The organism is Paludisphaera rhizosphaerae (assembly GCF_011065895.1).
In the GTDB taxonomy this organism is placed as follows: Bacteria; Planctomycetota; Planctomycetia; order Isosphaerales; family Isosphaeraceae; genus Paludisphaera; species Paludisphaera rhizosphaerae.
Genome location: NZ_JAALCR010000003.1, coordinates 57,672 through 115,342, shown reverse-complemented (window position 1 = coordinate 115,342; position 57,671 = coordinate 57,672). Strand labels below are relative to the sequence as shown.

Annotated in this window: 43 protein-coding genes (2 of these 43 cut by a window edge); 23 read left to right on the top strand and 20 right to left on the bottom strand. The window is 66.9% G+C overall.

From position 1 onward, the window contains the following. Positions 1–815: the final stretch of a catalase/peroxidase HPI gene (gene katG / locus G5C50_RS05115; protein WP_165065963.1), read on the top strand. It extends 1,366 nt beyond the left edge of the window; the window shows 815 of its 2,181 coding nt (coding positions 1,367–2,181); its start codon lies beyond the left edge, outside the window; it ends in the stop codon at positions 813–815. 223 nt (positions 816–1,038) lie between these two features. Beyond that, positions 1,039–2,022 (top strand): aldo/keto reductase, encoded by a 984-nt coding sequence (locus G5C50_RS05110; RefSeq protein ID WP_165065960.1) that lies wholly within the window; start codon positions 1,039–1,041, stop codon positions 2,020–2,022. Positions 2,023–2,100: 78 nt separating this feature from the next. Here the strand turns inward: G5C50_RS05110 and G5C50_RS05105 are convergent, their stop codons facing one another. The 4 genes from G5C50_RS05105 to G5C50_RS05090 all read right to left on the bottom strand — a co-directional run bounded on the left by G5C50_RS05105 (position 2,101) and on the right by G5C50_RS05090 (position 12,972). Continuing rightward, positions 2,101–8,283 (bottom strand): alpha-2-macroglobulin family protein, encoded by a 6,183-nt coding sequence (locus tag G5C50_RS05105; protein WP_165065957.1) that lies wholly within the window; start codon positions 8,281–8,283, stop codon positions 2,101–2,103. Positions 8,284–8,393: 110 nt separating this feature from the next. Further along, a complete protein-coding gene (locus G5C50_RS05100) occupies positions 8,394–11,345 on the bottom strand; it encodes a polysaccharide deacetylase family protein (protein WP_165065954.1) in 2,952 nt (983 codons plus the stop codon). Between the two features lie 4 nt (positions 11,346–11,349). Then, positions 11,350–12,087, bottom strand: coding sequence for a YceH family protein (locus tag G5C50_RS05095; protein WP_165065951.1), 738 nt, complete (start codon positions 12,085–12,087; stop codon positions 11,350–11,352). Between the two features lie 99 nt (positions 12,088–12,186). After that, positions 12,187–12,972, bottom strand: a complete 786-nt coding sequence (locus tag G5C50_RS05090; RefSeq protein ID WP_165065948.1) for a sugar phosphate isomerase/epimerase family protein — start codon at positions 12,970–12,972, stop codon at positions 12,187–12,189. Between the two features lie 125 nt (positions 12,973–13,097). Here G5C50_RS05090 and pabB point away from each other — a divergent pair, with 125 nt between their 5' ends. From pabB to G5C50_RS05075, 3 genes are read left to right on the top strand one after another with little or no spacing between them, the layout of a single operon-like run. Beyond that, positions 13,098–14,525, top strand: a complete 1,428-nt coding sequence (pabB, locus tag G5C50_RS05085; RefSeq protein WP_165065945.1) for an aminodeoxychorismate synthase component I — start codon at positions 13,098–13,100, stop codon at positions 14,523–14,525. Continuing rightward, positions 14,522–15,343: an aminotransferase class IV gene (locus tag G5C50_RS05080; RefSeq protein WP_165065942.1), complete on the top strand. Its 822-nt coding sequence runs from the start codon at positions 14,522–14,524 to the stop codon at positions 15,341–15,343. Before pabB ends, G5C50_RS05080 begins: the two co-directional genes overlap by 4 nt. Beyond that, positions 15,340–16,449 carry a Nif3-like dinuclear metal center hexameric protein gene (locus tag G5C50_RS05075; protein ID WP_165065940.1) on the top strand — a complete coding sequence of 370 codons (1,110 nt, stop codon included), beginning with the start codon at positions 15,340–15,342 and terminating at the stop codon, positions 16,447–16,449. The genes G5C50_RS05080 and G5C50_RS05075 overlap by 4 nt, the downstream gene beginning before the upstream one ends. An 87-nt stretch (positions 16,450–16,536) precedes the next feature. Here the strand turns inward: G5C50_RS05075 and G5C50_RS05070 are convergent, their stop codons facing one another. Further along, positions 16,537–16,932, bottom strand: a complete 396-nt coding sequence (locus G5C50_RS05070) for a hypothetical protein (RefSeq protein ID WP_240906971.1) — start codon at positions 16,930–16,932, stop codon at positions 16,537–16,539. A 428-nt stretch (positions 16,933–17,360) separates the two neighbouring features. Then, on the bottom strand, positions 17,361–18,374 hold the full coding sequence (locus tag G5C50_RS05065) for a zinc-dependent alcohol dehydrogenase family protein (RefSeq protein WP_165065937.1): 1,014 nt from the start codon (positions 18,372–18,374) through the stop codon (positions 17,361–17,363). A 100-nt stretch (positions 18,375–18,474) separates the two neighbouring features. On the opposite strand from G5C50_RS05065, the gene G5C50_RS05060 reads away from it, so the two are divergent. Continuing rightward, on the top strand, positions 18,475–19,341 hold the full coding sequence (locus tag G5C50_RS05060; RefSeq protein ID WP_165065934.1) for a sulfurtransferase: 867 nt from the start codon (positions 18,475–18,477) through the stop codon (positions 19,339–19,341). A 15-nt stretch (positions 19,342–19,356) separates the two neighbouring features. On the opposite strand, the gene G5C50_RS05055 is transcribed toward G5C50_RS05060, so the two are convergent. The 5 genes from G5C50_RS05055 to G5C50_RS05035 all read right to left on the bottom strand — a co-directional run bounded on the left by G5C50_RS05055 (position 19,357) and on the right by G5C50_RS05035 (position 27,376). Further along, positions 19,357–19,617, bottom strand: coding sequence for a hypothetical protein (locus tag G5C50_RS05055; protein ID WP_165065931.1), 261 nt, complete (start codon positions 19,615–19,617; stop codon positions 19,357–19,359). A gap of 489 nt (positions 19,618–20,106) precedes the next feature. Then, positions 20,107–21,249, bottom strand: coding sequence for a hypothetical protein (locus G5C50_RS05050; RefSeq protein WP_165065929.1), 1,143 nt, complete (start codon positions 21,247–21,249; stop codon positions 20,107–20,109). Between the two features lie 3 nt (positions 21,250–21,252). Next, entirely contained in the window at positions 21,253–23,400 is a 2,148-nt protein-coding gene (locus tag G5C50_RS05045; RefSeq protein ID WP_165065926.1) for a hypothetical protein, read from the bottom strand. Next, positions 23,400–25,475, bottom strand: coding sequence for an ATP-dependent helicase (locus tag G5C50_RS05040; protein ID WP_165065923.1), 2,076 nt, complete (start codon positions 25,473–25,475; stop codon positions 23,400–23,402). The genes G5C50_RS05045 and G5C50_RS05040 overlap by 1 nt, the downstream gene beginning before the upstream one ends. 95 nt (positions 25,476–25,570) lie before the next feature. After that, positions 25,571–27,376 carry a TlpA family protein disulfide reductase gene (locus G5C50_RS05035; protein ID WP_165065920.1) on the bottom strand — a complete coding sequence of 602 codons (1,806 nt, stop codon included), beginning with the start codon at positions 27,374–27,376 and terminating at the stop codon, positions 25,571–25,573. 168 nt (positions 27,377–27,544) lie between these two features. Between G5C50_RS05035 and G5C50_RS05030 the strand changes: the two genes are divergently transcribed. Together G5C50_RS05030 and G5C50_RS05025 are read left to right on the top strand one after the other, a co-directional pair. Continuing rightward, positions 27,545–27,874: an ArsR/SmtB family transcription factor gene (locus tag G5C50_RS05030; protein WP_165066498.1), complete on the top strand. Its 330-nt coding sequence runs from the start codon at positions 27,545–27,547 to the stop codon at positions 27,872–27,874. After that, positions 27,867–28,334, top strand: coding sequence for an SRPBCC family protein (locus tag G5C50_RS05025; protein ID WP_165065918.1), 468 nt, complete (start codon positions 27,867–27,869; stop codon positions 28,332–28,334). Before G5C50_RS05030 ends, G5C50_RS05025 begins: the two co-directional genes overlap by 8 nt. 6 nt (positions 28,335–28,340) lie before the next feature. On the opposite strand, the gene G5C50_RS05020 is transcribed toward G5C50_RS05025, so the two are convergent. After that, positions 28,341–29,594: a hypothetical protein gene (locus G5C50_RS05020; RefSeq protein ID WP_206107583.1), complete on the bottom strand. Its 1,254-nt coding sequence runs from the start codon at positions 29,592–29,594 to the stop codon at positions 28,341–28,343. A 203-nt stretch (positions 29,595–29,797) separates the two neighbouring features. Here G5C50_RS05020 and G5C50_RS05015 point away from each other — a divergent pair, with 203 nt between their 5' ends. The 5 genes from G5C50_RS05015 to G5C50_RS04995 all read left to right on the top strand — a co-directional run bounded on the left by G5C50_RS05015 (position 29,798) and on the right by G5C50_RS04995 (position 34,754). Further along, a complete protein-coding gene (locus G5C50_RS05015; RefSeq protein ID WP_165065915.1) occupies positions 29,798–31,072 on the top strand; it encodes a glycosyltransferase family 87 protein in 1,275 nt (424 codons plus the stop codon). A 122-nt stretch (positions 31,073–31,194) separates the two neighbouring features. Further along, the gene (locus tag G5C50_RS05010) at positions 31,195–31,473 is read left to right on the top strand and encodes a FeoA family protein (RefSeq protein WP_165065912.1); all 279 of its coding nucleotides are present in this window, start codon (positions 31,195–31,197) and stop codon (positions 31,471–31,473) included. 52 nt (positions 31,474–31,525) lie between these two features. After that, positions 31,526–33,754 (top strand): ferrous iron transport protein B, encoded by a 2,229-nt coding sequence (feoB, locus tag G5C50_RS05005; RefSeq protein WP_165065909.1) that lies wholly within the window; start codon positions 31,526–31,528, stop codon positions 33,752–33,754. Positions 33,755–33,769: 15 nt separating this feature from the next. After that, positions 33,770–33,985: a hypothetical protein gene (locus tag G5C50_RS05000; RefSeq protein ID WP_165065906.1), complete on the top strand. Its 216-nt coding sequence runs from the start codon at positions 33,770–33,772 to the stop codon at positions 33,983–33,985. Positions 33,986–34,349: 364 nt separating this feature from the next. Next, positions 34,350–34,754 (top strand): hypothetical protein, encoded by a 405-nt coding sequence (locus G5C50_RS04995; protein WP_165065903.1) that lies wholly within the window; start codon positions 34,350–34,352, stop codon positions 34,752–34,754. A 3-nt stretch (positions 34,755–34,757) separates the two neighbouring features. Here G5C50_RS04995 and G5C50_RS04990 read toward each other — a convergent pair whose 3' ends face one another. From G5C50_RS04990 to G5C50_RS04975, 4 genes are all read right to left on the bottom strand, one after another. Continuing rightward, positions 34,758–35,264: a dihydrofolate reductase gene (locus tag G5C50_RS04990; RefSeq protein WP_165065901.1), complete on the bottom strand. Its 507-nt coding sequence runs from the start codon at positions 35,262–35,264 to the stop codon at positions 34,758–34,760. Between the two features lie 22 nt (positions 35,265–35,286). Further along, complete coding sequence (locus tag G5C50_RS04985) at positions 35,287–36,120, bottom strand: thymidylate synthase (protein ID WP_165066494.1); 834 nt, start codon at positions 36,118–36,120, stop codon at positions 35,287–35,289. Positions 36,121–36,288: 168 nt separating this feature from the next. Further along, positions 36,289–37,134, bottom strand: a complete 846-nt coding sequence (locus G5C50_RS04980; protein ID WP_165065898.1) for a hypothetical protein — start codon at positions 37,132–37,134, stop codon at positions 36,289–36,291. A gap of 102 nt (positions 37,135–37,236) precedes the next feature. Further along, positions 37,237–38,208: an aldo/keto reductase gene (locus tag G5C50_RS04975; RefSeq protein ID WP_165065895.1), complete on the bottom strand. Its 972-nt coding sequence runs from the start codon at positions 38,206–38,208 to the stop codon at positions 37,237–37,239. Positions 38,209–38,398: 190 nt separating this feature from the next. Here G5C50_RS04975 and G5C50_RS04970 point away from each other — a divergent pair, with 190 nt between their 5' ends. Next, entirely contained in the window at positions 38,399–40,195 is a 1,797-nt protein-coding gene (locus tag G5C50_RS04970; RefSeq protein ID WP_165065892.1) for an SUMF1/EgtB/PvdO family nonheme iron enzyme, read from the top strand. On the opposite strand, the gene G5C50_RS04965 is transcribed toward G5C50_RS04970, so the two are convergent. Next, positions 40,104–41,279, bottom strand: coding sequence for an NAD-dependent epimerase/dehydratase family protein (locus G5C50_RS04965; protein ID WP_165065890.1), 1,176 nt, complete (start codon positions 41,277–41,279; stop codon positions 40,104–40,106). The two genes, G5C50_RS04970 and G5C50_RS04965, sit on opposite strands and share 92 nt — an antisense overlap. A gap of 154 nt (positions 41,280–41,433) precedes the next feature. After that, positions 41,434–43,080 carry an OprO/OprP family phosphate-selective porin gene (locus tag G5C50_RS04960; protein ID WP_165065887.1) on the bottom strand — a complete coding sequence of 549 codons (1,647 nt, stop codon included), beginning with the start codon at positions 43,078–43,080 and terminating at the stop codon, positions 41,434–41,436. 342 nt (positions 43,081–43,422) lie between these two features. On the opposite strand from G5C50_RS04960, the gene G5C50_RS04955 reads away from it, so the two are divergent. The 5 genes from G5C50_RS04955 to G5C50_RS04935 all read left to right on the top strand — a co-directional run bounded on the left by G5C50_RS04955 (position 43,423) and on the right by G5C50_RS04935 (position 49,983). Then, positions 43,423–45,519 carry an efflux RND transporter periplasmic adaptor subunit gene (locus G5C50_RS04955; protein ID WP_165065884.1) on the top strand — a complete coding sequence of 699 codons (2,097 nt, stop codon included), beginning with the start codon at positions 43,423–43,425 and terminating at the stop codon, positions 45,517–45,519. Positions 45,520–45,618: 99 nt separating this feature from the next. After that, positions 45,619–46,551 carry an efflux RND transporter periplasmic adaptor subunit gene (locus tag G5C50_RS04950; protein WP_165065881.1) on the top strand — a complete coding sequence of 311 codons (933 nt, stop codon included), beginning with the start codon at positions 45,619–45,621 and terminating at the stop codon, positions 46,549–46,551. Between the two features lie 67 nt (positions 46,552–46,618). Further along, positions 46,619–48,805 (top strand): HlyD family efflux transporter periplasmic adaptor subunit, encoded by a 2,187-nt coding sequence (locus G5C50_RS04945; RefSeq protein WP_165065878.1) that lies wholly within the window; start codon positions 46,619–46,621, stop codon positions 48,803–48,805. Between the two features lie 186 nt (positions 48,806–48,991). Next, positions 48,992–49,762, top strand: a complete 771-nt coding sequence (locus tag G5C50_RS04940) for a site-2 protease family protein (RefSeq protein ID WP_165065875.1) — start codon at positions 48,992–48,994, stop codon at positions 49,760–49,762. After that, complete coding sequence (locus G5C50_RS04935; RefSeq protein WP_165065872.1) at positions 49,759–49,983, top strand: hypothetical protein; 225 nt, start codon at positions 49,759–49,761, stop codon at positions 49,981–49,983. The genes G5C50_RS04940 and G5C50_RS04935 overlap by 4 nt, the downstream gene beginning before the upstream one ends. Positions 49,984–49,992: 9 nt before the next feature. Here G5C50_RS04935 and G5C50_RS04930 read toward each other — a convergent pair whose 3' ends face one another. Both G5C50_RS04930 and G5C50_RS04925 read right to left on the bottom strand, forming a co-directional pair. Then, a complete protein-coding gene (locus G5C50_RS04930; RefSeq protein ID WP_240906970.1) occupies positions 49,993–51,207 on the bottom strand; it encodes a hypothetical protein in 1,215 nt (404 codons plus the stop codon). A gap of 38 nt (positions 51,208–51,245) precedes the next feature. Further along, positions 51,246–52,118 carry an LOG family protein gene (locus G5C50_RS04925; RefSeq protein WP_240906969.1) on the bottom strand — a complete coding sequence of 291 codons (873 nt, stop codon included), beginning with the start codon at positions 52,116–52,118 and terminating at the stop codon, positions 51,246–51,248. A 306-nt stretch (positions 52,119–52,424) separates the two neighbouring features. Between G5C50_RS04925 and galT the strand changes: the two genes are divergently transcribed. The 4 genes from galT to G5C50_RS04905 form a co-directional block, all read left to right on the top strand. Next, on the top strand, positions 52,425–53,477 hold the full coding sequence (gene galT / locus G5C50_RS04920; RefSeq protein ID WP_165065865.1) for a galactose-1-phosphate uridylyltransferase: 1,053 nt from the start codon (positions 52,425–52,427) through the stop codon (positions 53,475–53,477). Then, entirely contained in the window at positions 53,470–54,885 is a 1,416-nt protein-coding gene (locus G5C50_RS04915; RefSeq protein WP_165065862.1) for a galactokinase, read from the top strand. The genes galT and G5C50_RS04915 overlap by 8 nt, the downstream gene beginning before the upstream one ends. Positions 54,886–54,901: 16 nt before the next feature. Then, positions 54,902–56,413, top strand: a complete 1,512-nt coding sequence (locus G5C50_RS04910) for a phosphohexomutase domain-containing protein (protein ID WP_165065859.1) — start codon at positions 54,902–54,904, stop codon at positions 56,411–56,413. A 433-nt stretch (positions 56,414–56,846) separates the two neighbouring features. Beyond that, positions 56,847–57,671: the 5' end (the start) of a sodium:solute symporter family protein gene (locus G5C50_RS04905; RefSeq protein WP_165065856.1), read on the top strand. The gene runs 903 nt beyond the window's last position; only the first 825 of its 1,728 coding nucleotides appear in the window; it begins with the start codon at positions 56,847–56,849; its stop codon lies beyond the right edge, outside the window.

The following is a 57,671-nucleotide window of genomic DNA, read 5'->3' as shown; positions in this document are numbered from 1 at the left end:
CGGAGTTGGTGTCGACCGCCTGGGCGTCGGCGTCCACCTTCCGCGGCTCGGACAAGCGCGGAGGGGCCAACGGCGGACGCATTCGACTGGAGCCGCAGAAGGATTGGGCGGTCAACAATCCCTCTCAGTTGGCGAAGGTGTTGAAGACGTTGGAGGGCGTTCAGACCGACTTCAACAAGTCCCAGACCGGCGGTAAGAAGGTATCGCTGGCCGACCTGATCGTGCTCGCCGGTTGCGCGGGCGTCGAAAAGGCCGCCAAGAACGCCGGTCATGACGTTACGGTTCCGTTCTCGCCGGGGCGGATGGACGCCTCGCCAGAGCAGACCGACGTTGAGTCGTTCGCTGTGCTCGAACCGTTCGCGGACGGCTTCCGCAACTACCTCAAGGGGAAGTACAGCATCCCTTCCGAAAAGCTGCTGGTCGACAAGGCGCAACTGCTTACGCTGACAGCGCCCGAGATGACGGCGCTCATCGGCGGCCTGCGCGTGCTGGGCGCCAACGCCGGTGGGTCGAACCATGGCGTCTTCACCCAACGCCCGGGCTCGTTGACGAACGACTTCTTCGTCAACCTGCTCGACATGGGGACGGAGTGGAAGCCGACCTCGCAGGAATGCGAGCTGTTTGAAGGTCGCGACCGCAAGACCGGCGCGCCGAAGTGGACCGGTACCCGCATCGACCTCCTCTTCGGGTCGAACTCCGTGCTCCGCGCCCTGGCGGAGGTTTATGGGAGTTCCGACGGCGAGAAGAAGTTCGTAACGGACTTCGTCGCGGCCTGGAACAAGGTGATGAACCTCGACCGTTTCGACCTCGCCTGAACCTCCCGGCGGACCAGCGTTCATCAACACGGCGGGAGGATGCGACCTGTCCGCGACGGGTCGGATTCCTCCCGCCGTCGACTGCGCGATGCGACGATCTTTGAGGCCAGGATCCCCATGGAGAGTTCAAGGCGCGGCGGAAAAGGAGTGATGACGAGCCAGCGGCCGATTAACCTGACGGGGATCGAGGAACTGTCGACACACGAACATTGAGGACCGCGCGATGGGACTGAACGATCCGACGATCTCCCGGCGGAGTTTCGTGAGAGCCGGAGCCGCGATCGGCGGCGCGGCGGCCTTCTCCAGCAGCACGATGGCCGACGATCCGCCGGCCGCCGCGATTCCCCAGGTCGTCCTGGGGCGGACCGGCGCGAAGGTGTCGAAGTTGGGGATCGGCTGCGCGTACCTCCAGCGCGAGACCGTCACCCCCGATGACGTCCGGACGATGTTCCACCGGGCGCTTGAGCTGGGCGTCAACTACCTGGACACGGCCCCGGCTTATGGATCGGCCCAGGAGAAGATGGGGCCGGCGGTCAAGGAACTGCGGGACAAGGTCTTCCTCGTGACGAAGACGCCGAACGCCACGTATGAGGGGACCTGGAACTCGTTGCGCCAGAGCCTCAAGCATCTCCAGACGGACCATGTCGACCTCGTCCATCTGCACAACTTCGGCGACGACAAGGTGTGGGGCGACGACGCGATGGTCTTTGGCGACAAGGGAGCGATGGGGGCTCTCCGCGAGGCGAAGAAACAGGGCGTCGTGCGGTTCATCGGCGCGAGCGGGCATCTGCACCCCACTCGATTCCATCGGGCGATGGATTCGGGCGAGATCGACGTCCTGATGAACGCCGTGAACTTCGTGGTTCGCCACACCTACGACTTCGAACACAAGGTCTGGTCGCGCGCCCAGCACATGAACCTGGGTCTGGTCGCGATGAAGGTCCTCGGCGGAGCGAAGAGCCCGAAGGGGGGATTCAAGATGGACGACGAGCACTACGAGCGCGCCGTCCGCTACGCTCTCTCGATCCCCGGCCTGGCTGTGGCCGTCATGGGGCTGGAGAACGTCGCCGAGTTGGAGAAGGCCGTCGCCGCCGTGGCCAACGCTCGGCCGCTCTCAACCGAAGAAGAGCAGGAGATCGCTCGCCTGGGGTTGCAACTGGCCGCTTCTCCCCAGTGGAAGACGGCCTACGGACAGCCCTTGACCTGATCGAAACGCCCCGTCGGACGCCTCTCGCGGGCGGCTCCGACGGGGCCGATCGTTCTCGGTTGCACGCGGTCTCCGGATTCAGTCCGTGACCTCCAGGCGAATCTCGTCGGAGTTGCCCTTCAGTTCCGGGGCGTACATGGCCTCGCCTCGGGCGGGGAGGGCGTGGAACTTGCCGGGGATCTCGGCCCGCAGGCGGTAGGCGACTGAGTGCTTGCCGCGCGAGAGAGTCGGCGTGAAGAAGGCGACGCGTTCGTCGCGGAACTCGACGTAGGCGTGCATGTCGTTGCCGTTGTAGCCGGAGCGGACCTCGACGGGCTCGAAGCCGGCGGCCTTGAAGTCCTCGAAGACGAGGTACTCGTAGTCGTTCTTGGAGTCGATCTCCAGCTCGACCTCGACGAGGTCGCCGCTCTTGAGAGTCGCGCCGTCGGCGAGGGGTTCGCGGCGATACTTCTCGACGCGTTGGGAGACCGCCTGGCCGCGACCGCCGGCGACGTCCGCGGTCTTATCGTCGCGGATCAGGCGGTAGACCTTGCGGTCGACCTTCACCTCCAGGCCGGCCCGAGTGATCGGGTCTTCCATCGTGAAGTTGGTCAGGTAGGTGTTGTAGTAGAGCGGGCCGTTCCCCTTCTTGGTGAAGGTGATCGTGTGCTCGCCCGAGTCGAGGTCGGCGCCTTGCAGGACGACGGAGGCGTCGAACCGGAAGAGGTTCGCCGCGGTGATCGAGACCTCCTTGAAAGGCTTGCCGTCAACGGCGATTGTGACGGCCAGGTCGGGGCGATCCTCGCCGCTGGCCTTGAGGAAGTCGGCCAGGGCCTCGACGTTGTAGGCGGTGTCTCGGGTCGATCGCCAGTACGAGCCGTGCTCGCGGTTGTTGAGGATGTACTTCGCGAGTCGCGAGGCAAGTCGTCCCTTGGGGTCGGTCCGCGCCAGGAGCTTGAGGTAGAAGGCGTCGGACTCGGTCTCGCTGCCGTACCAGTACCACCAGTATCCCTGGCTGGGGAGCTTCAGGTAGGCGGTCTGATTCTCCTCGTCCTCGACCACGTACTGCGAGACGTTTTGCAGCACCTTGGCCAGTTTGTCGGCGTCGCCGAGCTTGTGCAGGGCCAGGCCGAAGAGGCACTTGCCGTAGACCGAGAGACCGGGGCGGTCACGGTCCAGGAAGCCGAGCATGTCCGCGTTGGCCACGTCAGCGTCGGTGAGGACCATGAAGACCAGGGCGTCCAGGTCGTCGGCCGTCTTCTTGTAGGGCTTGGTTTCGGTCAGCCCGTTCTTGAGCAGGCGGACCTGCTCGGCCTGATGGGAGGTCAGCCAGGCGACGCCCCGTTCCAGCATCTGCGGCGGGACGGCCTGGTCGTTGGCCCGAGCGAGTTGCAGCCCGTGGACGACCTGCGCCGTGGTGTGGGCGTACGAGCGCTCGCCGAAGCCGGAGAACCAGCCCCAGCCGCCGTCGGAGAGCTGCATCTCGGCCAGTCGGTCCAGCCCCGCGCGGGCCATCCTGGACACCTCGGCCGAGTCGAAGACGGGATTCTTCGGCTCGGGGCCGTGCTGGAAGAGCGGCCGGTTGGGGCCGATCTGCTGGGCGTTCAGGTTGGTGTGGGCGGCGTGGATCGCATTGAGATCCAGGCCCATGTTGATGAGGATTTTCTGGGTGATCACCGTGGGCAGGAACCGGTTGAGGGTCTGCTCGGTGCAGCCGTAGGGGTAGTCCGCCAGGTAGGGGAGGGCGTCGACGAGGGCCCCGGCGAGGGTCGGCGAGTAGCGGATCTCCAGCCGGGTCTGCTCAGGGCGACGGTCGGCGGGGACCTTGATCGTGACCTTGGCCTCGGCCTGATCGGGTCGGATCGCGCCGGCGACGGCTTCCAGCTTGAGCATGCCGTGGACGTAGGCGGGGAAGGTCATCTGGGCGGCGTCGGAATCGGAGTCGGCCACGGCCTTCATGCGGACGACGGCCTGGCCCTCGTGCGCGACCTTCACACGCCAATCGACGCGAGCCTCGCCGCCGGCGGCCAGCTCGATCGTCTTCGAGGTTTCGGTCGTCGGCTCAAGCACGCTGCCGTCCAACTCCAGCGAGACCAGGACGGACTTGGCCTCCTTGAGCTTGCTGTGGACGACGGCCGAGAGAACGACCTCGTCCTTCTGGACGAAGAACCGAGGCGCCTGAAGCCGGACGAGTAGATCCTTCGAGACGATGAACTCCCCCTCCGCCTGGCCGACGCGGGTGCCGGGGCCCATCGTCCAGGCTCGCGTCTTCCAGGTCGTGAGGCTGTCGGGCAGGGGGAATTCAACCGTCGCCGTCCCGTCCGGTCCGGCCTCGACGGCGGCCGCCCAGAAGGCGGTGTCGGCGAAGTTGGTTCGGACGACGGGCTGCGGGCCGGCGGGTTCGCCGCCGTCGAACGCGTCGGCGGAGATGACGGTGTCGGCGGCCATGTTCAGGGCCCTTCCTGGGGCCTCGGCCTTGAGCATCGCCCCGCCCATGCCGCCCATGCCTCCCGCCATGCCGCGCATCATTGGGGCGGCGGCGGGAGCGGCCATCGGCGCGGGGGCGGCATCGGCCCTCATCATCATCATGCGCGATCCTCTCACGCCACCTCCCCAGCCGAAGGGCATGCCGCCGCCGTTGGCGCCGAGGTCCCCCATCGGCGTTTCGCCGTCCTTGAGCAGGTTGGAGAATCGGCGCGAGAGGCTCGATTCCGTTCGCGGGTTGTGCGAGTGCTTCCACTTCCAGAAGACGTCCTTGATCGGCGGGACGTTCGAGCCGCCCGAGATGTACTCAACGGCCTTGTCGTAGACCGCCACCACCGTCGAGCCGACGAACGGGGCGCCGTCGGGGCCGGTTAGCTTGAGGGCGAGCTTCGCCTTCTGGCCGGGCTTGTACGTCTCCTGGGCGGGCTTCACATCGACGTTCACCACCCGCGATTCGGGAGGCACGGCGATTTCGCGCGGCTGGATGTGGACCTTGCCGTTGGAGATCGTGACGGCCTCGACGAACAGGTTGGGCATGTCGGCGGTCGCGACCTCCAGGTCGACCGTGGTCGACTTGCCGTGGATCGCCACCGTCCTCGGCGCGGAGTAGACGCCGTTGAGCGGACGGACGAAGAGAAGGACCGTCGAGTCGACCCGGTCGGTGTTGAGCATCAGCCGGATCTTCTCGCCGGGGCGGTACTCCTTCTTGTCGGGGATGACCTCCAGGTCGGCGAACCGATAGCTCGCCCCTTCGAAGCCCTGGCCGGCGACCGTGACGAGGTAGCCTCCCTCGATCGTGTGGCCGTGGCCGTCGTCGACCTTGGCGGAGAGCCGATACTGCCCCGACTGCGCGGCCTTGATCGCCTGCGAGGCGGCTCCCTCGGCGTTCAGTTCGAGCGGCCAGCTTTCGACCTCGGTTTCGACGGGCTTGCCGTCGGCCTCGTAGCTCACCTTGAGCAGCCGAAGCGTCCCCTTGCCGACGACTGGCTTGCGGTCGAGCGTCTGGGCGCGGACCTGCGCCTGGATCGTCTCGCCGGCCAGGTAGTGGCCGCGGTCGACCCAGGTGTAAACGGCGAACGGCTTGCGCGAGACGAGAACGCCGCCCGAGCCGTCGATGGCCCGACGCGACTGGTCGGTGACGGTGGCCTCGATCTCGTAGCGGTGGTCGTGGTCGGGGTGGGCGGCCTTGGCGAAGGCGGTGTCGATCTCGACCTCGACCTTGCCGTCGGGGCCGATGGGGACCTCGGCGTCGGCGACGACCTCGGGCGGGCCCTCGGGCCGATGCCACCACCAGGGGCTCGGCGCTCGCATCCCCCAGGAACTCCAGCCGGGATACCACGAAGCGTCGGCCGCGAACCACCAGTAGCCGGCGCCGTAGAGCCAATCCCACGGAGAGATCGGGAACCAGCGGTCGTCGGCGTAGCGTCGCGTGACCTTGTACTTGACCGTCGCCTGAGTCACGGGGCCGCCGAAGTAGTAGTCGGCCTTGATCGTGGCCTTGAGCTTCTCGCCGAGTGCGACGGGATCCGAAGGGGCGTCGACCTTCACCTGGAATTCGGGCTTCTTGTACTCCTCAACGCGGAACGTCCCGCCGCCCCCCTGGTCTGGAAGAATCAGCGAGTAGTGGCCGAGCGTCGCGTCGGAGGCCAACTCGAACTCGCCGCTGATTCCGCCGAGAGCGTCGGCCCTCAGCTCCTTCTGGTAGGCCTTCTCCCCCTTGGGATTCTGGATCTCGACGCGGAACGGGCGGTCGGCGAACTCGGAGGCTTCCGGTTGGTCGTAGCGCGAGCGGGCGACCCAGAACTTGAACTTCACCGTGTTCCCGGGGCGATAGACGGGGCGGTCGGTGAGGGCGATCACCTTGACCTCGTCATAACGCTCGCGAGGCGACCTGAAAGTCCAGATCGGCGAGAAGCCCATGTAGGCGAGCCGGCCCTGGGGCGTGCTGGCGACGGTCAGCCATTGCATCGGGCCCCCGTTGCCCTCGGGGTTCGCGACTGCCGCGGTGAGCTGGCCCTGGGCGTCGGTCCGGCCTCGCTCCTCCTTGACGTCGACCGTGAACTGATTGCCGTTCCCCACCTGGATGACGCGCCAGCCGAAGAGGTCCAGCGTCGCATCGGCGACGGGAGCCCCGGTGCGGGCGTCGGCGGCGAAGTAGAACGAGCCGCCGCCCATCGGCTTGCGGACGAGCGCCGTGTCGTCCAGCCAGGCGATGATCCGTCCGACGTTGCCCCCTTCCATCTGGGCCGTCACCAGGTAGGCTCCGGCCTGTTGAAGCGGCGTGGCGACGGAAATTCTGCGGTCGAAATGGTTCGCGGGAGGGTCGAGATCCAACTCCCACTTCGCGATCGATTCGCCGAGATACTGCCGCTCGTTCTGCGAGACGAGCCGAACGCCGATCTCGTTGACGTTCGTCTGCTGCCAGTCGAGCTGAGCCGGCTTGCTGCGGATGTAATTCTTGACGTCACTCAGCAGCTTGTCGACGAGGATCCGCTGAGCCTCGAAGCGGACCTTGCGGCCGTTCCGGAAGCTGAAATCGAGCTCCGCGCCGCGGCCGGCGGGGCGGGTCATCGTGCTTTCGAATCGGCCCCAGGGCTTCTCGATCTGGTCGATGCGGGCCTGGTAGTTCTTGTCCTTGTCGTCGTACTTCTCCTTGGCCAGCTTCCAGTAGCCGGCGGCCTTGGAGAACTGGCGGCGGTTCTCGAACATCTCGGCGAGCACGACGGTCGCATCCTCGCCCTGGCCCGTCCTGGGGTCGTCGACGATCGCCTGGTAGATCTTGATCGGATTGAACTCGTCGGGGAGCGTGAACCGCTTGAGGCCGGAGGCCAACCGGGCGACCGTCTCGTCGTCGCGGAGCGTTTCCAGGGCGTAGATGCTCGTCTCGGGCCGATCGGGCTCGCCGTCGTCGTCGTCGTCGCCGTCGAAGATCGGGAACCCCGGGTTGTCCCCGTCGATCGTCTCCGTGCCGAACTGACTGAGGAAAAAGGCGGCGAGGGTGATGCGGGCGGTGTTGAGCAGCCCGGCGTCGGCCTCGACGGCCTGCGCCAGGGCCCATCGCCAGCGTTCGCCGTCGTTGGCCGCTTTCTCAAAGCTGTCCGGCGTGTGGAAGTAGACCGGGGAGCCGTCGGGATTCACGGGGGCTCCCGTCGATTCGCCTCCCCAGTGGGGGGATGACTCGTCGAAGTCGGGGAGGACGTCGAGGGGGGTCAGCGTCTGGAGCCGCCAGGCCTGATCGGGAATTCGATTCTCGGCCAGAGCCTCGGCCAGGCGCAGGAAGAACCTCCCGGCCCGGTTTCGATCCGGGTCCGGCTTCATGGCGGGAATCGCCGCGCTCAGCAGTTGGAGGGCTCGGACGCGGTCCCGCTCCGTCGCGTCGAGGTATCGCCCCTCAGGTCGTCGCGGACGCCCCCGCGTGAACTCGCCGGCGACGATGAAGCCTCCGTGCGCGACGGATTCCAGATAGCAGCCCGCCACGGCCGTCGCGATCCGGGCGTCCCCCTTGCGCGCGTCGAGAGCAGCCTCCAGGAACTTGTCCGATTCCGCCGACCGACCGAGTCGGTCCAGGCAGACGATCCCCTGCTTGAGGGAATGTTCGACGTCCGCCGGATTGGTCCCCGGAGCGAGCGAGAGTGCCCGGTAGCCCTCGTAGGCGTCCTTGAAGTTTCCCTGGTTGAAGAGGGCGTCAGCCGCCTGGCGTGACCCAGGAGGCCCCTCCGCGCCGGACATGACTCGGGACGCGCCGAAGAGCAGCAGCAGACCCGCGACGGCGAGCACGATGAGCGTGGACATTTTCATGACGGCCTCGCGCGAGACAGACGTGATCGCATGCGGCGTCCCTGCCGACGTGACGCCCTTAATCATAACGGCGCAGCGACGGGTTTCTTAGGGGCCGGTCGGAATCCACCTCAGCCGAAGGCGACCACGACCCGATACAACTCGCCGGCCATGAGGTCGAGCCAGACGGCGTCATTTTCGACGGAGAGGTCTCCCTGGGACTCGCCCTGGAGGTCGTACTGGCGGGCCCAGGTGGGGGGGCGGAAGAACTGGAGCCGGCAGCGGGCATGGTAGCCGACGGTTTCCACAAGGTGGACGTCGATCCCCCAGCCGCGGCTGTCGTAGGTTTCGGGAGTGAAGCCGACGTGGATGACCGCCGGGGCCTGGCTGTCGATCTTCATCAGCCAGCCGCGGTCGCCGGCCGGGGGCGGGCCGAAATCCGAAGGGACGACGACCGCCGGGGTGACGAAGTTCGCCGCCGATCGGTGCGGGTGGTCGTCGTCCAGGACCACGGCCAGGCGGAATTCGCGGGCCTGCTCCGATCCGGCGACCAGGATCGTATCCAGCATCCGCTGGCCGACCTTCTTGTGATAAGGCAGACCGCCGAAGACCACGGCCGTGCGCTGGCGGCGGGTGGAGATGTCGACGGCGTCGGGCGTCTCGGGACGCTCGGAATCAGTCGTCTCGGGGGAAAGGAACGTCAGGCGGCGGATCATCGACGAGGAGTCCGGCCAGGCCCAGCGGCAGGCGAGGTGGTTCGACCACGGATCGCCCTTGACCGCGCGGGCCGCCCAGTCGGCGTCAACGTCGCTCAACTTCACGTCCAGTTCCACGACCGAACGACCGGCCCAGAGCCGGCATCGCTGCTCCACCTTGGCGACCGTCGTCCCCGACGACGGATCGACGATGGCCGATTTCGAGACCGCCTGCACCAGCGCCGGGCCGGCGAACTCGACCTCGAACGATTCACCTTTCATCCGCGAGGCGACCGCGCGGTCGTTCCCCGTTCCCAGCCCGGTCGCGACGACCTGCTGGCCGAGCCGGGCGGTGGACTCGCCATGCGCCATGATCCCGCGGATCCCGCCGGTGTCCTTGTCGAACTCGACCTCGATCTTCTCGTTCTTCAGCACGCGACCGTTTGCCGAGACCTGCCCCGCCTCGGCGGCGGGACGCTCGGGATCGGTGTCGCGGGGCACCCAGGCGAAGCCGAAGGCGGGGAGGTCGACGACCGCGACGACCCCTTCGTCGGTGAGCTGCGCGGCGACGAGCGGACCCTCGGGGCGAAGGTCCGGCGAGGCCCCCGGCAGGATCACGGCGACCTTCCGCGCGACGGCCAGCGGGTTGAAGACGAGGAACCCCGGCCGGGCGTCGGGCTTCGCTTCGGCCGAGCCGTTCATGCTCCGGGCCAGGGCCTGCGACCATTCCGATTCGAGCGCGTCAATCGCCGACGCGGCTTCTTCGAAGCGGCGGGTTTCCAGCAGAGCTTCGGCGTCCTCGATGGCTCGCTGTTCGAGTCGAACGGCCTCGGCGTCGACGACCGCATCGGGTTGGGAGGCGGAGACGGCGCGGGACATCGTCCGCATCCAGTGGACGGCTTCGAGCCGGGCGCGGAGGCGGTGGTGGGTCGAGAACCGCGAAATCCCGGCAGGCTCGCGGCTGGCGGCCGCCTGTGCGAGGTACGGCGAACCGTAGTCGTCGGGCTCGGGGCGGAACGATTCGTAGGGGCGATCGGTGCGCTGGAAGTAGTCGTCCAGCGTCACCCAGCGAGCGAGGACCGGCGAGTGCGTCGACGCCCGCCTCAGGTCGCGATACCAGCCGGCGGTCGGCGCCGGCCAGTGGATCAGGGTGACAGTTGCGGCATGATCGGCGCGCATCGTCGCGGCCAGTTTCCAGGGGAACAACGGCCCCTGCGACGGCCGGTCGGCGGCGATGGGGAGTCGGAAGAGCGTCTCGAGAGTCGATCCTTCCGGGCTTTCCCAGAGCCGCTTGGGCTCGCGACGGACCGGGAACCGGCCGCCGTCGAGGGCGAAATGGACGGCGAAGCGGTGGCCGAACTTGCGCGAAAGCTGAGGGACCTGCGGCCAGAGGCCGGAGCGCCGTCGGGCGTAGGTTTCGACGTTGCGCTCGTCCAGGTTGTCGCGGTAGACCTCAGCGCCTTTGCGGAACTGCCAGAGGGTCGATTCGACGGGGAGGAGCGGGTCCTCGGCCTCAGAGTACGTGCCGCCGATCACGTCGACGAGCCCATCGGTGATCGCCTGGCCGAGTTTGGGGACGACGTCCGGGTCCAGCTTCGCCTGGGCCTCGATCGCCTGGGCGGACGCCAGGAAAGTGACCGGGACGGGGGGCTCCAGCATGGACGCCGCTGCGCCGGCGGGGAGGGCGGGGTCCAGCAGGCAGATGTCGATCAAGTAGGCGTCGATCGAGTAGACGGCTTCGCGCGCCTGGGTGAGAACTTCAAAGGCCGCCTTGAGCCGGCTTGCCGACGCCTCGGAATCGCCGGCGACCCAGGCGTCGGCCGCGGCGAAGGCTTCGCGGGCCAGCATCTCCTCGTTCATGGCCTCGGGACGGCCCATCGCGGTGATGAGGTCCTGGACCAGCCAACGCGACAGGCCGAGCGCCAGGAAGTCCTCGGCGTGCGGTCGTTGGGTCTCCGCAGACGGCGCTGCCACGCGTTCGAGAAGCTCGGCGATGGTCTTGTCGCGGTCCGAGCCCGATTCGATCAGGACGGCGCCGCAGTCGGCGGCCTGGGGGGCGAAGCCCGACGGGAGCCTGTGCATCAGGCCGTCGACGACGATGCGGACCTCGTCGCGGGCCGGCGACGATGGGGCGTCGACCGACTCGATCCGGGGCAGGGCGGCGGACTTCGCCAGCAGGGCCGGATGCCAGGGAGCCGTTACGGCGCACCAGGAAGCCTCGGCCTCGGCGTCGGTCAGGCCCGGCGAGGGTTCGCGGCCGGCGTTGGGGATCTGGGCCGTCATCCTCCAGCCGCTGCGCTTCGGCAGCGGCGGCGGGGGCTCGGCAGGCGGGGGCTCGGAGTACGGTTCGAGGATTCCCGGCGATTCTTCGGATTCGGGCGTCGACATTCCATCAGGCTCCGAGGGCGGTCCGGAGTTCGCGAAGCTCGGCGGTTAGCGTGTCGATTCGACCGCGAAGCTCCTCGACCTCCGCTCGCAGGCCGGCGACCTCGTCGCGCCAGCCGGGGGACGAATCGACCCGAGGCGACGCCGACCGCGGCGCGGGTTCGTCGTCGATCGGTGCCATGTTGGCGTAGGCCTGCCGGACCTTCTCCAGCTCATCGGGCGGATACAGGCCGTGCGTGACGATCACCCCTCGCTTCTGGCCCCGGGGCGACAGGTAAACGACGAGGTTGCGATCCGCGAGGGCTTCCAGGTGGGTTTGCAGCGCGGGGAGTTCGGCGAGCGCGTCCTTGTCCATCCGGCTCGCTCGAGCCCGCAGGTCCCCCTCGGTCTGGGGGCCCCGGAGGAGCAGCTCGGTGATGATGGACAGCTCAACCTTGCTGACCTTCAGCCAGTCGTAGAGCGTATGCTTCCAGCGCGGGACTCGGCCGCCGGCCTCAACGAGGATCGCCGCCCCCTTCTTCCGCAGGGCGGTAAGAATATCCTCGACGTCGTCGGCGTCGTAGTCGACGACGGGGTCGCGATTGCTCTTCTGGTTGCAGCCCGAGACGGTGGCGGCGATGGTCATCGGGTAGTATTCGGGCGTCGTCTTGGCCTTCTCGGCCAGCACGCCCACCACCCGTCGTTCGCGGGAAGTGAGCGGAACCCAGGAGGCCGCCGGAGGGGGCGGCGTTGTGTTGTCGGTCATGGTCGGTCCCGTCCGGGTCGTGATGCGCGGGGCTCGCCCCCCGCGGGGCTCGCCCCCCGCGGGGCCTATCGTAGCCGCCTCGGCGACGTCGGGCCAGACTCAGGAGATCTGGGCGACCCGGTCGACGACCGCCTTGAACAGCTTCGCCGGGTCGGTCGGGGGCTCGGGCCAGACGGTCAGGGCGCTGTGGTAGGCGATCTCTTCAAGGGCCCCGACGTACTCTTCCCAGTCGAGCGCGCCCGGCGGAAAGCCGACGCCCCGGGGGTTGCGGGCGGTGGTCGAACCGCCAGTGGGATCGCCGGCGTAGGCGTGGGCGACCCAGGCGTGCAACTCGCGGGCGGCGGCGACCGGATCGATCCCCGCACGGAGCATGGACGGCGGGTCGATGCTGGCGGCGAGCGCCGGGCTGGCCAGGCCGTCGAGGAACTCGCGGAGGGTTTCCGGCAGGTCGGCGCCTGCCTCGATCGCCAGCCGAACTCCTCGATGGTCGGCGCGGTTCGCCAGCGAGGCGAGCGCGTGGGTAAAGGCTTCGCGACGGGGGGCCTCATCGACGGGAGGGACCGGGCCGACATTCGTCAGCACGAGTCGCGTGCCCATCTCGAAGGCCAGGGCGAAGACGGAATCGGCGCGCCGGATGCGGTCGTCAAGCTGGTCGGTCGTGTCGAAGGCCCGGCGGGTCGGCAGGGCCAGGGCGGTCAGGGCGACCTCGACGGACCGCAACTGGTGTTTCAGGTCGCGTCGGCCGGTTTCGCCCAATCGGTGGGGGGCGAGGTCGCCCGACGCTTCCAGTACGACGGCCTTGGCCCCGATACGGGCGGCCTGCTGGATCTGGTCGCGAATCGGTCGGTTGGGGTCGAGTCGGAGGCCGAGAGGATTTCGTATCATCGTTCAATCGGGACGAGTCTGGGTTGAAGCCGGCGGGGGTCCTGGACGATCATCGACTCCCCGCGGCTCCGACGTCTCCCCACCAGATTACGTCCCGCCGCCCCGTTTGGAGAGGCCAATCCCCGTTGGGAACGACTCAGGAACCCACAAGCGTCCGAATCCCCCTCGACCTGCCGGTCGACCGGCTGACGGCCGCCGTCGGCTGCTGGCCCGAGCCCGCGATCCTCGCGGGAGGCGCGGGGTTCGGCGAGGCCGGCCGCTGGAGCGTGCTTTCCGCCTACCCGCGGCTCGTCTTCGAGTCCATCGGCCCGAGGTGGTCGATCCGAACCGACGCCGGGCATTTCATGTCCGGGGACGGCCCGATGGCCCGGCTGGATACGCTCGCCCGCGAGTTCCGCCTGGCCGAGCCGGCCGACCCTTTCGCCGACGACCCTGACGCCTGCCCCTTCCGAGGCGGCCTGATCGGCTTCTTCGGCTACGACCTGGCCCCCGCGCTGGAACGACTCCCCCGAAAGGCCGCGCGGGATTCAAAACTCCCCGACGTCCGCATGGCCCTGCACGACACGGCCGTCCTCGTCGACGAGCGCACCGGCGCGGCCGCGATCCACGCCTGGGACCTGCTCGGCGAGGGTCGCACCGAGGTCGAGCGCCGGGCCCGGTTCTGGCGGCGGGCGATCAAGGACGCCGCGGCCTCGCCCCGGCCGCTCGGCACGACGCAGCTCGGCTCGCTCACGAGCAACTTCACCCGCGACGAATACCTGACGGCGCTCCGCCGCACGCTCGACTACATCGAGGCCGGCGACGTCTTCCAGATCAACCTCTCCCAGCGATTCTCGGCCCACGGGAAGATCGACCCGCTGGAACTCTTCCTGCGACTCCGCCGCGAGAGCCCCGCGCCGTTCTCGGCGTTTCTTCGCTGGCGGGACCTGGCGGTCGTCTCGGCGAGTCCCGAGTGGTTCTATCAGACTCGCGGCGATTGGATCGCGACCCGACCGATCAAGGGCACCCGCCCTCGCGGGGCGACCCCCGAGGAGGACGACGCCCTCGCCGCCGAGCTGCAATCCTCGGCCAAGGACCGCGCCGAGTTGACCATGATTGTCGACCTGGAGCGCAACGACCTGGGCCGCGTCTGCCAATTCGGTTCGGTTCAGGTCGTTGAGGCGATGAAGCTCGAAACCTACGCGCAGGTTCATCACCTGGTGGCGACCGTCGAGGGCCGTCTGCGCCCCGACGTGGGGCCGATCGATGTCGTCCGCGCGACGTTCCCGGGCGGCTCGATCACCGGCGCTCCCAAGATCCGGGCGATGGAGATCATCGACGAATTGGAGCCCACCCGCCGCAGCCTCTACACCGGGGCAATCGGCTACCTGAGCCGGGGCGGGACGAGCGGGTTCAATATCGCCATCCGGACGGCTCTGGTGGAGGGCGACCGCGTCAGCTACCAGGTCGGCGGTGGGATCGTCGCGGATTCCGTTCCCGAGGCCGAATACGAGGAGACGCTTCACAAGGGCCGCGGCATCCGCCGAGTCCTCACCGGGGAGGACGCCCGATGATCTGGTATCAAGGCGCGATCGTCGCCGACGACTCCCTGAGGATCAGCGTCTCCGATCGGGCTTTCGAGCACGGCCTGGGCCTGTTCGAGACGCTCCGCACCTGGAACGGTCGGCCGACGCTCCTGCCGAGACACCTCGAACGCCTCACGCGGTCGGCCCGGGAGTTGGGAATCCCGCTCGAAGAAAGCGATCTGCCGGGGCCCGAAGACGTTCAGGCTTTGCTCGCCGCCGATGGTCGGGAAGGGGACGCGGCGCTCCGGATCACGCTCAGCGGCGGGGCTTCGGCGGAAGGCGGTTCGACGCTCTGGATGCGGTCGTCGCCGCTCCCTCCGTCGCCGCCTTTGGAAGGATTTCGCCTGGGGACGATCGGCCCGGCGCGGCAGGATCCGCTGACGGCCTTCAAAAGTCTGAATTACTGGCCATATCGGCTGCTCTTCGAACGGGCTCGCGCCGAGGGTTGCGACGAGGCGCTGCTGGTCGACAGGGCCGGCAAGGTGCTCGAGGGGAGCCGCACGAACGTCTTCTTCGTCATCGACGGTCGACTGACGACGCCCCCGGCGGACGGCCGGATCCTGCCGGGGGTGATGCGGGGATTGGTCGTCGAACGGGCCCGGGCGCTGGGGATCGATGTCGACGAGGAGGCGCTTGGGCCGCTGGATCGGCGGCTCCGGCCGGAAGAGATGTTCCTGACGAACGCCTTGCGGGGAATCGTGCCGGTCGGCGTCTGGGGAGGCGCTCGTTTCCCCGCCCCGGGATCAACGACCCGACGGCTTCAGGACGATCTGGCGCGCTGGCTGGCAGTGGGAGGCGAATCGTGAAGACCGTGGCCGAGGTGGTTCGCTGGCTGGAGGGGTTCGCCCCGTCGCGGCTGGCCGAATCGTGGGACAATGTGGGGCTGCTCTGGGGCGATCCAACGGCGGCCGTGGAACGGGTCATGACGTGCCTGACCGTGACCGCGGAGTCCGCGGCGGAGGCCGTTCGCGAGGGTGCCGGGTTGATCGTCAGCCATCACCCGATCCTCTTCCGCGAAACCAAGAAGATCCGCGCCGATCTTCCGGCGACAGCCCCGCTCTGGGCGCTCGCCCGGGCCGGCGTGGCCGTGGCGAGCCCGCACACGGCCTTCGACAGCGCCTCGGACGGGATCAACGTCGGGCTCTGTCGTCGGCTGGGGTTGGTTGACGTGTCGCCGATCCGTTCCGAGTCCCCTCGGCCTGCGTTCAAGGTCGTTGTGTTCACTCCCGAAGCTGATCGTGAAGCCGTGCTGGCCGGGGCCTTCGAGGTGGGGGCAGGGGGGGTCGGCGATTACTCCGAGTGTTCCTTCATGATCCCCGGCCGGGGGACGTTCTTCGGCGGCGAGTCGACCGACCCCGCTGTCGGCGAAAAGGGCCGGCGTGAGACGGTCGAGGAACTCCGGATCGAGTTCGTCTGCCCCGGCGATCGGTTGGATTCGGTCCTGACGGCGATCCGGGCGAGGCATTCGTACGAGGAGCCGGCGATCGACGTTTATCCGGTCGAGTCGCCTTCCGGACCGCTGGGTGCAGGACGGATCGGCCGGCTGGAGGAGCCGCGTCCGCTCGGCGAGTTCGCGCGATCGGCCTCGCGGGCCCTGGGTGGGACCATGTTCCAGGTGGCCGGCGACCTCGACGCGACCGTCGAGCGCGTGGCCGTCTCCTGCGGGGCGGGGGACGATTTCCTGGGTGATGCGTCGAAACTCGGCGCGCAGGTCTTATTCACGGGGGAGGCTCGGTTCCACCGCGTTCTGGAGGCGAAGGCGCTGGGGATGGGACTGATCGTCGCCGGGCACTACGCCACGGAACGACCCGGCGTGGAAGACCTGGCCGATCGGATCGCGCGGGCGTTTCCCGAGTTGACCGTCTGGCCGAGTCGGGACGAGGTCGACCCGCTGGCGGTCGTAGTCGGCTGAATTGAAGGCAGGGGTTCGAAATGAAAGACCCCCCGGGGAGGCCGGGGGGAAGAGTGAGGAAACGTCGGTCGGCTTTTCGCCGAAGTCTTAGTTGGTCTTCGAGTTGGAGCCGCCGGCTTCCAGAAGGTCGCCTTCTTCGTCCTCGACCTCGGAGTCGACCGCGACGGCAACGCCGCCGTCGAGTTCCCCGTCGATCTCGGATTCGCCGTCTCCATCGCCGGCGGCCTTGCCGGTGCGGGTGGCCGGGACGGTCAGGTAGGTCTGGTGCTCCCACTGGCCCGACCAAAACTGGCCGCTCCAGCGCTGCAGGGAGATGGCTCGCACGGTGGGACGATCCTCGTCCCGGATCACCTCGCCCCAGGCCCCCGCGTAGGCGGCGCGAACCTGCGAGGAGCTTTCGCCCACGCAGAGGAGTCGTTCGCCGTTGGGGGCGAGACACGCGATGGCTCGCCAGTCCTGAGCACCACTCGTTCCGCTACTCATCGTCGATTATTCCCCGCCCGCCGCGATCGCGCCTGCATCCTGCGTCCTGGGACGTCGCCTCGGGACTTTCACAATACAACCCGCCGGAGAGAGAACCGGCTGGGTGGAGTCATACTTAGGTCGTCCACCATTAAACTCAACCCGCGCCGAACCGCCGTCCAATTCCCTTGAGCGATAAGAAGACACGAAGAACCGGCGTTAGCGGCCGAACCTTCATGAAGCCAGCACGATTAGGGGGGCTATGGCGAGGCCGGAGATGGCGGGTTGCTCACGGCGACGAGACGGATGATGAGGTCGAACCGGCCCCGAGGGGCCGACGCGGCTCGTTCCTGAAACCGCTCGCGCTGTGAAGGACTCTACACCAGGAAATTGTAGCGTCCCTACCAACCCCCGGCGAATGAATTCCGAAAAACTCCCCCCGTGCTCCGTCAGGAGGCGGACGGCGATTGGGATCCCGACATCCGCAGCAACACCTTGCCGCCTCGACCGACCTGCGCGGCCTCGCGAACGGCGTCGCAGACCTGGGCCAGCGGGTAGGTTCGGCCGATGTCGGCCGAGAGGACTCCTTCACGGATCAGGGCGGCGATTTCGCGGAAAAGCAGCAGGGCGCTGGGGATGGAGCGTTCAGCCATCCAGTGGCCGAGCCAGAAGCCCTCAACGCTCGTTCGGGTACTGATGAGCGATCGCGGGTCGACCTCGATCGGCTCGCCGGTCAGAGAGCCGTACACGATCAGCCGCCCGCCGGGGCCCAACGATCGGAAAATCGCCGTGCCGGCCTCGCCGCCGATGGGGTCGAGCGCGTACTTCGGGCCGGCGTCGCCGGTCACGCGCCGGACTTGCTCCGGCACAGGCCCCTCCGACGAGCTGATCACGGCGTCCGCACCCAGGTCGATCAACTCCTGCTTCGCCTCGGACCGGCGCACGACGCACAGCGTTTTAAAGCCGTCGTGCCGACCCAGCTTGATGATCATCTTGCCGAGCGTCGACCCTGCGGCCGAGAGGAGCAGCCATTCCCCCTTCGGCACTTTCAGGACGTGTCGGACCATCGCCAGGGCGGTCGCCGGGTTCACGAAGAAGGTGGCCGCCTGTTCGTCGGGGATGTCGTCGGGGATCGGCCGGGCCTGCTTCCACGGAACGACGGCGTATTCGGCCCAGTTGCCCCCTTTGTTGTTGATGACGACCACCCGCTTGCCGACCACGAACCGTCCCATCAGCCCCGGCCCGGCCTCCTCCACGACGCCGACCCCCTCGAACCCCGGCGTCGCCGGGAGCGTCGGCAGGACGCCGTAGCGGCCCTCCACCACCATCGTGTCCGAGGGATTGATCGGGCTGGCGATCATCCGGACGCGGACCTGTCCCGCCCCGGGCTTCGGGACGGGGACTTCGCGGACGTCCAGAACCTCGGCGGGCTCTCCGAAAGTCGAGAAGACGGCGGCTTTCATGTCGAATCGTTTCTCTCTGGCGGGCGCGAGGGCTTGGAGCAAAGTTCGTATCCCGGTTATCTTAGGGCCGTCGCCCGAGAAAACCCACCGGGAGCCCCCCATGCCCGACGTCGAAATGCTCGTCACGCCCGAATGGCTGGAAGCCCATCTGAACGACCCGACGGTTCGCGTCGTCGACATCCGCGGGTACGTCGTCACCCGCCCGCTGGAACCCGGGGTCGAGGAGGCCGACTACAAGGGGGCGCCCGAGGAATACAAGGCCGGCCACATCCCCGGAGCCGTCTATGTCGACTGGACCCGCGACATCGTCGACCTGGACGACCCGGTGAAGGCTCAGATCGCCCGGCCGGAGGCCTTCGCGGAGGCGATGGCTGTCCGGGGGATCGGCGACGGCACGCACGTGATCGCCGTCGACCACATGGGGGGCCAGTACGCGACTCGCCTCTGGTGGGCGCTCGCCTACTACGGCCACGATCGCGTGAGCGTCCTGCAAGGGGGCTGGAACCGCTGGGTCGAGGAAGAGAGGCCGACGACCGCGGAGGTCCCCACGCCTGCCCGGGCGACGTTCACGCCCCGCGTCCGCCCCGAGCTTCGGCTCACGGCCGATCAACTCGCCGCGCGGCTGGGCGAGCCCGGAATGCAACTGGTGGACGCCCGCGACGCCGGTCAGTACACGGCCGCGCGGCGACGAGGTCCGCGCGGGGGACACATCGCGGGGGCGGTCAGCATTCCTCGCGAACGGTTCTTCGCCGAGGGGGGCGGGTTCCTGCCGATCGACGAATTGAAGGCCCTGGCCGAGCGCGAGCGCATCGACCCGGCCCGGCCCGTCGTCGCCTACTGCAACGGCGGCGTGGCGGCGACGGTCGTGCTGTTCAACCTGGCGCGGCTCGGCTACAAGAACCTGGCGAACTACGACGGCTCGTGGAACGAGTGGAGCGAACGCCTGGACCTTCAGATCGAACCCTGAGCCAGGCGGAATCGCTCAGGCCTCGACCTTCACGACCGCCGCCTTGAACTTGGGGGCGGACTTGAACTTGGGCTTCGGCGGGGCCTTGGCGACGACCGTCTCGGCCGCGGCTTCCACGTCGGTGTCGGGGTCGTCCTCAACCTGCAGGGGGTCGGACTGCTTGATCGCGCACTGAGGATGGATGCCGGCTTTGGAGTAGACCGACTGGCGGCAGACCGGGCAGCGGCGGCGGCGGTCGTCGGGGAGGGGGGAGTGGGAATTCCTGGGGTTGATCATGGTGCGGCCCGCCTTCCTTGGAACGGGGTCGTGGGATGCGAGTCGACGCCAAGCGCCGACGGGCGAGGAACGTACCAGGAAGCCGCCGATGGGGGAAGGGCGGTTTCGGAGCGGCAAAGGGGGGGAGGTGCACGGGACGGCGATTTTTTTGAAAGAATCGCGTGGGTTTTCAGCCTCTTCGTCTTGAACTCGTTTGACAGTGAAGGCATCCTCAAGAACGTCGCCGCCTCCTTCGACGGCGACGTCCCTTTCCCGACGGACTGTTCAGTCCAGATTTCCGAAGGAGTGCGAACGATGGGTGACGCTCGCGACATCGCCAAGAAGAAGAAAGCCGACGAGAAGAAGGGCAAAACCGGCAAGGGCGCGCCCGCCAAGAGCGACGCCAAGGCGCCGAAGAAGTAATCGCCTTTCCCCGAAGTTTGCGGGCCGGCCGTCGCGCGATCATGTCGTCGAGCGAGGCCGGCCTTGTCGTTTCGAAACGAGAAGCCGTCAGCCTCGGCGAGGATCCTCGGCGGTTCCTAGCCGTCGCTGGGCCTCGTGCAGGCTGCGGGTGGAGAGGGCGACCGTGAAGGGGTGCGAGGGGACCGCGTACTGAGGGTCGGCAAGCTGCCCCGAGAGGACGCCCGCGGCGGACGCCAACTCGTTCTCGCCGGCGGCGTCCCAGAAAAAGGCCATCCAGAGAAGCATCCGGCGGTACAGGTCCAGGCGATGGAGGAGCCGACGCTCGAAGAGGAAGCGGTAGGCGCCGGAGTCGCGGAGCGGATCGGCGACGGCCCGGCGCTCGCGGACGGTGATCTCCTCGGCGAGGTCGAAGGTGAGCGACGAGCGATCGACCCAGGTGGGGCAGGCTGCCAGGATTCGCCAGGCGCGATCGGCGAGCGTCGCGGCGTCGAGGACCCCGGGAGCCCATTCGGGTCGAGCGGCCGGCAGAAGCCCGGGATGAAATCCGCGGCCGAGGATCGCGTCCAGCCATTCGCGGACGCTCGGCGGAGTCTCGCGTCCCGAAAGCATGAGGCTGCCGGCCAGCAAGCCCACCGCCAACTCCGGGACGTCCTCGACGTAGGGTCGCAGCGACAGCTCGGGGAAACGGGCGAGTGGGTCGACGTCAGCCTCGGGGTCGTCGTCGACCTGGCCGAGCACGTCGCGGATGCCTGCGCGGACGTCGCAGAGGAACGCGGCCGAGGAGATTCGCCCGCTCTGGACGCTCACGACCACGATCGTGGCCAGCCCCTCTCCATCGACTGCCGTCGCCAACGATCGAACCAGCCGGGGAGGAGCGTTGTCGACGACGGCCGGAAGCGTCGCCGCCCTGCGCAAGGGGACGGATCGGTTCGTCCCCAGGGCTTCGCGAGCGGCGCTTCGGATTTCGTCGTCCCGGCTGGCGCCCAGAAGGTGGAGGAGTCGGAACAGACCCTCGCTCAGCGGGGCCGCGATCAACTCCCGGACGATCGGCCGGCTGATCTCCGGGTCGAGCGATTCCAGTCCCAGGAAGGCGTTCCACGACTCCTCGGGGTCGTGCTCCAGACCGTCCAGAAGGTCGTCGATCGGCGAGCCGGGGTCATCCGGATCGGGCTCGATCGGCGGCGAGACGTCATCGAGCACGAGATCGATCGGTCGGGTGGTGGATTCCATTCGTCACCACGGTTGCGGGGGGCCCGGATTCTTCCATGCGCGGCCGACGGGCTGCGGCGACCGCCGCCACCCATCCATCGCTGGAGTCGATTCGGGGGCGAACGTCCGCTGTGAGCTTCCGTCCCTGGAGTATTCGTAGATCGGCGTCGTTTCCGCAAGCCGGGAATCGGCGGGAAGCAGGAAGAACCGAGGCGCTGAGGCCCCCTCAGCAGGCCTTGCCCCCGGCTCCATCAGGGCGAGCGTCCGGCATCCCTGCCCATCCTGAACCTCCACGACCGGCCGATCGGCCAGGCCGGGACGATCGGGGGCGTAGAAGGCGATCCTCTTACCGCGAACTTCGTTCTTGAGTTCGGGCCCTGTCGCCAGGCCGCCGGGAGTCTCGGATTCGTACACCGCGACGGGTAGGCCGAGCCGAGAGTCGGCCAGGTCGAGCCGGTACATCAACTGGTTGTACTCGTAGCGAGGGGTCTGCTCCTTGTTGCCCGAGAAGCTGGCCGTATACGTCCCCTCGAAGTAGATCAAACGCCCGCCTTCCTGGTCGAAGAAGGGGTGGTGCTTGGGGTTGTAGAACGAGTAGTTCTCGTGCGAGGCGATCTTGCGGGCGAACGTCCAGGGGCCGGTCGGGGAGTCGGCCTCGGCGAACCAGACCTCGCCCAGCAGCGACTTCTCCCCGCCGATCTCGACGAATATGGAGACCCACCGTTTGCGGAAGTCGTTCCAGTAAACGGACCCGCCGTGGGCGACGACCTTTTTGCCGTCGGTATCGCGCAGCTGAATTAGGGCTTCGTCGGCCTTGATCGCGCCGGATTTGACGAGCTTTTCCTGCCCCCGCTGGTCGACTCGCCGCCCCTGCTTTTTCCACGAGTACTTCAGCCGGCCGTCGGCGTCGCGATCGACCTTTTGCGCATCGGGACTGGCGTCGGGGATCAGGCAGGTGAAGGCCTCGACGGCGTTCTCGTCGATCAGGGCCTCGGGCGTTGCGGGGATCCGGACGAAGGGGAGGGGGGAGCAGTAGTAGACGTAGTCGACGCCGGCGTCGCGATGGAGGAACGTGTGGCCCAGGAGGGTGGAGCCGGTACTGGTTTCGGGCTTGCCGGCGAAGGCGACGCGTTTGACGAACTCGTTCTTTTCCGGGTCCCACTCGACGGCGCCGACCTCGTAGGTGCTGAGCGGGGGTTTGATCTTGGCGTAGTTGGCGAACATCCGCTCGCGGCCCTGGGCGTCGGTCAGCGTCACCAGGCCGGTGACCCAGGTGGGGCCGTCGCCGGGCATCTTGCAGGTCGGCCGGGCGAACCTCTTCTCGTCGACGTAATACGTCAGGTCGACTCCCTTCGACGGGTCGAGGCCCCCCCGAGCGGGGAGGTCGGAGACGGCTCCCGGGGTGTGGAAGTTCCCCAGCGGGTAGTCGGGCCGGTTCGTGTCTCCCCAGAACCAGTGGATCTTGCCGCCGTAGACGGCGCTCAGGACGCTGTCCTGGCCCAGGACGCGACCGTTGAGGACCGGCTCATGCAGCGGCGTCGGGACGCCCGTCTTGACGCTGTCGCTGTAAATACCCGCGCCGGTGACTCGGTAAAGCCGTTCGGCGATGTTAATACGCTTGATCTTGATCCGAACCTCTCCCCCCGGCTTCGTCTCGACGGCTGTGCCGCGGTTGCCGAAGCCGTCCTTCGGATATTCGTAGCCGTGGCTCTTGATCGAGAAGAAGACTCGATCCCCCAGCAAACCCGGCTCGTCGAAGGCGACGACGCCGTTGGAGTCGGTGACGAACTTGAGCTGGTTGACGGTTTGCAGTTCGACGAGCGGAACGCCGCGGCCTGTGGCTTCATCGACGACGATGATGCGGCAGGACTTTTGCGGTGCGGGCTCGTCGGCGACGGTTTGGGGGAAGAGAGCCGCGAGCACCAGGCAGGCGAACGCGCAAGCTCGCTTGGCGACGTCGAGGCCGTCGTGAGAAAGCGTCTTCCCCCCTGGAGGGCGAAGACAGACCGCGAAGCGGTCAGTTGAGGGGGACGACCGGCGACGGATGCGCATCCGCGCGTCGGACTCTGGACGCGACGCCGATCCCCCCTCATCCGGCCGCTTCGCGGCCACCTTCCCCCGCGAGGGGGGAAGGCCGTTATGGGCCGGATTTTGAACGCGCGGGTCGCTCATCACTTCGCCTCCCGTTTCTTCTTCGCCTCTTCGAGAAGTCCCGGCATGACCGCGTCGGCTTCCTTCGGGACAGGGATCTCGAACTCCTCGAACTCGTGCTCAAGCTCGGCCCGTTCGTAGAGGTCTCGGTCGATCTCGGTGATGAAGCGGCTGGGGGTGGAGAAGGTCGTCGGGCCGTAGCCTCGGCTGACCGTGGAGGGATAGGTCAGCATCAACTCGTCCTTGGCCCGGCTGACGGCGACATAGAAAATCCGGCGCTCTTCTTCCTCGCCGCCGGGTTCGTCGACGGCTCGTCGGTTGGGGAAGCCGTCGTCGACGAGTCGGATGACGAAGACCTGGGACCACTCCAGTCCTTTCGCCTGGTGGACCGAGCTGAGAACGAGCAGGTCTTCCGGTTCCTCGCCTCCCGACGACTCGACGCCGTAGAGGTCGCCGGCGAGCATAAGGTCGGCGACCAGACGTTCCAGGCTCTCGTACTTGGCGGCGAGAACCGCGAACTGCTCGACGTCCTTGATGCGGTTGTCGGGCTTGTCGTAGCGCTGGCGGATCACGGCCGGGTAGCCGCCGGCGAGCACGGCCTGGATCGCGGCGGCGGGACGGTTCTCGGGGTCGGTGACGCGGATCAGGTTCAGGTCGTTGACGAACGCCGCGAACATCCCCCGGCTCTTGGCGGGGACGGTCGCCATCGTCTCGGCGGCCACGACGGCGGAGAATGGATCGCCGGACGCCGCCAGCTTGCGATAAACCGCGCCGGCTTTCGCGGGGCCGATCCCCGGCAGCAGCAGCAAGAGCCGCCGCCACGAGGCCTCGTCGCGCGGGTTGAGGACGACCCGCAGGAACGCCAGCACGTCCTTGACGTGGGCCTGCTCGAAGAACCGGATGCCGCTCCGCACGTTGTACGGGATCCCCCGCGCGAGCAACTCGCCCTGGAGGACGACGCTGTCGTAATGGTTGCGGTAGAGGACCGCTGTTTCGGTCAGGGGGATTCCCCGGTCGCGCGACTCCATGATCTGCTGGCAGACGAGATCCGCCTCTTCATAGACGTCGGCCGTGGCGACGACCGCCGGCTTGAGCCCATCGGTTCGCGCGGAGACGAGCTGCTTCGGGAAGCCCGACTTGTTGTGCGTGATTGAAGCCTGCGTCAACGCCACGATCTGCGGCGTCGATCGATAGTTCACGTCCAGGCGAAAGATCCGCGAGCCTGCGTGGCGGTCGGGGAACTTGAGGATGTTGTCATAGTCGGCCCCTCGGAAGCGGTAGATCGACTGGGCGTCGTCGCCGACGGCCGTCAGGTTCCCCGCGCCGGCGGCGGCGATCTTCTCCACGACCTCGATCTGAAGGGCGTTGGTGTCCTGCATCTCGTCGACGAGGATGTGGCGGAACATCTTGCCCTGCTCGGCGAGTCGAGCCGGGTGTTCGTTCAACAGCTTGAGCCAGAGGACGAGCAAATCGTCGTAGTCCATGCAGTTGCTCGCCCGCTTGCGCGCGGCGTAGGCCTCGGCGACGCCCCGGACGTGGTCGGTCCAAACGATCAGGTTGCCGGCCGTCTCGGCGATGACGTCCTCGATGGTCTTCCGCGTGTTGACCGCGAAGCTGATCAGGTGCTGGATCTGCGACGGCTTGGGCGCGAGCTTGTCCTTGGAGGCCAGCCCGGCGTCGTCCATGGCCAGGCGGATGAGGTCGGTCTGGTCCTCACCGTCAAGGATGGTGAAGTTGGGCTCGAAGCCCAGCTCCTTGGCCGAGCGTCGCAACAGCCGGTTGCCGACGTGATGGAACGTCCCCGCCCAGACTCGCCCGGCCTCATGCCCGACCAGGCCGCCGAGCCTCCCCACCATCTCCCGCGCCGCGCGTCGGGTGAACGTGACGAGCAGGATCGATTCGGCCGGTATGCCGCGAGCGATCAGCCAGGCCACGCGATAGGTGATGACCCGCGTCTTCCCCGACCCCGGCCCCGCGAGGATCAGGTTGTACCCATCCGGCGCGGTCGCCGCCTCGCGCTGGGAGGCGTTCAGGTCGTCCGCCAACTGCCGGGCGAGGGCCGGCGGCGGCGTGTGCTTCAGGGTGATCTTGCGCATGGCGTCCTGCGACGAGTGGCGGCTCGGGTTTCCGGCTTCCTCTCGATTCTAACAGGAGCCCAGGCCGCACTCCCACCCGTCTGATGTCCGCTTGATCAGGGCGAGGCTTTCGGCAGGACCGTGTCGATCAGCGCCTCCAGGGCGCCGGGCGTCCTTAGGCTGGCGCTCCCCGCCACGACGCCGTCGGGACCGATGACCAGGGTCGTCGGGAAGTTGAGGATCTCATATCGGGAGCAGGTCACACCGTGAGCGATGCCGGGCTCGTCCTTCGGGATGTCGGGAGCGGGCGTGTCGACGGCGACCCGGAACGGCAGGTCGCGTCCGTTCCAGATGTTCCGTTTCACGTTTTCCAGCTTGACGTCGTAGGCCTCTCTCGTCTGAACCGACTGGTCGTGGAGCGCCAGGACGACGACCGGGCGGCCTTGGTATTTGTCGTGGATCTTCATCAACCCGGGCATGGCGCTGACGCAAGGACCGCACCAGTAGCCCCAGAAGTCCAGAACGACGACCTTGCCGCGGTAATCGGCCAGCCGGATCGGGCTGCGAGTATCAAGGTCGCGAGCCTCAATCTCCGGCGCGGGTTTGCCGACCAGCTTCACAATGTAATTGCCGGTCAGGAGAAGCTTCGGCAGGATGAGTGGGCCCTCGCCGGACGGTACGTCCACTTCGATCGTCGTCTCCTCGAGCCCTTTGTCCGCGACGGGATCCCGCGAAGCGATGTTTAGGCTGTACTTCCCTTCCGGCCAGTAGGCCTCCAGCCAGTCGCCGTCGGATTGACGCGGGCCCACGCCGCCGCTCATCACGCGGATGCTCTTTCTAGAATCGCTGCGATCCACGAGTGCATAGATTCCCCATTCCACCTCGTACTTGCCCGATGTCGACGCAACTCCGTGATCTAGCGGAATCCGGACGTGTCTTGCAGGCTTCAGCACCACCTCATACATCGGAAGCGGGTTCTTCAAATCGACGCCGAGGAACGCCATGTTTCGAAGGGTTGAGTCTGCGAAACAGAGAGGTTCGAGGGGTAGCCGGAACGTTCCTGACCTGTCTCTTCCGCGGTTGTCGAGAGTGATCTTCGGCCTCAGAGCGAAGCGTCCCTGGTCGTCGGTCTTCTCCGGTTCGTAGGGGTTCGGGAAACCATTGACATAGAGCGAAAGCTGGCTGTTCGGGATGTTGGCGTCGTACTCGCTGCCGATCGAGCCGCCGATCTCCACTCTCTTCTGGGGAGTGCCTGCTGGGTCGATCACCCGGCCGCGGATCGGGTCGAACATGGGAATGACGACCTCGGTTGGGTCGTCCGCGCCCCCCGAGATGCTGCACTCGATCGGCAGGTAGTCTCGCGAATCGACCAGGATGCCTGCGGATTTCCTTGGGGGCGACACGACACGACAGATGCCCTCACGATCGCTCTTGAGGGTCGCCCAGACGACGTTGCGGGCGATCTGAACGTCGACGTCCACGCCAGCTACAGGATGATTCCGCTGATCTACGAATCGCAAGCTCGTAGTCTTCCACTCCGCCGGCGACAGCCGGAAATCGAGCGTCGCCGCCTCGACTCCGGCCGCGAGCAGCCCTTGTTCGGCCTGGAAGCCTGCCGCAACTACGGTGTATCTGCGTGCGTTGGAAGCCGGCACGGACAGATCGCCGTCTTTGTAGTCCTTCAACTCAAGGTGGTACATCCCGTCGGGGCCGAGTTCCGCCGTCCCCTCGTTCGTGTATTTTGGGAACCAATCCGAGATCGAGAAGTAGACCTTGCCCTGGGTCACGGGCCGGCCGTCGGCATCGACGACGCGGCCCTGGATCGTCCGCGTTATCGGCGTTGTCGGGTTCTTCGCCGGCTCCTCGGCGGTTGCGTACGTCGCGAAGAGGAGGAACAACACGGTCGTCACAAGCTTGGGCATCGGGCTCATCCTTCAGCTCGACGGCGGATCGCGGCAAGGGTCGATGAGAAGAATTCGTAACCTAACCGCCATCTCGGTCGGTCGCAACGATCTGTACTCCGAGGATCTGACACTCCGAGCTGAAGGCCGCCGGCTTGACATGCAACCCAAAGGTTGCATAATCCGGTGATGGAGACGGACTCCGACAAGGTGTTCAAGGCCCTGGCCGACCCGGCGCGGCGGTTGTTGCTGGATCGTCTGCATGCGGAGAACGGGCAGACGCTGGGAAGGCTTTGCGACGCGATGGGGATGACGCGGCAGGCGGCGACGAAGCACCTGAAGGTGCTGGAGGAGGCGTCGCTGGTCGTCCCGGTCTGGCAGGGGCGGGAGAAGTTCCACTACCTCAACCCGGCGCCGATCCACGAGATCGCCGAGCGCTGGATCCACAAGTTCGAGCGGGGGCGCCTGCGCGCGCTCGCCGACCTCAAGTCCAAGCTGGAGGGAGAGAACGATGGCTGAGTCGAGGTTCGTCTACGTGACCTACATCCGCACGACGCCCGAGAAGCTCTGGCAAGCGCTCCTGGAGCCCGAGTTCACCCGCCAGTACTGGGCCGAGACCTGGCAGGAATGCGAGTGGAAGCCCGGCGCGTCCTGGCGGATCATGGCCCCCGGCGACCTCGTGGCCGACACCGGCGAGGTCGTCGAGATCGTTCCCAACCGCAAACTCGTCCTCAAGTGGCGGAACGAGTTCCAGCCCGCCCTGCGCGAGGAGGGCCACTCCCTCCTCACCTACGAGATCGAGCCCGCCGGCGACGCCGTCAAGCTCACCGTCATCCACGAGATGGACCGGCCCGAATCCAAGCTCATCGGTGCCGTCTCCAACGGCTGGCCCGCGATCCTCGCCAGCCTCAAGAGCCTGCTGGAGACCGGCGAGTCGCTGGAGATGACCCGGAAGTGGCGCGTGGCGGCGAAGGATTGAACGGCTTCAACGCGCCGCCGTGTCCGTCGCCCAGACGGCCTTGATGGCGGCCTCGTCGCCGAAGCCGTCGGGGACGGCGGGGCTGGGGTTGTTGGCGTAGTACCAACGCTTGCCGTCGACGGGGGCGTGGAGGACGCGGCCGCCGGGCATCTGGAGGAAGGCGGCGGGGTCGTGTTCGCGGGTCCACGACCAGGCGTATTTCAGCCACTCGGAGCGGCGGTCGGCGGGGAGGTGGGCGAACCAGCTGATCTCGTCGTAGCCCCAACTCCAGATGCCCCCCTGGCCGAACTGGCCGGGGTTTCGGCCGCGGCCGAAGTTGTCTAGCTCGGCGAGGTAGGGGAGGTGGTCGCACGACCATCCGCTGTAGGTCGTCCCCCCCTTGCTGCGGCCGTAGAGCCCGTCGCTGTGGCCCATTTCCAGGATGCCACCGAGAGGCGGGTCGGGGATCTCCTTGATCCGCAATGGGAACGAGTGGAAGTCGAGCAGCAGCTTGCCCTCGCGGACGACCCCGCCGGACGGGACGTGGGCGTCGCACAGGAGCATCCCGCGCCGGGCTTTCTTCGCAGCGTAGGCGCGGGCGCGCTCGAAGACCTTTGCGTAATGGGCCAGGTCGCGGTCGTTCTTGTTCATCAACTCCACCTGGCCGTAGTGGATCGCCTCGACGCCCGCATCGATGTACGAGGCGGCCAGGAACTGGAAGTAGAGCTGCGTCTCGGGCCGGCTGACGTCCGGGACCGTCCCGCCTCCTCGCCCCCAGTGGTTGCGGAACCGGCCGTCGGCGAAGCTCATGTCGGCGAACCGGAAGTTCCGAGTTTCGACGGGCATCCCCATCATCTCGAACGCCCACGCCGGGATCGGCACCTGCTCAACCTGGGGCGTGATGATCTCGAAGATGCACGCCTGCGCGACAATCTCCGGGTCGGCCGCGTGGACCTTGGGGATCAGCGTGCGGACCTTCTCCAGCTTCTCCAGCAGGTGCGATTCATCGGCCCAGAAGCAGAGGCTGCGGCCGAGGAACTTCGCGCCCACGCTCGTGAGCATCCGCAGGTTGTCGTCGAAGTTCCCCTGGCCGATGAACAGGTCCTGCACGGTGATGGCGCGGGAGAGGTAATTCTCCAGCACGGGCCGCGAGATCGTCTTGTCGAACCGATAGTCGCGTGTTTCCGCCGCCGGGGCTAAGCGGGAAGGGACGACGGTGCAGGTGCCCAGCCCGAGCGCCAGGCGGGAGAAGTCGCGGCGGGTCCACGAATGGGTGGCCATGGTGGGGCTTCCGGGGAGGGAATGAAGCCGGTCTCGAAGATCCGGCGATTCTCCCGCGCGCCGGGGACTGTCGCCAGCCACTGTCGGCGAGGGGTTGTCGACGACGAGGGTCGACCGTTAACCTCGGGGCTCGCCCGGAGAGGGCATGGATGTCGAGGCGGCGTCGGACTCCGTGACGTCGCGGCAACGAGGATGGGGCGATCATGAGCAGAGGATGGCGCATCGCCGTCGCGGCGGTCTTCTCGGCGTGGGTCGGCTGGACGGCCTGGGACGTTCGTCGCTCCGGGAACTATGACGAGCGCGACATCGTCCGCGAATGGGCCGTCGCTCGCTACGTCCAGGAGGGACGCGATCCTTACTCGCTGGCGAAGGACATCCTGATCGCCCGCTACGGTGTCGCCAACCCGAAGGGCGAATGGGTTTCGCGGATCCCGACGGAGGTTCCCGAGGAACGTCGGGCCGACGTGATCCCCGAGTTGGGCCCTCCCGAGGCCACATATCCTCCCGGGGCGATCGGTTTCCTGACGCCGACGCTCGCCCTCCTCGGCGATCCCGCCTCGGCCCTGGGGGCGTGGTTCGTCCTGGACGTTGTGCTCATCCTGGTGCTCGCCGCCTTGCTGGCCCGGATGTGGCCGACTCCCCCGAGCCCGCTGGAGAGGGCCGGCAATTTCTGGTGGATCCTGATCGTCGCGATCCTGTACACGCCGGTCTACACCACGTTGGAACGGGCTCAGTTCTCGCTGGTGGTGATGACGCTGATGCTCGTCGTGGACGATCCCCGCTTCTCCTGGCCGGCCCGAGGCGCTGCGCTGGGGTTCGCTCTGATGAAGCCGAGCGTCTGCCTGCCGCTGTTTCTGCTCCCCGTCATCCGTCGCGAATGGCGGGTCCTGGCGACGGGGGTGGTCGTGCATGCGGCGGCGACGCTCTACGTCGCCTACCGGATCGGTCGCGAGCCTTTCTCAATGTTCCGCGACTGGCTGGCCGTGGCCCGCTATTTCCTATCCGCTGGGATGTATACGATCCAGGAATGGGTGCTCCCCCTGAGCACCCGTGTTCCCTGGGTCGTCTCGGTCGTACCGCTTACCTTGCTGGCGGTGTGTGCGATCACGCTCTATCGCCATCGCAACGCCCCCCGCGCCCGCCTGTTCTCGCTCGCCGGAGTGACGGCCGTCTTCTGGACCTACCACGGGACCTATGACGGCATCTTCCTGCTGCCGATGCTTTTGCGGCGGATCGGGTGGTCGCCGGACTCGTCGCCGAAACGATTCTCCTGGGTCGGGCTGGCGATCTTCGGCGTGCTCTCGGTGGCGTACATGGACCGAGTCGTCGGCAGCCCGCTCCCCGTCTGGCACGCCTTCCGGTGGAGCGTTCGACTGGGCATGATCGCCCTGTTCGTCCTCGAATACGTCGAGCTGGAACGGGACGCCCGCCGCGGTTTCCTGACGACCCCCGCGAAGGCCGAACCGGCCCTCGCTTGAGCCTCCATCTCCACGCCTCCGTGTTGACGGGTTGAAACCCGTTGTCATCGTGGATCCCACCGGCTATAATTCTGTAGTTGAGATTCGATCTCAATTTCCCTCAGAAGGCTCGGGGTCTGAGCATGAAGACGCAGGCGGCGGTGCAGAGCGAGGAGACCGGGGAGATGGTTCCGCTGTCATTCCTGCGCGCCGGGGAGACCGGCTGCGTGGGAGGCGTGATGGGGAATGTGGAACTCGTGCATCGCCTCCGCGAGATGGGTTTGATCGACGGCGCGAGGGTTCGGATGATCCGCCCGGGGAGCCCCTGCATTATCGGCCTGGCCGGACAGCGTCTCGGTTTCCGCGGCGACGACCTGGCCCATGTGCTCGTTCGCCTTCCCGTTCCCGCGATGGCTTCCTGAGCTTCGCGGACGCCGCCTTTTCCTCTCCTCTTTGCGAGCTTACCCCTCTGCCATGGCGGTCGCCTCGGACAAGACGACGTGGACGATCGCCCTGGTGGGCAATCCGAACACCGGCAAGTCGACCCTCTTCGGAGCCCTTTCCGGGGTGGCCCAGAAGGTGGGCAACTATCCTGGGGTGACGGTTGAGAAGAAGGTGGGCGAGGTCGTCCACGACGGCCGCCGCTGGCTGCTCGTCGACCTTCCCGGGACCTACAGCCTCGCCCCGCGGTCGCCCGATGAAATGGTGACGGTGGACGTTCTGCTCGGCCGTCAGTCCGACGTCGCCCCGCCGGACGTGGTCGTCTGCGTGGCGTCGGCTGGGAACCTCTCGCGCAACCTCTATCTCGTCGGCCAGGCCCTGGAACTGGGTCGGCCGGTGGTCGTCGCTCTGACGATGAACGACCTGGCCGAGGCCGAGGGGACGAAGGTCGACGCCGAAGGGCTTTCGCGAAGCCTGGGCGTCCCAGTCGTCCCAATACAGGCCCGCCGCGGCGAGGGGCTTGAAGCCCTCAAGGACGCCGTGGAGAGCGCCGGGGCCGCTCCGCCGCCGACGGTTCCTCAGGTCTTTCCCGAGCCCTTCCGCAACGAGGTCGACCGGCTTGCGGATGTTCTGAACGGCAGGCAGCTTCCACGTTACCTGATCGAGCGTCTGCTTCTGGACGTGGGGGCGCACATCGAGGACCGCATCGGCCTGGCCGAACCCGACCGCCTGCAACTTCGGGCGCGGATCGACGAGGCACGCAAGCGACTGGCCGAGGTCGGCTGCAAGACGCCGGACGTTGAGACGACCGCGCGATACGCCTGGATCGCCCGCGCAACCGAGGGGGTCGTCACCCACGCCGGCGAGACCGGATCGCGGTTCGCCGATCGGCTGGATTCGGTGCTGACTCACAAGCTCTGGGGATCGCTGATCCTGGCGGCCGTGATGCTGCTGACCTTCAGCGCCGTCTTCTCGTGGGCGACCGTCCCCATGGACTGGATCGACGCCGGCTTCGAGGCCCTTGGCGGCCTGGTCGAAGGGGCCTTGCCCGAAGGGCCGGTCCGCGACCTGCTGGTCGGTGGGATCATCGGCGGCGTGGGGGCGGTCGTCATCTTCCTGCCGCAGATCCTCATCCTGATCGGCCTGCTGACGATCCTGGAAGAGTGCGGCTACCTGGCCCGCGCCGCGTACTTGATGGACCGGATCATGGTCCGCGTGGGCCTGAGCGGAAGGTCGTTCATCCCGCTGCTCTCGTCGTTCGCCTGCGCCATCCCGGGCGTGATGGCGACGCGCGTAATCGAGAACCGTCGCGACCGGCTGACGACGATCCTCATCGCTCCCTTGATGAGCTGCTCCGCCCGGCTCCCCGTTTACACGCTCATGATCGGCGCGTTCATCCCCGCGCGGGCGTATCTGGGGGGCTGGCTCCAGCTTCAGGGGCTGACGCTGCTGGCGATGTATCTCGTCGGCGTGGTCGTCGCGGCCCTCGCCGCGTTGATCCTGAAGCGGACGTTCCTCCGGAGCGCGACGCCCGTCTTCCTGATGGAGATGCCCGCGTATCAGTGGCCGTCGCCGATCGTCGTCGTGCGGCGGATGCTCGATCGCGGCTGGGACTTTCTCTACAACGCCGGCACCATCATCTTCGCCGTCTCCGTCGTGATGTGGGGCTTGCTGTATTACCCCCGACTCTCGCACGAAGACCTCGCGCCGATGGTCGCCGACCGGGAGCGGGCCGAGGCCCGTCTCGAAGCGGCGAAGGCCGCCAACGACGACGCCGCGGCGGCTGACGCCGAGGACGCTGTCGCGGCGGCCGAGAACCATATCGCCGGCGCACAGCAGCGTCAGAGTCTGCTTGGCCGGGCCGGTCGCCTGATCGAGCCTCTCGTCAAACCCCTCGGCTGGGACTGGCGGATCGGCAGTGCGGCGCTTGCCTCGTTCCCCGCCCGCGAGGTCGTCGTCTCGACGCTCGGCGTGATCTTCGACGTGGGAGAGGACGTTGAGGACGAGGGCGAAGGACGGCTCTCCCAGGCCCTGCAATCGGCGACCTGGCCGGACTCGGGGAAGCCGCTGTTCACGATCCCGGTCGCGCTCTCGGTCATGGTCTTCTTCGCCCTCTGCGCCCAGTGCGTCTCGACGTTGGCGGTCATCTGGCGCGAGACCGGAAGCTGGACCTGGCCCGCCCTCTCCTTTGCCTACATGACGGCCCTGGCGTACGTCGGGGCTTTCCTGACCTATCAAATCGGGACCTGGCTCGGCGCCTGATCGCGGAGGTGCTTCATGGGCTGGCAAGACGTTGTGGCGATTGGGGCGGTTCTGGCGGCCGCCGGTTATCTCGCGAGCCTCGTCTGGCGAGGCGTCGGCGGTGAGAAGTCGGGAAGCTGCGGGACGGCTTGCGGCAAGTGCTCCTCGGGAGCCCAAGGCGAGCCGGAGCAGATCGTGACGATCGGTGCCGCTCCTGCGCTCGGGCGCGCCGAGGCGACCAAGGTCCGCTGACCGTCCCACAGTCGATCGGTCGCCTGATCTCAGAGCGTAATGCGACCGCGTTGCGGCCAGTTCACCTGCCAACGCCGCGCTCGCGTGGCCATGGCACTCAGAGCCGCCTCCCCTCGTGGTGTTGGGCGACCAGCGTTGATATTTTCCTCGTCCGCCCCGGACTCCGGCTGTCTCCTACTTTTCTCGGCGCGACTCCTCGCATAGAGTTCTTCGGAGGGCGACGCAGCCTGGATTCGATCACCCGCCGCGCCGCGGGTCTCGCTCGTCGATCCTACCTCGATCATCGTCGTGTCTCACGTCCAAAGAACAGGCGGCCCGCGTTCGTCGGGAAACGTCGCCTGGTCGTGAAGGGAGATCGCTCGCCATGGTCCTGCGACGCACCGTCCTCCTCGCCCCGGTCGTCTTGTCGCTCGCCCCGCTGTTCGGCGTCCTCGGCTGCGGCAAGGCCGAGGAGGCTCCGAAGAGCGAGCCCACCGCCGCCAAGCAGCACCTGATCACGGCCCTCGACGCCTGGAAGGGCGGCAAATCCAAGGACGAACTGACCAAGGGGACGCCCCCGATGCTCGTCGTCGACGGCGATTGGGACAAGAAGTCCAAGCTCACCGAGTATGTGGTCGAGGGCGACGGCGAGCCCGTCGGCGCGGGCGTTCGCTGGAAGGTCCCAATCACGATCACGACCAAGGCAGGCAAGACGGTCAAGAAGGATGCGATCTACGTCGTGAACATCGCCGGCACGATCGTCGTCACGCGGGAGGACACGAACTTCTGAGGCTCAGGCGTCGGGCCGACGCTGCAGCACGATGTATCGGGCGTCCACCAGATTGTCGGCGTCGGCCGGCCAGTCTTCCTCGTGGACGATCCGCCAATCGGGGGAGTCGAGCGGGTCGATTGGGAAGAAAGCATCTCCCTCGAAATCGCCGGCGACCAGGGTGAGGTGAATCGTCCGACATCGATCGAGGAACTCGCGGTAGACCTGACCGCCGCCGATGACCATGGCCTCGGCGGCGCCTTCGCGACGGGCAAACTCCAGGGCCTCCGACGCGGAATGCGCGAGCAGGACTCCTGCAGGCGTCGTGATCGAACCTTTCGACAGGACGATGTTGAGACGGCCCGGGAGGGCCCGACCGAGCGATTCATAGGTCTTGCGGCCCATGATGATCGGCTTACCCATCGTCAGCCGGCGGAAGTGCTTCAGGTCGCGGGGCAGCCGCCAGGGGAGGTCGCCCTCTCGGCCGATCACCCGATCCTTCGTCATGGCGACGATGAGAGACACGTCCACGCCCGGCTCCTTCCCGACAGGCTCAAACGGCGACCTCGCCCCGGAGTGCAGGCCAGGACCTGTACCCGACCAGCCGGATCTGGTCGCGCGTCACGTGCGCCAGGTCGCGGACCTCGGGGGCGATCTCCAGCATGGGAAGTGGTAGGGGCTCGCGGGTCAACTGCTCGTCGACCTGGTCGAGGTGGTTCGTATAGATGTGGGCGTCGCCGAAGGTGTGGACGAACTCGCCCGGCTGAAGGCCGGTGACGTGGGCCGTTAGGTGGGTGAGCAACGCGTAACTGGCGATGTTGAACGGGACGCCCAGGAACAGGTCGGCCGACCGCTGGTAGAGCTGGCAGGAGAGCCGGCCCTCGGCCACGCTGAACTGGAAGAGCGTGTGGCAGGGGGGGAGGGCCATCTCGCCGACCTCCGCCGGGTTCCATGCCGAGACGATGAGCCGCCGACCTACGGAGGCCGTCGGATCGGCGATCACCGCACGGATGCCGGCGACGACTTCGGCAATCTGGTCGACGACCCTGCCGTCGGGGGCCAGCCACGACCGCCACTGTTTGCCGTAAACCGGGCCGAGTTCGCCATCCTCGTCGGCCCACTCGTCCCAGATAGTGACGTTGTGCTCGCGCAGGTAGGCGATGTTCGTGGAGCCGCGAAGGAACCAGATCAGCTCGTGGGCGATCGCGTTGAAGGCCGTTTTCTTGGTCGTGACCAGCGGGAACCCTTCCGACAGGTCGAACCGGATCTGCCGGCCGAAGACGCTCAGGGCGTCGATCTTGGTCCCGGTCGAGAGCAGCACTGCCCGCGTCGGCTTGCGCAGGCCGTTTTCGCGGACGTCTCGGAGAAGTTCCAGATACTGTCGCATGGTCAGAGCGAGCCCGATTCGCGGGATTGTCTCGGGTGGCATGGCCACGCTTGCGTGGCCATGAACCGGCATCGGATCAGACAGCGACCGTCGCCGATCGCATGCCCACGACGAGCCTGGGGATGGCACCCAGCGCCCACCGGTGAGCTTGGAATTATGCGCTGGAAATCAAGGCCCCGCAGGTTGGGCCTGTGGCGGCGCCTCGGTCGTTGCGACGGCGGTGAGGAGGATCAGGCGCTCTTCGTAGCTTTTGCCGCCGAGTTTGCCGCCCCGCGAGTGCGGGCCCATGCTGACGAGGAGGAAACCGTTGGACGGAATCAGCCAGTCGCCTTCGATGCGACGAGAGGCGACCTCGGGGATCTGGATCGTCGCACGGATGGCGGTCTTGTCGGGCTCGGGACGAAGCTTGGCGAGAAGCGACGTCTTTTCGACGGCGTCGTCGGTTTTCGCCTGAACGACGCTTTCCGTGTACCCCGTCGAGATGAACCCCAGCAGTTGGTTCTGCTGGATGAGGACGTGGGCGGAGAGAGCCGATCCCCTGAGCTGCGTGTTCGTGAGTTCGACGCGGACGCCGTTGTGGACCTGGGCCGTTTCAGGCTTGAAGGCGATCTGCGTCCCCTCGTTGGGAGGACCGTCGGAGACCCGCTCGACCCGCGCGACGTAGGTCGTCTTCTCTTCGTTGGTCATTCGGACGGGGTCACCCACCTTGGCCCACATTTTCGGAGCCTGGACGATGTTGACCTTCGGATCGGAAAGCAGTTCGCGGAACGCCTCGAAGTCGACGGTCCAGGCGGAGACCGCCTCCTCGCGGGCGATCGGCTGAAGCCTCGGCTGCATGCGTCCCCGCCAGTCGGGGCTGGAGACGGTGACCTCGCGGATCTCGAACTGGATTATCGGGATCACCGGCGGCTTTATGAGGTCAGCCGCCGCAGCCTGGGCGAGCGACGAGGGCGCAGGCGCCGGGGACTGCTGCCCGACCATGACAACGGTCAACAACGCGGCCAGGAGCGGCATCCTTGCCTCCTCGCGTCCAGTTCCTCCCGATCGGCGCGGACGGTCCGCGCGGCCGCGATCGTGCATCAGCCGCACGAAACCGTCAAGCTCGTAATCCGACGGTTATTGCGACCAGGAGGTCGGCGTCCGGTCCCATCGGTGCTCGCGAAGCTCTGTCTTCAGGTTCGCCGACAGCCGGTGGCCGTCGCTCGCCGCGATGTTGGCCTCCACGTTCCGGATCTTCCGCATTCCCGGGATGATCGTCGAGACCATCGGCTCGTCCAGGATGAACCGCAGCGCCAGCTCGGGCATCGTCATGCCGGCGGGGATCAAGGGGCGAAGGGCCTCGGCGCGGTCGACGCTTCTCGACAGGTTCTCGGGGACGAAGTACGTGTTCCGCCAGTCCCCCTCGGGCCACTTCGTCTCCTTCGTCAGGGTGCCGGTGAGCGTCCCTTCATCGAACGGGACCCGTGCGATCACGGCCACGTTCAACTCGCGGCAGAGGGGGAACAACTCGTCCTCGGGGGCCTGGTCGAAGATGTTGTAGATCACCTGGACCGCGTCGATCGCGCCGGTTTTGAGGGTGCGCAGGACGTTCGTCGGCTCCCAGCGATTGACGCTCACGCCGAAGCCCCGGACGAGTCCCTCGCGCTTCAGATCCTCGACGGTCCGAAGCCAGCGGTCGTCGTCGGCCCAGGCGTCTTCCCAGACGTGGAACTGCTGGAGGTCGATTGTGGAGACGCCCAGGTTCGTTAGGGACTTCTCGGTGTATTCCCGGATGTGGTCGGGCGGGAAGCACTCGTCGAGCGTCATCCCCCGGCGCGAGGGCCACTGAAAATTCTTGGGCGGGATCTTGGTGGCCGCGTAGAGACGCTTCTCAGGATGCCGCTTGAGAAGGCCGCCGAGGATCTGCTCGCTCTTCCCCGCGCCGTAACCCCAGGCGGTGTCGAAGAAGTTGCAGCCGAGGGCCACCGACCGCTCCAGGGCGGCGGCGGTCTCGTCGTCGTCGTTCCCCGTCCAGCCGGCGAGGCCCCACATTCCGTAGCCGATCTCGCCGACGTCCCACCCCAACCGGCCAAACACGCGCTCTTGCATCGTCGTCGCTCCCTGGCTCGAACTGTCGACCCGGACTGGATTGTAACGCTCGGGAAGGGGACGGTCAGCCTTGAGCCGTCGCCTATGATTTAGGTTGAGATCCGCAATCAAGCCTGGGCGGGGTGAACGTCGACGAGTAACCTGAAAGCATCTCAGTTCACCGACGCGTAATCGTGACGAGACTCGGACCATGAACGGCGATGCGCCCGACGAATACGATCTGGTCGACTCCCCAGAGGACGATCCAGCCGACGCCGAATCGCCGGCGCCCCCGAAGCCCAAGGCTCCTGGCGGACCCGGACAGCCCTTGCCTCGGCTCTGGAAGACCGAGACGGACGACGAAGAACCGCCCGTCGCGAAGCCGGCGCCCAAGGCCAAGGCTGAATCCCCGCCGCCTCCTCCCCCTCGCAGCCGCACGCGCAGTCGCGACGAGGCCGAGGGAGGCGCGACTCGCAAAACCGGGTTGAAGCCCAAGCCCGAGTTGAACGAGAAGGGGGAGAAGAAGGTTCTCGTCGAGGATACGCCGGTCCTCGACACCTACGAGACCCGTCAACGCGTTCGTCTGGCGACGGGCGGCCTCTTCGTCTTCGTCCTGGGGCTGCTCGGCTACATCGTCTACAACACCTTCATCTACGACCCGTTCCCGATGGACGCCGACGTCCCCGACGAGGCCGCACTCGTCGAGGCGACGCCCGTCCCCGAAAAACCGGACCTGGAGTCCGAGGCCCGTGCGATGCTGGCGCGAGCGAAAGGCGCGGCCCGACGCGGCCGGACGGACGAGGCGGTCGCGCTGCTGGAACAGCTCTCGAAGACCTATCCCAAGACCCGGACCGCCGCCGAGGCGCTGGAAGCGCTGAAGCGGCCCGCCCAGAATCTCCCGCTGTTTCTGGAAGGGCCGACCGTCGCCGCCGCGACTCCCGCGCCAGCCGCTCCCGTCGAGCCCACGCCGCCGCCGGCGGTGGTCGACGCCCGAACGCCCACGATCGAAGCTCGTGGCAACGCCAGCCTCGTGCCGCCCGTCAACCCGGCCGAGGCGAACGTGGTCGCCCCTTCGACGCGTCCCGCAACCGTGCAGGCTTCGCCCGGCGAACCAGTGGATCGACGGCTGCCCAATGGGTTCGCCTCTCGTCCTGAGGCCGGCCTTGACCCTTCCGGCTGGCCCCTGGTGATCGTCGGCGACCGCGACGGCGCGCCGATGGTCTTCGTCCCCGGCGGGGTTTTCCTCATGGGAGAGGAACGCGACCCTCAATTCGCCTCGCCCGAGCACAAGGTCCGGCTCTCCGCCTATTACATCGACCAGCACGAAGTGACCGTTGGCCAGTTCCGCCGCTTCCTCAGCGAGACACGTTACCGCGGCAAGCCGGCGACGACCTGGCCGGCGGTCGACGACAAGACGGCCGACATGATGCCGATGGTCATGGTCAACCAGGCCGATGCACTGGCCTTCGCGGAGTGGGCCGGCAAGGCCCTGCCCACAGAGGCTCAGTGGGAAGCCGCGGGCCGAACCACCGACGGCCGCATCTACCCCTGGGGCGACGACCCGCCGAAATACTCCCGCAAGAGGGTCCCGCGCCAGGTCGACCCAATCAAGTCGTTCCCCGAGGATCGATCGCCCTACGACGTTTTCGACCTCGCCGGCAACGTCCTGGAGTGGACGGCCGACGCCTTCGACCGCAACTACTACCGGACGCTCGCCGGCCAGGTGAGCGACGATCCGACCGGACCGGCGGCGAAGGCCGGCAAGTACGACGTCGTCGTGAAGGGGGGGAAGCTCGGCGCGGCGTCGAGCCGCGAGCCGATCGCGCCTGAGAAGCGGCTCAACTACGTCGGCTTCCGGTGCGCTCTGCAGGTCGAGCACGCCGTCCCACCGGCCGTCGCGGCTCCCGAAACGCCGGCTACGGCTCCCGCGACGACACCGCAGGCGACCAATCCCTCGGCCCCGACGCGGAAGCCCGCTCAGCCGGCGGTTCCTGCCGAGCCGTTCTGACCGATCCCCCGAGCGCCCGACGGACGGACACCAGCGTCGGCGTCCGGCGGTGGGGGATTCGCGCGACCTCGTCTTCCAGGAACCAGCGGACCGTCCTCCCGAGGCTCTCCTCATAGGTCAGGGCGGGCGTCCAGCCGAGCTTACGCCGGGCTTTCTCGGTGCTGTAGCTCAGGCGACGCCCCAGCAGCCACGCTCCGTAACGCGTCACTCGAGGGGGCTTCGGACTGCGCAAAAGCCGCTCGCGAAGCTCCAACGAAAACCCCCCGTAGAAGGCGTACCAGTAGGGGTATCGCCAGGTCACCCGGCGCACTCCGATCGCGTCGGCCAGCATGTCCAGGAACTGCCGCTGGGTGATGGCGGAATGGCTGGTGACGTTGTACGCCTCGCCGATCGAGGCCGGGTCGTCGGCCGCCAGGATCATGGCGTCGGCGACGACCCCCGCGTAGACCGCGCTCAGCGGGTTGTCTCCCCGGCCCACGATCGACACCCGCCCCCAGCGGAACTCGCGGATCATCCGGGGGATCGTCGTGCGGTCGCGCTCGCCGAAGATCCAGCTAGGGCGGATCACGGTCAGGGGCAGTCCATCGTCCTCGGCCATCTTCCAGAGGAGTCGTTCGCACTCGACCTTGCTGCGGGTGTAATGGTCGAGCACCCACACGTTCTCGCCCAGCGGGTTCGACTCGTCAACGGGCTCCTCGCGGTCGCGGGGATGGCCGTAGGCGCTCGTCGAGCTGACGTGGACGAATCGCGAGACCCCCGCTCGGAGGGCGGCCTCGGCGAGCGTCCGCGTCGCGTCGATGCAACCGACCTGGAACTCCGACCAGCCTCCCCAGTCGCCGACCTTCGCGGCGCAGTGATAGACCACGTCCACGCCTTCCAGGGCACGGTCGAGGGCCTGGGGGTCGAGCAGATCCCCGATCGCGGGCTCGACGCCCAGCCCGTCCAGGAAGCTCGTCTCGCTGGAGGGGCGGACGAGGGCCCGGACGTGGTCGCCCCGCGCCCGCAGACGCTCGACGAGGTGGCTTCCCAGCAGGCCGGTGGCTCCCGTAACCAGCGCATGAGCGGGCGAATGGGGACGGCTCATGACGACGTTCTCGATCCGTCCTGGAGGATGCTCAATCTCGACCTCGGCCAAGCGGTGTCTCGATCCGATGGGGCTCTTCGCGTCCCCGATCCGAACCAGGAATTATCGACATCGCCGCTCAAAGCCTCAAGCCGCCTTCGCCGCGGCTCTCGGCTCAGTAGTAGAGCTGGCCGCGGATCCAGAAGAGGTCGTTGCGGAGGCTGCGGAGGTTCTCATTGAGCTGGACGGGGGTGTCGTAGTACGACCGCTGCCAGTCAAGGTAGATCTTGATGTAGCTCGTCAGGTACCAGTTCAGGCCGATGTCGGTCATGCCCATGCCGTTGGTCCACTTGTTGGGGTCGGCCAGGCCGGCGCGGAAAAGCTCGTCGCCAAGCTGAAGCTCGCTGTAACGGGCGAACAGCTCGATCGCCCCGGGCCCCCACGAGTGCTTCGCCGGATCGAAGGGATGGAGGGGATCGACGCGGCTGCGGTCGCGGACCTTCTCACCGGTGAGGAAGTAGGCGAGCGTGAAGTGGTTCCCCTTCACCGGGACCGACAACGGGTGCAAGGGCCCGCCGCTGAGGGCGTAGCGGTCGCGGCTCCCCTGCCACTCCGCCTCGAAGGAGAGGCCGCCGACGTACCAGGCGATGTGGGCCGCCAGAGCGCTGTGGCCTCCCAGCAGAAACGCGCGGTCGTCCCATTCGAGGAACACGGAGCTGGCCCGGGCGGCCGCCTCGTCGTTCTCGGACGACTGGATCGAGGTTCGCATCGGCAAGGGCGCCTGCGGCGCGATCTGCTGGCCCATATAGCCGGAGATGCCCAGGTTAAGGTCGCGCAGGAGGGGGAATTCCTCAGACCTCAGGAATGGCCGGGTGTTGATGTACGAGACGACGTCGCGGGTGGTGTTGTCGTCGGCCAGACCGACGAGGTGGCCGTCGAAGCCGCCGACGGCGTACTGCAGCCGGCCGTCGAAGAGGCGTCCATGCGCCATCAACCCCACTGATCGCGAGAGGCCGAAATTGAGCGGAAAGAGCGACCGCTCGGGGGTGATGAAATACTGCTCCAGGTGGTCGTACCAGTCGTAGCTGTAGGGGACCAGAGTCCGGCCGAACTTGAGTCGGAAGCGAGGGTCGATGTTGATGTCGACGTTGCCGTCGAGCAGGTCCCAGACCCCCTCGACGCTGCGCTGGATGGAGACCTCGTAGTCGAACAGCCGCGTGAGGTTTCCCTCGAAGTAGATTCGGACGCGGGGGATGTACAGGCCGCTAGTGGCCGGCACCTGGTTGCCCGGTGAGAAGACCTTGAAGTCGGTCTGATCGAGGACCCGGAACCGAAGCTGATACTCGTCATCGAGGCTCTTGAAGCCGAACCCCTCGCTGCCGAAGATCCCCTGGAGGTCCAGGTCCTCCACGCCGGGCCTTCGACTTCCCTCGGAGGCCAGGTCGCCGCTCGGCTCGTACTCGGCCCGATTCGACCGCCGGGCTTCGACGGCTTCCGGCACCGCGTCCGGCAGAGCCTCCAACGACGTGCCGGGCCCTTCCTCATCGGTCCCCTCGGCGCTGACTCGACGGCGAAGCTCGTCGTACTTTCCTTCCAGGGATCGATAGCGTTCGTCGGCCGCCTCGCGCTCGCGCTCGGATCGGTCGAGGCGTTCGAGGATCGCCCGGTTCATGGCCTCCAGCTCTCGAAGGCGAGCGTCGACGGCCTCCGCATCCGTCCGAGCGCGACGGGCCGCCGGATCGCGGGGCGGCTTCGGCTCCTCGGCCGCCGCTCCGATCGCGATGCATCCCAACGCCAGCGCAAGGAACAACTGGGACCGCATGTGTCCGCCGATTCCCCCTCGTTTTCCTGGTTTAGCTGGGCCTCCTGGTTGAGGCCCTCTGCGGCAGATTTTCGATGTGGTGCGTACGCGGCGATTCATCGGCCCGCTAGCCGTCTCCACTTGATCGGCTTTATTTCTTTTTTGATGTCGATTTCGAACTCAACCTCCTGGACACGATTGGGTTTGCGTCGCAGATGCGGTCGGGCGGCAGGAAAACTGACGATGACGTCAGGAACATGGTCGAAGTGGTCGTCCCGTTGTCTTCGTCAAGCGGCCTCGCGCGTGGGACCGACCCCGCCGGGGAGGACGCCGACCCCGGCCCCTTAACGAACTGGTGGCACCATGCCGGAAGAAACCATCGACGCCGGTCTGCTCGAGCAGACGAAGAACCAGATCCGTAAGTTGGTGGCCGAGATCGCCGACCTCGCCGAGTCGGACGTCCAGCCGAACGAGTTCTACGGCGAGTTCCTCAACCGGGCTGTGGCGGCCACCGCGGCCTCCGGCGGCGCGTTCTGGCTCCTCGACGGCCGGGGAGGGCTCCGGCTCCAGTATCAGCTCGAATTCGCCCAGACCGGCCTGATGGACGGCCGGGTCAAGACGGCCCCGCACGACCAGTTGCTGGGCTGCATGATCCAGGCCTCTCAGCCGCAGGTGATTCCGCCCGGTGCAGTGATCGAGGGGATGCCGCAGGCGTTCAACCCCACGCACCTGGCGATCATCCTGGCTCCCCTTATTGTTGATAAGCAGGTCGTCGGTCTGCTTGAGATCCTGATGGATCCCAACCGGCGGGCGGCCCAGCAGAAGAGCACGCTTCGGTTCGTCGGCGACCTCACCGACCTGGCGGCCAACTATCTGAAGAACCGCCAGATGCGGCAGATGGTGTCGCAGCAGCGGCTCTGGAACCAGTTGGAGACGTTCACCCACCAGGTCCACCACACGCTCGACTTCAAGGAGACGACCTACGCCGTCGTCAACGACGGCAAGCGGCTGGTCGGTTGCGACCGCCTCAGCGTCGCCATGAAGGTCTCGGGCCGGACGATGGTGGAAGCCATCAGCGGTCAGGAAGTCGTCGAACAGCGCTCGAACCAGGTCCGCGAGCTGACCAAGCTCTGCAAGGCCGTCATCCGCTCGGGAGACGACCTGGTCTACACCGGACACACCGAGGGCTTCGCTCCGGACATCCGCGACGCTCTGGAGCTTTACGTCGACGAGTCGGGCTCCAAGGCCCTGGCGATCGTCCTCCTCTACAAGCCGGAGAAGGAAGAGGGGGCCGAACGCAAGGAGAAGGTTCCCTACGGCTGCCTGGTCGCCGAGCAGATCGGCGACGAGATCGCCCCGACCGACATGCACGCCCGGACCGAGGTCGTCGCGCGGCACTCGTCGACGGCCTTGTGGAACTCGCAGGAGCACCACCGGATCTTCCTCCGGCCGGTCCTCAAGGCGATGGGTTCCCCCTGGCGGCTGCTGCGGGGGCGGACGCTGGCCAAGATCCTCGCCGTCCTGGCTCTGGTCGTGACAGTGATCGGCGCGTTGACCCTGGTCCCCTGGAACCTCCGGATCGAGGGCCGGGGCTCGCTGCTGCCGGAGAACCGGAGCATCGTCTACGCCCCCAACCCGGGCATCATCGCGGAGGTCCCCAAGGAGCACGGCGACCACGTCGCGAAGGGCGAGATGATCGCCCGACTGGACAGCCGGGAGCTTGAGAAGGAGCTGAAGAAGCTCCAGGCCGACTTCGGCAAGGCGGAGAACCAGGCGAACATCCTGGGCCGCCAGATCGAGGCGACCAACCGGACGTCGCAGAACAACAGCGAAACCTATCAGTTGATGGCCCAGCATTCCGAGGCCCTTCTCACCGCCCGGAGCGCCCGGGAGCAGATCGAGATCACCAAGGAACAGATCCAGGCGATGACGATCACCTCGCCTCAGGACGGGATCGTCACGACCTGGGAGGTGAAGAAGAACCTGATGGGTCGTCCCGTCGACATCGGCACCGAACTGCTCCAGGTCGCCGCGACCGACGGCGAGTGGATTCTGGAGGTCGAGGTCCCCGACGACGACATGGGGCCGATCCTGGCCGCCAAGTCCAAGCTCGACGCCGAGGTCGCCGCCGGAACCAAGCCGGCCGGCTCGGCCCTCCCGGCCTACTTCGTGGTGATGACCGAGCCCGAGCACCGCTACCAGGGCTACATCCGCCGGATCGCTTCCAAGGCCGAGACCAAGACCGAGAGCGCTGAGCAGCGGCACACGGTCAAGGTGACCGTCGGCTTCAGCGACGCGGTTCGCAACGAGTTCCTGGCCCGCAACCAGGAGTTCCGCCCCGGCGCCGAGGTCCGCGCCCGGATCGACTGCGGCGACGCCCGCCTGGCCTACGTCCTGTTCCGCAAGGTCGTCCAGGTGTGGCACGAGTCGGTCCTCTTCCGCTGGCCGTTCCTTCAGTGAGACCGCACTCACCCGAACCCACCGCGGCCCGGCGCGTCGGCCGGGCCGCCTTCCCCCACACCGCATGAATCGATCGACCCGAGTGGAGGTTCGCCCCTTATGTCGCCCCTGAAGACCGCAGCGTCCGTGGCCCTGAGCGCTCTGGCGACCCTCTCCGTCGCCTCCTTCGGTCAGGGAGGGGCCGGCCAGTCGCCGTCCGCCGCCACCCTCGTCCTCGACTCCCACGATCAGCTCGCCACCATCGACTGGATCGAGAAGTCGGACGTCGCCGCCCTCCGCGAGGGGGTCATCGAGAAAATGGAGATCACCTACGGCGACTCCGTCCAGGAGGGGGCCGTGATCGGAGCGATCCACAAGGAGATCGCGGAGCTGACCGTCGCCAAGGCGAAGCTCACGGCCGAGAACGAGGGGCCGGCCATGAAGGCCAAGGCCGCCATGGAAGTCGCCGCGTCGGTCGTCGCCCGCAACCGCCGCCTCATCAAGTACCGTCCTGACAGTGTCTCCCAGGAGGAGATGACCAAGGCCGAGGGCGAGGCCAAGGTCGCCGAGGCTCAGCTTCGCGAGGCCATGGAGCAGGACGCCATCAATGAGGCCGAACTGGCCCTGGCCGTCCAGATGCTCAAGGAGCACACCATCGCGGCCCCGTTCGCGGGAATCGTCATCAAGCGCTACAAGGAACCGGGCGAGAGCGTCCGGGCCAATGAGGCGGTCGTCCAGATCGGCAACCTGTCGCGTCTTTCAGCCACCGCGTTCGTACCGATCGACTATTACTCCCGGATAAAAGTCGGCCAGGTGGTCGAGATCCAGCCGCGTCTGGAAGGGAGCCGAGGCGACCAGCCGATCGAGCGAAAGACATTCCGCGGCGTCGTCAAGTTCATCGACCCCAACGTCCAGGCCGTCGGCGAAAGCGCCGTGCGGATCCGGGCCGAGTTCGAGAACTCCTCCTTCGAGCTGCGGCCGGGCATCAAGGCGGCGATGACCATTTACCTCGGCGACGACGTCGCCGCCCGACCCACGGCCCCGGCTCGCTGAGACCCGCCGCGACGCCGGGAGCGGGACGCGGAGCACCCCGAACCGAACCGCCAAGGAACGCCGATCGATGAGCGCAGCACCTTCCACAACGCCGGCGCCCTTCGGGCAGGCCGCTGAACACCTGCGGGTGAAGTTCCGCCCCGACCTGGTGGTGCAGCCCCAGTTCTACGAGGGGATGACTCACTACGTCGTCAAGGACCCGCTGGCGCTGAAGTACTTCCGATTCAAGATCGAGGAGTACTTCCTGCTCCAGCAGTTCGACGGCAAGAACAACCTCCAGGACGTCAAGCGGGCCTTCGAGCGCAAGTACCGGCCCCAGACGATCTCGATCGACGACCTGACGAGGTTCGTCGCCCAGCTTCACGAGGCGGGCGTCGTCATCATCGACAGCCCCGAGCAGGCTTCCGCCCTGATCCGCCGCCGCCGCAAGAACAAGTGGAAGAAGGTCTGGCAGTTCCTGGCCAACATTCTGTTCATCAAGATCCCGGTCATCGACCCTGAGCGGCTCTTGACCTGGATGTACCCATACTTCCGCTGGATCTACACCCCCTGGTTCGTCTCCGCGAGCGTCGGCCTGATGCTCGCGGCGATCACCCTGGTGATCAGCCAGTGGAGCCAGTTCTACGGCAAGCTCCCCGAGTTTCAGAGCTTCTTCAACTGGTGGACGATCTTCACGTTCTGGATCAGTCTAGCCGTCGTGAAGATCATCCACGAGTTCGGCCACGGCCTCACCGCCAAGCACTTCGGCGGCGAGGTCCACGAGATGGGGATGCTGTTCCTGGTCCTCACGCCCGCGCTCTACTGCGACGTGACCGACTCATGGCTGCTCCCCAACAAGTGGCACCGGATCTGGATCTCGGCCGCCGGCATTTACGTCGAGCTGTTCCTGGCCAGCATCGCGACGTTCGTCTGGTTCAACACCGAGCAAGGGTTGCTGAACAGCCTGTCGATGGCCGTTATGTTTATATGTTCGGTGAACACGGTCCTCTTCAACGCCAACCCGCTGCTGCGGTACGACGGCTACTACGTGATGTCGGACTGGCTGGAGATCCCCAACCTGCGGATCAAGAGCACCCAGTTCTTCACCTACCTGTTGCAGGAGAAGGTGCTGGGGTTGGAAGTCCCCGTTCAGAGCTATCTGCCTCGATCGCGGCGGACCCTGTTCGTCACCTACGCGGTCGCCAGCTACGTGTATCGCTGGGTGGTGACGTTCAGCATCCTGTTCTTCCTGTCCCAGTTCCTGAAGCCGTACAAGCTTCAGGCCGTGAGTTACATGCTCGCTCTGGGTTCGCTGATTCCGCTCTTGGCCATGCCCGTCTACCAGATTTTCAAGTTCCTACGCACGCCCGGGAGGATGCGCAAAGTGAAGAAAGCACGTGCGGCCGCCTTCGCCGCGGCGTTCGCAGCCGTCGTGGCCGGAATCCTTTTGATCCCCACCCCGCTGCGCGTTCAGGGGACGTTGGTTCTCTCGCCCGCCCACCCGAACGAGATCTACTGCGAGGTCGAGGGCCAGCTCTACGATTTAGCCGTCCGCGACGGCGACTATGTGAAGGAAGGCGACGTCATCGCCAAGCTGGTCAACCGTGAGAAGCAGAAAGAATTGATTCAGCGCCAGTCGGAGCACGACGTCTACGCTCGCAAGGCTCTCTGGTACAACCAGAGCACGGAGAACGACGGCCGAGCCCTCGCCCGTCAGAACGCCGACATGGCCGACGAGTTGGAGCCGGCTCTCGCCAAGATCAGCGAGCAACTCGGCAAGCTCGTCATCGTCGCTCCCAAGGACGGCCAGGTCATCGGTCTGCCCCACCCCGAGACGCTCGGCCAGTGGATCAAGCCCGGCAAGCCGTTCTGCGAGGTCGCCGACCCCCACCACCTGGAGGCCCACTTGATCGTCGACCAGTCGGACATCGACCTGATCCGACTCGACGACAAAACCACCGCCTGGGTGAAGGTCTACGGCCGTTCGGAGAAGACCGTGAAGACCGAGGTCTCCCAGATCGCCAAGCGCAACCGCGAGGACATTCCTCCCGAGCTCTCCAACGCGGCGGGGGGCGAAATCGCCGCCAAGCCCGATCCCAAGACAGGCCAGGTCAAGCCTCAGTCGACCGTCTACGAGGTCATCATCCCCGTCGACAACCCCAACCTGGAGTTCCACCCCGGCCAGCGCGGGTTCGCCAAGATCAACGCCGGCACCCACACCTTCGGCTGGTGGCTGTGGCGGATGGTCACCAAGACCTTCCACTTCACCATCTAATGCGGTCCAGGCTTTTGATTTGAGTCGAAGCCCGGAGGCGATCGCCGTGATCGCCGCCGGGCTTCTTCACTTCCCCTCGACCGTTTTCAAGCGAACATTCGACCCTTTGACGTCGAATGACAGGTGTACCGATGAGAAGCCCGCCGACGTCCGGCGGCTCCTCTCGACCAAGGATGACGACATCTGATGAGCCTGTCCTGGAAACTCGGTCGGTTCGCGGGGATCGACGTGTTCCTGCATCCGACTTTTCTGCTGATATTGCTCCTCCCAGGCGTTGCGGAGAACCTGCCGCTCGTTCTGGCGATGTTCGGCTGTGTCCTGCTCCATGAGTTCGGCCACGCCCTCACGGCCCGTCGTTTCGGGATCGAGACGGCGGACATCACTCTGTACCCGATCGGCGGGGTGGCGCGGTTGACGCGAATGCCTCGCGCGCCGGGCGTCGAGTTGCTGATCGCCCTGGCTGGACCGGCGGTGAACCTGGCGATCGCGGCCGGGCTCTGCCTGACGCTCGGCGTCGGGTCGGTTGTTGGCGCGGGCGGCTTCATGGCCAATCTGCTGGTGATGAACCTGGTGCTCGCCGCCTTCAACATGATCCCGGCGTTTCCGATGGACGGCGGACGCGTCCTGCGGGCGTTGCTGGGCGGGTGGGTCGGGCGAGGCAAGGCGACGAGCTTCGCGGCGGCCGTCGGTCGAACGCTGGCGCTCGGTTTCGGCGTCTACAGCCTGCTGAACTGGGAGTTGATGCACGTCGCACTGGCCGCGTTCATCTACATGGCGGCCGGCGCTGAGGAGCGGGGAGTTCTGGCCGAGGAGCGACGTCGCAACGGAGAGGATGCCGGAGGGACCGACTGGAGCGCGCCGGCAGGATACCGCTGGATCCGAACGGGCCAGGGCGTCTGGCGGTTGGCTCCGATCCACGTCGACGCGACGGCCTCGTCGTGGGGCGGCCGTCGATGAAGCTGAAGCCCGTGGTCGAACTGGGCGTCGCCGAGGCTTACGCGATCCTCGCCGCCCGGCCCGGCGTCTCGCTCCCGCCGCTGGAGGCGATCGAGAACGAGGACTGGGGCCGGGACTTCCTCCTCAGCCGTTTCGAGCAAGTCCCCGCCGACGAGCTTGCGGCGCTCGGCCTGAGATGGGATGACGGGAGTGACGACTCCGACGACGATCCGCGGGATTGAGCGGCGTCGTCAGTTCGAGCCCGACGACTGGAGGCGTGCGGCGAGGTAGTGCACCGGATGCTTCATCCGGACGGCCGCCTCGGCCAGTCGATCCAGCTTCCCCGAGCGCTGGCACAACTCGGCGATCGGGGGGCAGGTGAGGAGGGCGTCCGGTACGCCGACCAGTCGTTTGGAGGCGACCTCCACGGCCTCGGCCGGCCGGCCGACGCGCACCAGCAGATTCACCAGCACCTGCGCGGGGATGGTCGCCTGGACGTCGTCCTCTTCGGCCCCGTCGAACTCGTTCAGCTTGCCCTGGAAGTGGGCGACGGCCGCATCGACGTCCTGGCCGGTGAGAGCCTTCAGGTAGATCAGATGGTCGTCGAACGTCCGCTCGAACGGCGGGGCCGATTCGTACTGGAGCCTGGGCGACAGCCGGCGGCCGTATTCAGCGAGGTCGACGGCCTTGGCGATCGCCTCGGGGGCCGTCGCCTGGACCGCCCAGCGGACGACCGTGGTCAGGTGCGAGACGTCGGTGTGGTACGACTCGTCCGAGAAGAGCCATTCGCGGCCGGCGATCAACTGGGCGATCGAGGCGTTCGCCGGCGGTTGGGGCTGGCCGCGACGAGTGATGTCCGCGCGGATGTTCTCGACGAGTTGCTGGTGGAGATGGCCGATCAGTTTTTCGATGCAGCCAGTCCGCACGGTCGGGTCGGCGGGTGTCGCCTGTTCCAGCGAGGTGATCGCCGAGCAGGGGCCGTAGGACTGAAGGATCCACTCGAAGCCTCGCGCCGGGTTCGCACCGTGGTGGAAGGCGACCTCGATCAACGAGGCGAGTTTGTCGGGATCGTCGGGCGTCGGCATCTCGCCGAGCGCCTTCGTAACCGGGCCGGGCTCGCCGATCGCCTGGAAATAGGCCCAGGCGGTGGGAACGTCGCCCGACTCCAGGAACCGCGCGCCGACGCGCCGGAGGGCCTCGACGTAGCGCTCCTCGAAGCGCTGGCGGTCGGCTTCCGGGAGGTCGGCGTAGCGACCGACCTGGATCAGGGGGAGCCCCAGGTCGTGACGGGCCTTGAGGAGCAGCGCGTCGAGGAGGAGGCGATACTCGCCCCGTCGGTCGAGATCTTCGACGAGGCGGTCGATCGCCGCGGCCGGTCCGTCGGCTTGAAGGCTGGCGTCGATCTCGGGGAAGCCGGGCTCGGCGACGGCCGTCGACCGCGCCTCCGACGTCTTGGCGTCTCTCATCGTCGCTCGTCCTTCACGGTCGGTCGGTCGGTTTAGGCTTACTCAGCGTCGGACTTGGCTGGGTCGACGGCCGTCGCCGGGGCGCCCGGCGGGTCGGCGTCCAGGCTGGCCCCGATGGAGTGCTTCCAGGCCTCCCAGCATCGCGTCTGGTAACATTCTACGAGAACGTCACGCGCCTCATCGAGCGAATCCGTGACAATTAAGAGGTTCAAGTCTTCCGGCGAGATCGTCTTTTGCTCCAGGAGCGTGCCGACGATCCAGTCGATGAGGCCCTTCCAGTAGGACGAGCCGAAGAGGATGATCGGGAACCGCTTGATCTTGCGCGTCTGCACCAGCGTCAGGCTCTCGAACAACTCGTCGAGCGTTCCGAAGCCGCCGGGGAAGATCACGAAGCCGTCGGCGAACTTGACGAACATCGTCTTGCGGACGAAGAAGTAGCGGAAGTTCACCGAGAGGTCGGTGTAAGGATTCCCGTGCTGCTCGAACGGGAGTTGGATGTTCAGCCCGATTGAGTAGCCGCCGGCCTCCTGAGCGCCTCGGTTGGCGGCTTCCATGATTCCGGGACCGCCGCCGGTGATCACGGCGAACCCTGCCTCGGCCAGCATCTGGCCGAGCTTGCGGGCTTCCTGATAATAGGGCTCGTCCTCGCCGAGCCGGGCGGAGCCGAAGACGCTCACCCCCGCTCCGACCTCGGCCAGCGCGTTGATGCCGTGAACGAACTCGCCTTGAATGCGTAGAACTCGCCAGGGCTCTTCATGGGTGAAAGCACCCAACTCAGGGGCCTGGGGATGCGGCTCCCTCGGCGGGAGAATCGCCGGTCGGTTGAGCAACTGCTCGTCTTCGGTCGGCTCGGTTCGACGCGCCCCATTGGTGGAGAGGTGCTGAAGGATTCGAGCCTTCGATCGATTCACCGTTCCGTCCGAGCCGCATTCGTCGGTCGATCCACACGACGCGAGGGGCGTCGTGGTGCCTTCTAAATCATGGTCCATTGAATCGGTCTACCTTCCTGGATCGTGAGAGAGGTCGTCTGTGTTCCTCGTGGTGTTGCTGTTAATTATAGGTACGTCGCCCAACGTCGCCTCGTTCGGCGCTGTTGCGCCAGTGCATCCTGGCGGCCGTTGAACGCATCCGTTAGTGTGGGCGGTGTGCGATTCGGCCCCCCGTCGCATGGGGAGGCCCATTTCAAATCAGAGTCGGAGCGGCCGGGGTCGTCGGTTATGACCTGGGAACAGCGCTGGCATCCTTTGCGCGAGGAGTGGGTGGTTGTGGCCGCCCACAGGAACAACCGACCCTGGACCGGGGGCAGCGTCGAGGGGGCGGGCAAGGTCGTCCCTGAATACGACCCAACCTGCTACTTGTGTCCTCGCAACGCGCGAGTCGGCGGGGTCGCCAACCCGGATTATCAGGGCGTCTTCGTCTTCGATAACGACATGCCCTGCGTCGGGCCGAACGCGCCTCGGGACTTCCCGCCGCCGCCGAAGCCGTACCGCGTCGAGCCCGCGACCGGCGTCGCGCGCGTCGTCTGCTACACGCCGAGGCACGACCTGACCCTCGCCGAGCTGGGACGTCGCGGGGCCGTCGACCTGCTGACCTGTTGGCAGGAGCAGTACCGCGAGTTGGCGGCGCGGCCCGAGGTGAATCACGTCTTGATGTTCGAGAACAAGGGGGAGGTCGTCGGCGTCTCCAACCCGCACCCCCACTGCCAGATCTACGCCACCAACTTCGTCTTCAAGACGATCGCCAACGAGGCGGAGATCGGCGGCCGGTACTGGAACGAGAACCGTCGCACGCTGATGCAGGACGTGATCGCCGCCGAGCAAGCCGACGGCCGTCGCATCCTCGCCGAGAACGACTCGGCCATCGGCTTCATCCCCTACTTCGCCCGGTACGCCTACGAGACCTTCGTCACGCCCAAAGAGCCGCACCAGAACCTGGCCGATCTCTCGCCGAAGGAGATCGACGATCTGGCCCTCGTGCTCGATGAGGTCCTCATCCGGTTCGACAACCTCTGGGAGATGTCGTTCCCCTACGTGATGGCCTTGCACCAGGCTCCGACGGACGGGATGCGTCGCGAGGGGTTTCACTTCCACATCGAGTTCCATCCGCCCCTGAGAAAACCCGGCCTGTTGAAATACCTGGCCGGACCTGAGATCGGCGGCGGCAGCTTCCTATCCGATACCTGCCCGGAGGAGAAGGCGGCCGAACTGCTGGCCGTGCCGACCGTTCACTACAAGCATCGCGACGCGACGAAGGGGGCCGACGGTGTGTGACGTCGACCGCTTCATCGAATCGCTGCGCCCGACGACCGCCGGCGGCCTCTTCGAACCCGGCCTCCCGATCGCGGTCGCCCGCGCCCCAGGGCGACTCGACGTGATGGGGGGCATCGCCGACTACTCGGGCTCGCTGGTTCTCCAGATGCCGATCCGCGAAGCGGCCCTCGCCGCCGTCCAGACCGGCGGAGAAGGGGAGGGCCTGCTCGTCGTCAGTGAAGCCGCCGAGCCCGGTGATCGCCGATCGGTCCAGATGAGCCGCTCCGACCTCGACGACCTGCTTGCCGCTTCCTATCAAGAGGCCCGCGAGATCCTGACCCGCGATCATGCGAGTTCCTGGGCCGCTTATCTCGCCGGAGTCCTCGTGGTTTTGGCCCAGGAGGAGCGGGCCCGCTTCGATCGCGGGATGCGGATCCTGCTGCGGTCGGAGGTGCCCGAGGGGAAGGGCGTCAGTTCGTCGGCGGCGATCGAGGTCGCGACGATGCAGGCCGTGGCCCGGGCGATCGGCCTGAAGCTGGACGGAGTGCGGCTGGCCACCCTCTGCCAGCGAGTCGAGAACTACGTCGTCGGCGCTCCTTGCGGGATCATGGATCAAATGGCTTCGGCCCTGGGGCGAGAGCATGAGTTGCTCGCGCTCCTCTGCCAGCCGGCGGAGGTTCAGGGGTACGTCCCGATCTCGCCGATGATCGGCCTCTGGGGGATCGACTCAGGCGTTCGCCACGCGGTCGGCGGCGGCGATTATGGGTCGGTGCGGACGGGGGCCTTTATGGGCTATCGGATCATCGCCGACCTGGCGGGGCTGCCCGTCTCGGAAGTCGATCTTTCGGGTGTGCTTCGTGTTGAGGATCACCACTGGAAGGGTTTCCTCACGAACCTGAAGCCCTCCGAATTCGACGCCCGTTTCCGCGACCGTCTTCCCGAGACCATGTCCGGGGCCGAGTTTCTGGCAAGCCATCGGGGCCTGACGGATCCTGTCACACGCATCGATCCATCCCGGACCTACGCCGTGAGGAAGCCGACGTCGCATCCGGTGTACGAGAACGACCGCGTGCGACGGTTCGGCGAACTGGTGGAAGAGGCCCACGCCGAGGATGCGCTCCGGGAGATGGGCGTCCTCATGTACCTGTCGCACGACAGTTATTCGAGTTGCGGGCTGGGCTCGGACGGGACCGATCGTCTGGTGGCGATGGTCCGCCAGGCCGGCCCCGAATGGGGCCTGTACGGGGCCAAGATCACCGGCGGCGGCAGCGGCGGGACGGTCGCAATCCTGGGCTGGTCCAACGCCGGCGACGCGGTCCAGGAAATCGCCGACCGCTATGCTCGGGAGACCGGCCGGACGGCCTACGTCTTCGAGGGCTCGTCGCCGGGGGCATGCCAGTTCGGGACGCGGGTGCATACCCTCGATTGATTAAAGGACCGATGACGTGTCCGACGCCTTGAACCTGTCGATGTTCCGAGCCTACGACATCCGCACGCCGTCGGCCGACCTCACGCCCGAGTTGGCCGAGCGACTGGCGCACGCCGAGGCCGTCTACTTCCGCGACGTCCTCAAGACGACCGGCGTCACCCTGGCGCACGACGCCCGCTCGACGGGGCCGAAATACCTGACAATTGCCGCCGAGGTCTACCGCCGGGCGGGGCTGGACGTGGTCTGGCTGCCGGGCGTGACCTCCACGTCGGCCTTCTACTACGCGGCGATGCGCCGGCCTGAGCTGGCGGCCGTGATGGTGGGGGCCTCGCACAATCCGGCCGGCGACACCGGGCGGAAGATCCTGGGGCCGAACGTCGCACCGATCGCCCGCGCCATCGGGCCTGACGGAGGGCTCGACTCGATCCAGGCGATCTACGAGGCCGGCAAGTCGTCGGCCGCGTCCTCAACGGGTCGGATCACGGCCGAGGACTACATCGACGACTACGTCGCATTCAGCATGGACCTGGCGGGCGTCGAGCCGGGCTCGCTCAAGGGGGCGAGGTTCTTCCACGACTACCTCTTCGGTGCGGCGGGCCGGGAGATGGTGCTCGCCTTCACCAAGGCCGGCGCGGATTTGCATCCGCTCCACTTCGCGGCCGACGGCGCGTTCCCGCTGGGCGACCCGAACCCGGTCAAGCAGGCCGTGATCCGCGAGGGGATCGAGGCGATGACGGCCGGCGGCTTCCTCGCCGGCATGTTCTTCGACGGCGACGGCGACCGGCTGGACGTCTACCGCGGCGAAGGCTCGTACCTCTCCTCCAGCTTCGTTTACGCGGCGATCCTCCCGGAGATCCGCAAGCGGTTCCCGGGCGACGGCCTGGGGGTTTTCGCCGACCTCAAGTGCAACCCGCTGGCGATCGTCGAGATGGCCCGCTGCGGACTGTCGGTCGACGTGATCCGCAACGGCCATTCGCAGATCAAGCAGAGCCTCATCGACGATCCGAAGCGGATCGGCTGCGTCGAGGAATCGGCCCACTTCTATGAGGCGTTTTCTCCCGACGGCCGCGGTCGCTACTGCACCGAGAACACCCTCTACCTGGCTCTCCTGATCGCCCGAGTCTGGTCCGAGGACCCAGCACGCTTCGACCGGATGTTCGAGATCCAGAAGACGACGGCCCGCGAGCGCGAGTGGGGCTACAAGTTCCCGACCGACGACCAGCGGCAGGACGCGCTCGACGCCGTCCGCGGCCACTTCGAGGCCGTCGGCGCGCGGGCGATGAGCCGGATGAAGAACGGCATGGACCTGGAGGCCACCCTGCTCAGGCGAGGGCTTTCCTTCGACGTCGGCAGCGGGACCGTCCTGCCGGCCGACTGGCTCCAGGTCTGTCAGAGAGTTTCTCAGAGCGAGAACGGCCTCGCTCGCTGGGAGGTCGTCGCGGCCGTCCCCGAGCTGGCCGCGCAGGCGCGTCGCGAGATCGCCGAGGTCGTCGCTCGTCACGGCGCAGGAGCCGAGTACCAGGGCTGAAGCAGACACGTCGTTACAGCGGTTTTCAAAGGAGTCGTAGGCAGAAGACGAGTTTGTCGACCGGTGGTCCGGGCGGCTCGCCCGGACGCCTTGGAGACCGTTTCACAGGTGCCTCGGAGGTGGTCCTCAACGGCCTTCCCCCCTGGAGGGGGAAGGTGGCCCGAAGGGCCGGATGAGGGGGATGATCGGCGTCGGATCCGCGTTCAACGAGTCGTTCGTGATCCCACGCCGGTCGTCCCCCTCAACTGACCGCTCCGCGGTCTGTCTTCCCCCTCCAGGGGGGAAGACGTCGGAGCGCTCGCCGAGCACTCTTGGGGACAGCCTCGTGCCGATCCGATCCACAGATCGCGATGTTTTCAGGTTGCGTATGCCATTCCAGAGTCAACCGCGATAGTTCTCTATCCATTCCCTCGATCGAATCGAGACACGCACGATGACCGGACCGCTTGCTCCCCCTTGGATACTCGCCCAGGCCGTCGCGGAGGCCCCGCTGATCTCCCTGGGCCTCCTCGATATGGCGATCATCGTCGTCTACTTCCTTATGGTGCTGGGCATCGGCTGGTACCTGAAGCAGCAGACGACCACGGGCGAGGACTTCTTTCTCGCCGGCCGCGAGATGACGGCCTGGATCGCCGGCCTGAGCTTCCTCTCGGCAAACCTGGGCTCGCTGGAGTTGATGGGGTGGGCGGCGGCGGCCTATCAGTACGGCATTCTGGGGACGCACTGGTACTGGATCGGCGCGATCCCGGCCATGCTCTTCCTCGGCCTGGTGATGATGCCGTTCTACTACATCTCCAAGACCCACTCCGTCCCGGGTTATCTGCAACTTCGGTTCGGCGAGGCCAGCCGAGGGTTCGCGGCCCTCTCGTTCGCGTTCATGACGATCCTGATGAGCGGGATCAACATGTACTCGATGGCCCTGGTGATGAAGGTCGTCCTGGGCTGGGACATTCACTTCAGCATCTGGGTTTCGTCGCTGACCGTCGCCGCTTACGTGGCGCTCGGCGGGCTCAAGTCGGCGATCTTCAATGAGGTGTTGCAGTTCGTCCTGATCTGGGCCGGGGCGATGCTGGTGCCGATCCTCGGCCTCTACGAGGTCGGCGGCTGGGAAGGGCTGAAGGCGAGGATCGCCGAGCAGACGGGACGTGGCGATTACGTCCACCTCTGGAGCACGCTGGGGTCGTTCCAGGACAACCCGATGGGCATCCACTGGACGGGGATCGTCCTGGGCCTGGGATGGGTGATCTCGTTCGGCTAC

Bases quoted from the DNA above. Each gene is read 5' to 3' on its own strand.
- galT (WP_165065865.1), top strand. From the start codon at position 52,425: ATGACCTGGGAACAGCGCTGGCATCCTTTGCGCGAGGAGTGGGTGGTT.
- G5C50_RS04985 (WP_165066494.1), bottom strand. From the start codon at position 36,120: ATGCGACAGTATCTGGAACTTCTCCGAGACGTCCGCGAAAACGGCCTG.
- G5C50_RS04930 (WP_240906970.1), bottom strand. From the start codon at position 51,207: ATGAGAGACGCCAAGACGTCGGAGGCGCGGTCGACGGCCGTCGCCGAG.
- G5C50_RS04970 (WP_165065892.1), top strand. From the start codon at position 38,399: ATGAACGGCGATGCGCCCGACGAATACGATCTGGTCGACTCCCCAGAG.
- G5C50_RS05020 (WP_206107583.1), bottom strand. From the start codon at position 29,594: ATGGCCACCCATTCGTGGACCCGCCGCGACTTCTCCCGCCTGGCGCTC.
- G5C50_RS05060 (WP_165065934.1), top strand. From the start codon at position 18,475: ATGCCCGACGTCGAAATGCTCGTCACGCCCGAATGGCTGGAAGCCCAT.
- G5C50_RS04960 (WP_165065887.1), bottom strand. From the start codon at position 43,080: ATGCGGTCCCAGTTGTTCCTTGCGCTGGCGTTGGGATGCATCGCGATC.
- G5C50_RS04975 (WP_165065895.1), bottom strand. From the start codon at position 38,208: ATGCAAGAGCGCGTGTTTGGCCGGTTGGGGTGGGACGTCGGCGAGATC.
- G5C50_RS05065 (WP_165065937.1), bottom strand. From the start codon at position 18,374: ATGAAAGCCGCCGTCTTCTCGACTTTCGGAGAGCCCGCCGAGGTTCTG.
- G5C50_RS05035 (WP_165065920.1), bottom strand. From the start codon at position 27,376: ATGCCCAAGCTTGTGACGACCGTGTTGTTCCTCCTCTTCGCGACGTAC.
- G5C50_RS05010 (WP_165065912.1), top strand. From the start codon at position 31,195: ATGAAGACGCAGGCGGCGGTGCAGAGCGAGGAGACCGGGGAGATGGTT.
- G5C50_RS05045 (WP_165065926.1), bottom strand. From the start codon at position 23,400: ATGAGCGACCCGCGCGTTCAAAATCCGGCCCATAACGGCCTTCCCCCC.
- G5C50_RS05105 (WP_165065957.1), bottom strand. From the start codon at position 8,283: ATGAAAATGTCCACGCTCATCGTGCTCGCCGTCGCGGGTCTGCTGCTG.
- G5C50_RS05080 (WP_165065942.1), top strand. From the start codon at position 14,522: ATGATCTGGTATCAAGGCGCGATCGTCGCCGACGACTCCCTGAGGATC.
- G5C50_RS05095 (WP_165065951.1), bottom strand. From the start codon at position 12,087: ATGACCGACAACACAACGCCGCCCCCTCCGGCGGCCTCCTGGGTTCCG.
- G5C50_RS04980 (WP_165065898.1), bottom strand. From the start codon at position 37,134: ATGCCGCTCCTGGCCGCGTTGTTGACCGTTGTCATGGTCGGGCAGCAG.
- G5C50_RS04995 (WP_165065903.1), top strand. From the start codon at position 34,350: ATGGTCCTGCGACGCACCGTCCTCCTCGCCCCGGTCGTCTTGTCGCTC.
- G5C50_RS05040 (WP_165065923.1), bottom strand. From the start codon at position 25,475: ATGCGCAAGATCACCCTGAAGCACACGCCGCCGCCGGCCCTCGCCCGG.
- G5C50_RS05100 (WP_165065954.1), bottom strand. From the start codon at position 11,345: ATGTCGACGCCCGAATCCGAAGAATCGCCGGGAATCCTCGAACCGTAC.
- G5C50_RS05110 (WP_165065960.1), top strand. From the start codon at position 1,039: ATGGGACTGAACGATCCGACGATCTCCCGGCGGAGTTTCGTGAGAGCC.
- G5C50_RS05090 (WP_165065948.1), bottom strand. From the start codon at position 12,972: ATGATACGAAATCCTCTCGGCCTCCGACTCGACCCCAACCGACCGATT.
- G5C50_RS05030 (WP_165066498.1), top strand. From the start codon at position 27,545: ATGGAGACGGACTCCGACAAGGTGTTCAAGGCCCTGGCCGACCCGGCG.
- G5C50_RS05000 (WP_165065906.1), top strand. From the start codon at position 33,770: ATGGGCTGGCAAGACGTTGTGGCGATTGGGGCGGTTCTGGCGGCCGCC.
- G5C50_RS04955 (WP_165065884.1), top strand. From the start codon at position 43,423: ATGCCGGAAGAAACCATCGACGCCGGTCTGCTCGAGCAGACGAAGAAC.
- G5C50_RS04965 (WP_165065890.1), bottom strand. From the start codon at position 41,279: ATGAGCCGTCCCCATTCGCCCGCTCATGCGCTGGTTACGGGAGCCACC.
- G5C50_RS05055 (WP_165065931.1), bottom strand. From the start codon at position 19,617: ATGATCAACCCCAGGAATTCCCACTCCCCCCTCCCCGACGACCGCCGC.
- G5C50_RS05050 (WP_165065929.1), bottom strand. From the start codon at position 21,249: ATGGAATCCACCACCCGACCGATCGATCTCGTGCTCGATGACGTCTCG.
- G5C50_RS05025 (WP_165065918.1), top strand. From the start codon at position 27,867: ATGGCTGAGTCGAGGTTCGTCTACGTGACCTACATCCGCACGACGCCC.
- G5C50_RS04945 (WP_165065878.1), top strand. From the start codon at position 46,619: ATGAGCGCAGCACCTTCCACAACGCCGGCGCCCTTCGGGCAGGCCGCT.
- G5C50_RS05070 (WP_240906971.1), bottom strand. From the start codon at position 16,932: ATGAGTAGCGGAACGAGTGGTGCTCAGGACTGGCGAGCCATCGCGTGT.
- G5C50_RS04950 (WP_165065881.1), top strand. From the start codon at position 45,619: ATGTCGCCCCTGAAGACCGCAGCGTCCGTGGCCCTGAGCGCTCTGGCG.
- G5C50_RS04940 (WP_165065875.1), top strand. From the start codon at position 48,992: ATGAGCCTGTCCTGGAAACTCGGTCGGTTCGCGGGGATCGACGTGTTC.
- G5C50_RS05015 (WP_165065915.1), top strand. From the start codon at position 29,798: ATGAGCAGAGGATGGCGCATCGCCGTCGCGGCGGTCTTCTCGGCGTGG.
- G5C50_RS04935 (WP_165065872.1), top strand. From the start codon at position 49,759: ATGAAGCTGAAGCCCGTGGTCGAACTGGGCGTCGCCGAGGCTTACGCG.
- feoB (WP_165065909.1), top strand. From the start codon at position 31,526: ATGGCGGTCGCCTCGGACAAGACGACGTGGACGATCGCCCTGGTGGGC.